The following is a 55,242-nucleotide window of genomic DNA, read 5'->3' on the forward strand; positions in this document are numbered from 1 at the left end:
AGCTGGGCTTTCTGGCGCCGGCCCGGGATCAATGTCGAAAAGAGCCTTGCCGCGCTGAAGATGATCGCGGCAGAAGAGCTGCGCCCGCCGATGGAAAAACTTCTGGCCGCCTTCAATGAGGCCCAGGTGGAACGCGCCGATGCCGGCATCGACCGGCTCCGCGTGATGCTCCGGATGTTCGAGCTCTCGCTGAATGAGCGGGTGCACCGGCTGAAGAAAGACATGGTGGAATTCGAAATGGTCGTGAATGACCCCGATTTCCGCCGCCGCATCGTCCACCGGCTGCAAAGCCAGATGGAGGTGCTGGAGCGCCGGCTGATCAACCTTTCAGCCGTGGAAAGTGCGCTGGCGCAGGCGGATGTGACGCGGGCCGCCGCTGCGGCCTGACAGACGGGCAGCCCTGACCGGGGGCGGACGGCCTGGTACGCCAGGCTGGTTGGCCGGGGAGCCGGATATGGCGGGAACGGGTTCTCAGACCGTCGGTTCCCGCCATTCTCCGTTGTGAATTCCGTCGCTTTTCGTGGCTTTTTAACGCGGCGGAAAGGCGATCCCGGAACAAAGAAAATCCTCCGGAGATCCACAAATTCTTCACAAAGCCGGGACAGTTTCATCTTGTACGAGGAGGAGGTCATCTGGCCGGCTTCTCCGGATGTGTGATGGTTCTCGTGTCGGAGCGGTTTTTGCTCTTTCTGGTCCTTTGTCCTCAGCCGGCGGCCCGCCTGTTTCCTGATCCCCTGGGAATTTCAGGCAGATTGTGCCCCCTTGGGGACGCAGCTGTCCTTGCGATGCTGCGATCTGTGCGCCGGCACAGGGGAAGGGGAACATGAAAGACATTCAAACCACCGCAAATGGTGCCTTCGCCGGATCAGCGCTTTCCGGATCGGCCTCTGTCGCAACAAATTCCTCCGGGCCGGGCTGCCCGCCGAACCTCGACCTGCTGAGCCGGGGTGCCGAGGTCATCACACCGTTACTCCAGACGCTTGAGACCTTGCGGGACACCGTCCTTGCCAGGGCGCGCGAGAGCGACAGCGCGATGAGCCGCAAACTTGTGTCGCTTGCAAAGCAAACTGGCAGTTTCGAGGCCTCGGTCACGCTGGTGGGGCAGTTCAGGGCCGGCAAGACCGCGCTGGTCAATGTGCTGAGCGGTCGGCCCGGACTGCTGCCGGAGGATGGGTCCGCCCTGACCCCGGTTGTCACTGAGCTGCATGTCAATGCGCGGCAGGCCAGCCGCCGGACCCGTGCCCTGTTCCGGTTCTTTGACCCCGGCGATCGGGACAGGATGATGCGCGACACCGCGCACCGCCATCTTTCGGCGGATGTCGAGGCGCTTTCGGGCAAAAGCCACAAATTCAGCTATGTCGATCGCGAACTGATCGGGCGTTATCTCTGCGCCGGTGACGCTGATCATCAGCAGCTGAACCCGCAATGCCAGCAGGGCAAGTTTGCGGATATCACCAGATCGGCAGAGATCTGGCTGGATGTGCCGCAGCTTCCGGGCAGCTATCTGTTCCGCGATACGCCCGGAGTGAATGATACGTTCCCCATGCGCGAACAGGTCACGCACCAGGCGCTGCGCGGGGCAAAGGTCTGTGTCGTGGTTCTCTCGGCGCATGAGGCGCTGAACACCACCGATCTTGCGCTGATCCGGCTGATTTCAAGCTCGGAATCGCGTCAGCTTGTGCTGTTCGTCAACCGTATCGACGAGCTCGATACGCCCTCAGAGCAGGTGGCCGGAATCTATGAGAGCATCCACAAAACGCTGCGCCCCTATGGCCGTCTGCGGGATGTGAAGGTGGTATTCGGTTCGGCCCGCTGGGCTGAGATGGCGCTGCGGGGCGCGCGCCCGGAACGTGACGACGCGGGCAAGACTGCGCTGTCCGACTGGGCCCGCAATTGCGATGTCGGGGCCGATCCGCGCAATATGGCGCATCTGTGGAAGCTGTCCGGCATTCCCGAGCTGATGCGCTGCATCAATGAGCGTATCGTTGAGGGGTCGGGCGCCCGCCATCTGGCGGCGATGCGCGGCAGGCTTGCCAATATCGCCGCCGCCAGGGCCGCCCGCAAGGCATTGGTCAGCGGCCGCGATACTGCAGGACGGCTGGCAGCTGTCGATCCGGAACAGCTGCGCGGCGATCTTGATGCCGTTGTCAGTCGCGCGCGGCAAAAACTGGAAGAGACGCTTTCCCGGCTGGAGGGCGAGCTGGCACCGGCGCTGACCCAGGTGCAGCAGGATTATGTGCTCCGCGCCACCGACGCTCTGACCGGCCATTTGTGCAAAACCGGCACGGATGACAGCTGGACCTTCAATTCCTCGGGGCTGCGGCTGGTGCTGCGCACGACCTGTGACCGGTTTTCGGCCCGGGCGCGGGCGCAGGTGGAGACGGTGTTCTATTGCGCGGCAAGTGATCTGCGCGCGGTCTGTGCCGGCGCATTGGGGCCGGCGGTCGGCGGGTTCCGGATCGAGCCGCCGCAGGTGCCCAAAGCGCCGCCGCCGGTGGTGATGGGCAAAACCATCACCATCACCCTCCGCCGCAGCTGGTGGAGGCGCTGGTGGCTGCGTGGCAGGAACCCCGCCACGCTTGCCGCCGGCTATCGCAGCCTGATCGAGGCCGGGATCGGCTCGGCGACCGATGATCTGAAACAGAGCCAGGTCATTGATCTGTCCAGAGAAATCAGGCGCATATTCGATGACTTTCTCGCTGAGCAGACCGCGACCGTGCTTGATCTCGCCAAACAGCAGCCCGAGGGCGGTGATCTCGGGGCGCTGCGTGCGAATGTGGTTGCCACGATCCGACCGGGGAAGGCGTCTGGGAGTGATCCCGAAGTGGATCCCGATCCCGGTGAGCTGCGCAAAGCAGTGGGGGGCTATTGACGGGCGGTCGGGATGGCCGTGAGACGTCTCGTCTCCGGGGGGCAGCATCCGCCTGGTCTGGCGGACAGCGGTTCTGTTTCGCCGGAAAGCACGGCTTGTATCAGGCTTTTTTGTGAGGCCGACATTTTGCAATATCGCGACCTGATTGACAGGCCGGGCGCCACTGACCCGAATATTCCGCTGAAAGGCCGGATCCCCAACACCGGCCACGCCACTGCGCTGATCTGGGGCAACAGACTGTTCAGGCCTTGCGTGAAAGCGTGCGCGGCTGCGTCAGACCTCGCGCGTGCTGATCACCTGCAAGGACAGGATCACCTCTGACGAGGACTGCCACAAAAGTCGAACGCCGGCCGGAGCGCGAGACCGAAGTGCTTTCTGATCGTTGATCCGCGACTGCGGTCTGCCTCGGATGGTGACGCCGCCACTGTTCGCGGCTAGAATGCCGCGATCCGCGATGGTCGCCGCGCTGATCGCGGCGCAGACCACCCCAGCAGCGTTAAGTCAGGGAAATGCGATGAAGGATGCAACCGGGGGCGGCGCCAGATGCCCGTTCGGCTTTGGTGGAGAGGCAGGCGCGTCTTTCGCGGCAAGCCCGCAGCGCGCCACTCCTGTCCCGGAAATCTCTCCGGAATCTGATGGTTATCGCCATGTCGCGGGCGCACAGGATCTGGCGTGCGACACATTGCCGGGGTTTTTGTCCGCGCCGGTTCCCGAAGGTGAAAATGGTCTCGCTACTGGCCGCTGTCTTTGTGGCCAGGTCAGTTTCCGGTCGGGCCAGCCGGTCTCGATGGTCTTTGCCAGCCATGACGCGGCGTCGCGCAAACGTGCGGGCGGCGTGGCGCTGACGATCATGCTGCGCGCGGGAAGCACGGAATTCGCGGGATGGGACAATCTGGCGCAATACCAGGTCTCGGCGCGTGAGGTCTCGTATTTTTGCCGGACCTGCGGCACGCCGGTTCTGACGCGCCACCTTGCGCCCGATGCGATGGCGGGGATGATCTCGCTTTCTGTGGGGCTGCTGGACCGGACCGAAGGGCTGCGGCTTGCGGCCGAGATCAGCCATGACGAAAAGCCGGACTTCTACGCCTTTGCCGGTGAGCGCCGGGTGATCACCACCGGTGAACTTGAGGCGATTTTCGCCGGGCGCGGGCGCTGAGGGCCGGCTTGCGCGAGAGTATGCGAGCGGCCTGACTGGGGCCCACATGTGGGATTGATCCAGGTCAAGGCCCGGACGCGGCGCTTTTGGCATTAAGAAACCGCCCCGCCTTTTCGAACCCCATCGAAGACGGCGGGGGGCGACCCTGGCCCAACCCTTCCTGTTCGCGCGTTCCGGGGTTTGGTCAGGGTCGGGATCCTGGCCGCGCCCGCTGACCTTTCAGTCACGGCTGCGGCATTTGCGCACTGCGGCACCGCACAGGATCAAACTTGAATCGCTCATGGAATATTTGACGCATGTCAAAGCCGGATTGCTGCCGGTCTGCGATACCAAACTGCAACAGCCGATTCCGGAGCGAGTCCGTGTCCATACCAGAAGCCAGCCCGCCGAGCCTTTACGCGGCGCGTGAGCCGATCTTTCCCCGCCGCGTCAAAGGCCATTTTCGCACGGCGAAATGGTGGATCATGGCGATCACGCTGGGCATTTACTACATCACGCCCTGGATCCGCTGGGATCGCGGGCCGAACCTGCCCGACCAGGCGGTGCTGGTGGACCTGGCCAATCGCCGCTTTTTCTTTTTCATGATCGAAATCTGGCCGCATGAATTCTATTTCGTCGCGGGTCTGTTGATCATGGCGGGGCTGGGGCTGTTTTTGTTCACCTCCGCCGCCGGGCGGGTCTGGTGTGGCTATGCCTGTCCGCAAACCGTCTGGACCGACCTTTTCATCCTGGTCGAACGCTGGATCGAGGGGGACCGCAATGCCCGAATCCGCCTGCACCGGAGCAAATGGACGGCAGAGAAGATCCGCAAAAGCGCGGTGAAATGGACCGCCTGGTTCCTGATCGGGCTTGCAACCGGCGGTGCCTGGATCTTTTACTTCACTGATGCGCCGACTTTGCTGCGTGACCTGGTGACGCTCAGCGCCAGCCCCGTCGCCTGGATCACAATGCTGACGCTGACCATGACCACCTTCGTTTTTGGCGGGTTCATGCGCGAACAGGTCTGCATCTATATGTGCCCCTGGCCCCGTATCCAGGCCGCAATGATGGACGAAGAGACCATCACCATCGCCTATCGCGACTGGCGCGGCGAGCCGCGCGGCAAGCCAGGCTCTGACAAGGGCGACTGCATCGACTGCATGGCCTGCGTCAATGTCTGCCCGATGGGGATCGACATCCGTGACGGCCAGCAACTGGCCTGCATTACCTGCGGGCTTTGCATCGACGCCTGCAATGACATGATGGATAAGATCGGCAAGCCGCGCGGGCTGATCGACTATCTCGCGCTGACCGACGAGGCCCGCGAGCGCAGGGGTGAGCCTGCTGTTCCGGCCTGGAAACATGTTCTGCGCCCCCGCACGATCCTTTACACCTTGCTCTGGGCCGGGGTCGGGGCGGCGCTGGTGGCGGCTTTGTTCCTGCGCAGCCCGATTGATGTCAACGTCACTCCGGTGCGCAATCCGACCTTTGTGACGCTCTCGGACGGCACGATCCGCAACACTTACGAGATCCGTCTGCGCAATATGGAAGGCGAGGCCCGCTGGTTCTCCTTTTCTGTCGAAGACCCGGCGCTGGCTTTGTCGGTCGAAGGCGGCACAGGGGGGCGGATAAAAGTTCCGGCCAATGAAACTGCGCATGTGCGGCTTTACGTAACGGCGGCACCCGGGACGGCGGCGGCCAGAGCGCAGCGCAGCGACATCCGGCTCTGGATTGAGGGCGAGGCGGTGCCCGGCGTCAAAGATACCACCGATCTTGTGTCGAAAGACACGGTCCTCAACGGCAAAGGCGACCAACCATGAGCAACTTCCAGCTTTCGGGCTTTCAGCCGATCTTCCTTCTGTTCGTCCCGCTGGTTCTGGTGGTGATCGGCTTTGGCCTCTGGTTCCGGCGCGGCAGGCTGACAGGGGGGAAAGTGCTGGTCGCGACGCTGTCCTTTTTCGGGATCGTCACGGCAGTGAATATCTTCATGGCCTTCAAGGCGGTATCGACATTTCCGGGGCTCGAAGTGCAAAGCTCTTACGTCGCGGGCCGGGGATTCGACGGCCGTCGCGAGGCGCAGGAGGCGCTTGGCTGGGGGATCGAGCAGGTTTACGAGCCGGGCCGGATGTCCCTGACGATCACCGATGCCGTCGGCCAGCCGGTCGAGGCGCGCGCGCTTGAGGCGCTGATCGGCCGCGTGACCATCGCAAGGGATGACCAGACCCCCGATTTCCGCTGGACCGGGAAAGGCTATGAGGCGGCGGTCGAACTTGGTTCTGGCGAATGGATGATGAAGGTGCAGGCCATCGCGCAGGATGGCACGCCTTTCGAACGCCGGCTGGATTTCACCGTGGCACCAAAGGGCTGAGGTCAAGATCATGAGCATGACGGCCAGCGATCTGAACCGGATGTCTGAGAGCCCCGGCGGCATTTCGGCCTGCCCGGCCTGTGTCGTGGCCCCCGCCGCCGCCGATCTGGCGCGGGTGGTGAAGGAGGCGCGGATCGTGCTGTCACTGCCCGCAGCGCATTGTGCGGACTGTATCTCGACGGTGGAAAAGGCGCTGCAGGCGGTGCCGGGGGTGCGCTCGGCACGGCTCAATCTGACCTTGAAGCGGGTCTCGGTGGATGCCGGGCCAGAGATCACGCCCACCGACCTGGTTCAGGTGCTGGATCGCGCCGGCTATGAGGCACATGAGCTGGATCCGGGGCTTTTATCGGTGACCGAGACCGACCGACAGGGCCGCGAGCTTCTGATGCGGATGGGTGTCGCCTTCTTTTCCATGATGAATGTCATGCTGTTGTCGGTGGCGGTCTGGTCCGGCGCCGATGGGGCGACGCGCGACATGTTCCACTGGATTTCCGGCGCCATCGCGCTGCCGACGGTGGTGTTTTCCGCACAGCCGTTTTTCAGGGGCGCCTGGCGGTCGGTGAAGGCGGGGCGGCTGGGGATGGATTTCCCGATCAGTCTCGCGATTGTGCTGGCCTGTTGCATCTCGATTTTCGAGACCATCAATTCCGGGCCGCATGCCTATTTCGATGCCGCCGTGATGCTGACCTTCTTTCTGTTGATCGGGCGTTACCTCGACCACCGCACCAGGGCGATTGCGCGGTCTGCCGCGCAGGAGCTGGCCGCGCTGGAAGTGCCGCGCGCCATCGTGCTGACGGAGGGTGCCGAACTGGTCAAACCGATCAGCGAGGTTGCGGCCGGTGACCTGGTCCTCGTGCGTCCCGGCGGGCGGATGCCGGTTGACGGCGTGGTGACAGAGGGCGCCTCCGAGATCGACCGCAGCCTTTTGACCGGCGAGACGCTGCCGGTCGCGGCCCATCCCGGCACCTTGGTCTCGGCGGGAGAGGTCAATCTGACCGGCCCGCTGACTATGCGCGTCACGGCGGCGGGCAAGGACAGCTCGCTGCATCAGATGGCCGATCTGGTCGCGGTGGCCGAGGCCGCAAAGACCCGCTACACCTCGCTGGCCGAACGCGCCGCGCATGCCTATTCCTCGATCGTGCATGTGCTGGCGGCGGTCGCCTTCACCGGCTGGCTGATCTGGACCGGCGGCGATTTCCGCTTGTCGGTCAATATCATGGCGGCGGTGCTGATCATCACCTGCCCCTGTGCGCTTGGCCTCGCGGTGCCGGCGGTGCTGACCTCGGCGAGCGGAAAGCTCTTCCGCAAGGGGATGCTGATCAAGGACGGCACCGCGCTGGAGCGGATGTCGCAGGTCGATACAGTGGTGTTTGACAAGACCGGCACGCTGACCATGGGCCAGCCGCTGGTGACGAACCTGGACGATCACCCGCTGTCCGCGCGCGAGGTTGCACTGGCGCTGGCCGGGGCCTCCTCGCATCCGCTGGCCATGGCGCTTGCCGAGGCGGCACGTGCCGCAGGCGTGCGCCCCGCGCGCGTTGAGGAGATCCGCGAGATACCCGGCTACGGCATCGAAGGCCGCTGGAAAGGGATGCGCGTTCGCTTTGGCCGCGCCGAATGGTGCGGCACTGATGCGGGCAGCGAGACCGCAACCTGGCTTTCCACTGGCGAGGGCGCGCCGCGCGCCTTCACCTTCACCGACCGGCTGCGCCCTGGTGCTGCCGAACTGATGGCCGCACTGAAGGCGGGCGGTCAGCGGGTGATCCTTCTGTCGGGGGACAATGCGGCGGCGGTGTCGTCACTGGCGGCAGAGCTTGGGATTGACGACTGGTCGGCGGGCGTTTTGCCGTCTGAAAAAGCCGCGCGGATCCGGGATCTGCGGGCCGGGGGCGCCCAGGTCCTGATGGTCGGCGACGGGCTGAATGACACGGCAGCGCTGGCCGAGGCCTGTGTCTCGATCTCGCCCGCCTCGGCGCTGGATGCGGCGCGGGTGGCCTCGGATATCGTGTTGCTGGGGCAGAATATCGCGCCCATCGCCGATGCGATCCGCATTTCGCGTCAGGCCTCGAAGCGGATCGTCGGGAATTTCAGGATTTCCGCAGGTTATAATATCGTGGCAGTGCCGCTGGCGCTTTTCGGCCTTGCGACCCCCCTTGCGGCGGCGCTTGCGATGTCGCTGTCATCAATTACGGTCTCGCTCAACGCCCTGCGTCTGAAATAGGGAGCGCTTATGGAAATCCTCGGCATCCTGATCCCGGTCTCGCTGTTTATGGGGGGGATTGGCCTTCTGGCCTTCATCTGGGCCATGCGGTCGCGGCAGTTTGACGACCCCGAAGGCGATGCCAGCCGGATCCTGACGAAAGACTGGGACGACAAGCCGCGCCCGGATTGAGCGGGATTTCCGGACGTCGCGGCCGGCGATGTTTGCGGGCTTGTGCTGGCGGATGAAAACCGTGCGGCGTTCCTGGACGTTTCGCGGCAGAGGGACGGGGCGGAAGGACGGGGCAGGCAGACGGGGCAGGGGGAATGAAAAAGGCTCCGGGTCTGATCCCGGAGCCTTCTTGTTTTGTGTCAAAGCTATCGCCCGGGGGGCTCAGGCCGGCCCCATCGTTTCGCAGGCGGTGCCGCGTGCGCGCAGCCGGCGGCAGGCGAGATCGGCCTGATCTTCGGTGAGACCAAGGAAGGAGGCGCGGTATTTGCCGCCCTTTTGCGTGACCTTGCGCAGCCCCTGGTCGAGGGTGGCGCTTTCGGTCAACCCGGTGCGCAGAAGCGCACGTTCGGCCTCGTAATGCGAGTTATAGGCGCCGACCGCGACCCCAAAACCGCGCCCACCCGAGGTCGATTTTGACACGACGACCAGCTCTTCAGCCGGTGCTTCGGGCGCAGGCTCTGCCGCCGCCATGCGGACGGGTTCAAAGATCGGCGCGCGACGGGTCGGGGCCTCGGGATCAGTGACCATGGTTTGCGCATTCGCCGCCACGGTTTCCACGGCTGTCAGCGCGCCCTCATATCCCGACGGGGCGGGGAGTTCGGACATCACATCGGGCGCGACATCGCTGGCCCCGGCAAGCCGGATCACTTCGGCCTCCGGCCTGGTGGCCGGTTCTGCGGCAGGGGCGACAAGCTCATAAACCGGAGCGGGTTCAGGGGCGATTTCGGCCAGCAGCGTTTCAGGGGCAGCCTCAGGCGCTGCAGCTGCCCGCGTCACATGTTCGGGGCGCGGCATCGGCCGCAGCCCTGCCAGAGCCACATCCTGCGCGGCGGGGGCAACGGCCTCGGGCGCCGGGGTTTCTGCCGGGGCACCACCAGCGGCCAGTGCCGCAGCCTGGGCCTCAAGGCTGCCCGGAGCGCTGGCCGAAGCACTGGCCGGTGCGACCGCAGCCATCGCCACGGCCGGTGCCTCTTCGGCAACCGGTGCCGCAGCGGCTGCGGCGGCCAGTGCGGCCTCGACCGCTTGCGGGTCAACCGTTTCGATTGCGGCGCCGGATGCGGACCCTGACGCGGCTGCAAGCTCGACCGCCTGTGCCTCAAGCGTGCCGGGCGGCGGTGGAACGGCGGTGGCTTCGGCCAAAGCCGATTCGACGCCTTCTGCAATGGCTGCCGAAAGCGCATCCGGCACCACGACCGGCGCCGCCTCGGCGATCAGGGCCTCGGGGGCGCCTCCCCGGGCGGGGCGGGCTTTCGGACGCGGCGAGCTGGTCATCGCGCCGGACACGCGCAGCGTCTTGGCAGCGCCGCCGGGCACATTCGGCGTGTCGATGGCCGCAGAGCTGTTATCGGCAAGCAGGTCGGCGGCGATGGCATCGCCGCCCTGGATACCGGCAGCAGCCGGCCGCTTTTCACGCACGCCATTCTTCGCGAGGTTAAAGCCCTTGTTCATCAGCTCGACCATCTTCGCGTTGCGCTGTGCGGTCGATGTGCCGCCAAAGACAGTGGCAATGATGCGCTTGTCGCCACGCTTGGCCGATGCGGTCAGGTTGAACCCGGCGGGCACGGTATAGCCGGTCTTGATGCCATCCGCGCCTTCATAGCCGTCGAGGAACCGGCTGTTGGTGTTTACTACCTTGGCAATGCCGGCATCGGCGGTGCGACGCGAGAAGATGTTGTAGAATTGCGGGAAGTCGTAAAACAGGTGCCGCCCGAGCAGGTTCATGTCGCGTGCGGTCGAAAGATGGCCGGTCGCGGTCAGGCCATTGGCGTTTTTGAAGGTGGTGTTCTTCATCCCGAGCGCGCGGGCGGTGCGGGTCATGCGGCTCGCGAAAGCCGCCTCATTGCCGCCGATATGATCGCCAAGCGCCGAAGCCGCATCATTGGCGGATTTGATCGCGGCGGCGCGGATCAGATAGCGCACCTTGATCTGCTGCCCGGCCTTGAGCCCCAGCCGCGAGGGCGGCTGCGCGGCGGCATGTTTCGTCACGGTGACCACGGTATCAAGCGACAGACGCCCGGCCTGGATCTCCTGGAAGGTGATATAGAGCGTCATCATCTTGGTCAGCGAGGCGGGATGCAGACGCGTATCCGCATTCTGCGACCAGAGTTCCTCGCCGGTGCGCGCATCCATGATGATCGCAGCAAAGGGTGCAGCATGGGCCGGAGTCGGCGCCAGCGCAGGAAGAATCAGCGCAAAAAGCGCGATGAATAGCGTTATGCTGCGGATAAACCGCCCGATAAGCGATGCCACGTCGCCGATCCTTTGCCTGTTTCGGACCCCGGTTTTTATGGGATCTCACTTCTGCCTGACGGAGAGGCTAGCACAGGTCACCCTGGTGGAAAACCCGGAAATTTCAAGGGGTTTTCGCGGAATTTTCACCTGATGCAGCTATGTTTCACCCGCCATATCCAGGGTGAATCGTCGCAAGTATCGCTATTTCCTGGGGCCTTGGCAGAGGTCTTGCAGCAATCCGGGCAGGAAAGACAGGTCCGCAAGGTGACGGTAGCGGGGGTTCTGCACAGGTTCATCGGCGGATTCCAGCTCCCAGGCGGGTCCGTTGGGCACATGCACGCCCCAGGCACCGGCCTCCAGCGGTGCCACCACATCCGAGCGCATCGAATTGCCGGTCATCAGCGCGCGCGCTGCCCCCTCGCCATGGCGGGCAAAAATCTTCCGGTAAACTTCGGGCGTCTTTTCCGACACGATCTCGACCGCATCGAAACGATCACCAAGCCCGGACTGTGCCAGTTTGCGCTCCTGATGCAAAAGATCGCCCTTGGTGATCAGGATCAGCCGATAATCCCCCGCCAGGGCCTCGACCGTCTCGCGGGCATGGGGGATCAGTTCGACCGGATGATCCAGCATCGCGCGCCCGGCACCCAGCAGTTCCGCGATCACCGAAGCCGGCACGCGTCCCTCGGTCACCTCGATCGCGGTTTCGATCATCGACAGGGTAAAGCCCTTCACCCCATAGCCATAGGCGCCGATATTGCGCTTTTCCGCCGCAAGCAGCCGCTCTTGCAGCTGATGCGGGTCGCTGTAATCGCGCAGGAGATCGGTGAAATGCTCCTGGGTGAGGCGGAAAAACGCCTCATTCTGCCACAGCGTATCATCCGCATCAAAGCCGATGGAGGTGATCATCTGGCGGTTCCCCGGTGTTGTTGTGACACGGGCGTTGATGCATCAATGCGATCTTAACACTCTCGTGGCTCTTTTCGTGGTGAGAAAAGCGATTATATTCCTGTCAGATTCAAGACAATGCGAATCCTTTCAGCAGCCGGAGAACCCGATTTGGCCTATAACCCGTTTACCCTGTCTGACCGCGAAAATGGTCCGGGCGCCGGTGGGTCGGGTGGCGCACCGGGCGAGGAGACGTCGCTTCTTGCCAAGCCCAAGCCGAAGACACAGCGCCCGCCGCTTTATAAGGTCTTGCTGCTGAACGATGACTACACACCGATGGAGTTTGTGGTCCATATTCTGGAACGCTTCTTCGGGATGAACCACGCCCAGGCCTTCGATATCATGCTGATGGTTCATAAAAAGGGTCTCGCCGTAGTCGGGGTCTTTTCGTTCGAAGTGGCCGAGACCAAGGTCGCCCAGGTGATGGATTTCGCCCGCCGTCACCAGCATCCGCTTCAATGCACGATGGAAAAAGAGTAAGGCGGGCGAAACTGGCCCTCGCGTTACAGGCGGAACATGCGTGCATCCCGGATAGAGCTGGCCCTGGAACAGGGCCTTTTTGTGCTTCCTTCAGAAGGTAAGATTGCCGTCTATCGCCCGCAGGAAGGCGATGACCTCTCAGATCTTCCCAAAGATCGTACCGTCGTGCTGACGGGCTTTCGCCCTGACCGCGACCATTTTGCGGCGCGCGGTTACGCGGTCGAAGGCGAGGGGCCCTGGGCGGCGGCGCTTGTCTGCGTGCCGCGTTCGCGCGAATATGCACGCGCGCTTCTGGCCGAGGCGGCAGCAGCGGTAAGCCCGGGCGGGCCGGTGCTGGTTGACGGGCAAAAGACCGACGGTATCGAGACCGCGCTGAAGGATCTGAAGCCGCTCGTCGCGCTGTCGGGCCCGATTTCCAAAGCGCATGGTCGTATAGCGGCCTTCCCCGCCGGACCGGAACTGGCAGCATGGACCGCCCGCCCGCGTGAGATCGGGGGCGGTTTCATCACCCGTCCGGGGGTGTTTTCCGCCGATGGGCCGGATCCGGGATCGGTGCTGCTGGCAGAGTCGCTGCCTGAAAAGATCGGCCCGAAAGTGGTCGATCTGGGCGCGGGCTGGGGCTATCTTTCGCAAGCGATCCTTGCACGCAACAGCGTCAGACGGCTTGATCTGGTCGAGGCCGAAGCAGTCTCGCTGGACTGCGCGCGCGAGAATATTCAGGACCTGCGCGCCCGGTTCCACTGGGGAGATGCGCTGAATTTCCGCCCCGAAAGCCTTGTCGAGACCGTGGTGATGAACCCGCCCTTCCATATCGGCCGCAGCTCTGACCCGAGGCTGGGGCTGGCCTTCATCCAGGCGGCGCGGAAGATGCTGGCGCCGGATGGGGCGCTCTGGATAGTCGCGAACCGCCATCTGCCCTATGATGAGGCGCTGACGACCCATTTCCTGGAATATGAGACAATCGCGCAGACCAATGCGTTCCGCGTGACCCGCGCCATCAAGCCGCGCCGCCCGACCCGCTAAGCGCTGCCAGAACCCCGAGATCCAGCATGTCATTTTCTCTTTCCGGCAAGACCGCCATCGTTACCGGCGCCGCCAGCGGCCTCGGTCTCGCCATCGCACGCCACCTGATCCATAAGGGCGTGCGGGTCATGCTGGCCGATGCGGATGAGGCACGGCTGATGGCCGAAATGGGTGAGGCGGCCCAGGACGAAAGCTCGGTGCGACTGTTCCCGGGTGATCTGACGAAAAAACTGACGCTGGTGAACCTCGTCTCGGCCACAATAGAGGCCTTTGAGCGGATCGATATACTGGTCAATGCCGCGCGCCGCTGCCAGATCTCAGATGTGCTGAACCCCGATGCCGATCATGTCGAGACGCTCTGGCAGCAGAATGTGGTGGCGACGCTGCGGCTCAGCCAGCTTGTGGCGAAACGGATGATCCAGGCCGCCGCGGGGACCGAGCCGGATGAATATGGCGCTGTCGGCTCGATCATCAATTTCTCATCGGTGGCGGCGGTCCGGGTACAGCCGGAATTGCTGGGCTATTCCATGGCCTCGGCGGCGGTAGAGCAGATGACGCGGACCCTTGCCGTGGCGCTGGCGCCGAAAGGGATCCGGGTCAATGCGGTCTCGATCGGCTCGGTCATGAGCGCGAGCCTGCAACTGGCGCTGAAAGAGGCGCCTGCGCTGCGGGAACGGATCGAAAGCGGCACGCCCCTTGGCCGGATCGCGGCGCCTGACGAGCTGGTCGAGACGATCCAGTATCTCGCCTCGGATGCGTCGCGCTTTGTGACCGGCCAGGTGCTGGTGGTGGATGGCGGGCGCGGGCTGCTGGATGCCGTCGCCGCGCCTGCGTTCTGACGCCCGCGTTACAGGGCGCCGGGCCTCAGCCCTGTTCGGCCACGAGCCAGGGCAGTTCCGAGAAATCCGAGAACCGCGCGGTCTGCGGCATCTCTTCGGCCGGCGATTTGCGGTAGCCTTCGGTGTAGAGGAGGAAGGGCAGCCCGGCTGCGACCGCGGTATCGGCATCGACTTCGCTGTCGCCGACATAGAGTGCGGTCCCGCCGCCCAGTTCGGTGATGCACAGATGCAGGGGCGCGGGGTCCGGCTTCAGCGCGACGCGGCCCCCGCCGACGATGGCCGCGAAATAGCCGGTCAGCCCCATCTGATCGAGGACGATCCGCGCCGCCGTCTCGGGCTTATTGGTGCAGATGCCAAGCGGGTGGCCCGCGGCCTGCAAGGCGTCAAGCGCCGCGATCACACCGGGATAGATCCGGGTGCGCGCGGTGGGATCGGCCTCATATGCGGCCTCCATCGCGGCAACCAGCCGGGGATGTTGCGCCATGTCAACGCCCCGGGTCTCCATCGCGCGCCGCACCAGATTGGCGACGCCTTTGCCGATGAAAGAGGTGACCGTGGGAAGGTCAAAAGGCGCCTGGCCTTCGGCTTGGAACACCTGGTTCAGCGCGGCCTGGAGATCGGGGACGGAATCGATCAGCGTGCCGTCGAGGTCGAAGATGACCGGAGTTGCAGCGGCGGTCATTGGCGGGCTGCCTCGGCCACGGCGCGCAAAGCGCGGATATTTTCGCCATAAGGCGCGGGGTTTTTCACCGACCCGCCGGAGAAGACGGCAGATCCCGCCACCAGCACATCGGCGCCGGCTGCAACGACCAGCGGGGCGGTCTCGGTGGTGACGCCGCCATCGATCTCGATATGGATCGGGCGATCGCCGATCATGGCGCGCAGACGGCGGATCTTGTCGATCTGCGACAGGATCAGCTTTTGCCCGCCAAAGCCCGGATTGACCGTCATCACATTGATCAGGTCGATCTGGTCGAGCAGATATTCCACCGATTCAATGCCGGTCGCGGGGTTGAGGCAGATCCCCGCCTTGACGCCGTATCCCCGGATCGCCTGAAGCGAGCGATGCATATGCGGGCCCGCTTCGAGATGGACCGAGATGAAATCGGCGCCGGCTTTGGCAAAGGATTCGAGATAGGCATCGACCGGCGCGATCATCAGATGGACATCCATCACGCCTTTGATATGCGGCCGGATCGCGGCGCAGGTCGCCGGGCCGAAGGTGATATTCGGAACGAAATGCCCGTCCATCACATCGACATGCACCCAATCGGCACCCTGGGCCTCGATCGCTTCGCATTCGGCGCCGAAATTGGCGAAATCGGCTGAGAGGATCGAAGGGGCGATTTTGATCGCGCGCGAGAAGCTCATATGCGGGGCCTTTCCGACTGGGATGCGCCTGAAATAGCCGTGATCGGGTCCTGGTGCCAGAGCGGATTGCGGCCGCTGTCAGCCTCGCGGCGTCAGCCCCGGCGCAGCCAGACATAAAAGGCGCCGGTGCCGCCATGTTTCAGATGCGCTTCGGTCACTTCCTGCACCACTGCCGACAAAGGCGGCAGGCGCAGCCAGTGCGGCACCTGATGGCGCAGCGCGCCGATGGGGCGCGGCACCGGCTCATAGACCTGTTTGCCCTTGCCAGTGATCACCAGCACCAGCCGCTTGCCCGAAGCCTGCGCCCCCATCAGAAAGGCGATCAGTTCGGGATGCGCCACGGCAAGCGTCATACCGTGCAGGTCGATCCGTGCCTCGGGCGCGATCTTGCCGCGTATCATCTTTTTGTGCAGCCCGGCATCCATCCGCAATGGCGGCGGCGCGGCGGGCTTTTGCACGGGGGGCGCCTTTTCGCCAAGCCGAAACCGCGGCAGTGCCGGTTTTGGCGGCGGGGGAGGCGGCAGGGTCTCTTTCGGGAAGATGGCCTCTTGCGCCACATCCTCGGGGATCGCCCCGTTCGGCACATCATGCATCGGGCGCAGGGTCCGCGCCACAGCCTGCCAGAGGTCACGTTCCTCGGGGCGGAGCACCCTTCGCCGCGCCAAGGCTCAGTTCCCCCCGGTCAGCGCCCAGGCGCGGTCGATGGGCAAAAGCTGCACCATCCGCCCGCCATCGCGCACGATCCCGGCGGCATCGCCTGCGCGGTCGCCATAGCCGTAGAAAATATCCGCCCGCTGCGCGCCCTTGATCGCGCCGCCGGTATCCTGCGCCACCATCAGCCGGCTGAGGGCCGCCTGGCCCTCTTTCTCGATCCATACGGGCGCGCCCAGTGGCACGAAAGCCGGGTCGACGGCCAGCGAGCGCATCGGCGTGATCGACTTGCCCATCGCGCCGATCGGGCCCTTTTCGGGGGGCAGATTGCTGATCTTGCGGAAGAAAATATAAGAGGGGTTGTGGTTCAGCAATTCGGCTCCGATGGCCGGATTGCGGCGCACAAAGGCCTGGATGGTCTGGGCCGAGACCTGATGCGCCGCGAACATGCCGCGCCGCACCATCTCTTGCCCGACCGAGCGATAGGCATGGCCGTTGCGGCCCGCATAGCCCAGCCGGATCGTCGATCCATCGGTCATCTTCACCCGGCCCGAGCCCTGGATATGCAGAAAGAACACTTCAACCGGATCGTCGATCCAGGCGATTTCCAGCCCGCGCCCGCGCAAAGCCCCGGCTTCGATCTCGGAACGGCTGTAATAGACCATGCCGTCCTGCAGATCCGGCGGGCGGCGGTACAGTGGCCAGGCATAGGTGGGGGTGCGGACCGGCGAGCCATTCAGCTCCGGCTCGTAATAGCCGGTGAAAAGTGCCGGCGGCTTGCCGATGATCACCGGGCGGAACAGGAGTTCAAAAAACGCCCGCGCCGAGGCATTGTCTTTCGGCACGTCGCCGGCCAGCTTGCAGACCGGGCGCCAGTAAGGGGCATCAAGCTGGTTGCAGGTGACAAGAAACGCCTCGAGCGCCTCAAGCTGTCCGCCCTCGCGCCAGCCGGACAGGGATTCGAACTCCACCATCTCGGCGCGCGCCTCATCGGCGCCCGTCACCGCAGCCAGTCCGACCAGTAATGCGATGACCAGAGGGCGCAGCAGCATGGCATCAGATCAGTCGCCGGTGGCGACCAGCTGCCAGTTCGGGTCATCCGACCCCATCTTGCGCGCAAAAACCCAGACGTCGCGCTGACGTTTGACGGCCTTGGCGTCGCCTTCGATGACCGTGCCGTCCTTGTCGCGCACCACCGAAGTCAGCTCGCCGACAAAGCGCACCGTCAGTTCGGCAAAGCCGGAAACCTGGTCAAAGGTCGCCTCTTGCAGCGCCATTTCCTTCAGTCCGACGAAATTCGCCTCGACCGTCAGGCCGCGCGCCTCGCGGGCCTGGATCACTTCGGAAAAGCTGGCCTCGACCTCGTCCCCGAGGAAATCGCGGATCGGGTCGAGATCGCCACGCTCAAAGGCCATCAGGATCATCTCATAGGCCTGACGCGCGCCCGAAAGGAACGGCGTCAGCGCGAAGGAGGGCTCGGCTTTCTTCATGCCCGCGAGGGCCTTTGCCGCATCCGAGCCCTCGGCCACATGATCGGTGATGTCACGGTCAGGCCCGCCCTCGATCACCTCGAATTCACGTTTCACCGGGGCCTGCGTATCCTCGAGCGGGAGCGGTGGCTTTTCGAAACCATCGCGGGTGCCAAGCACCGAACGGAGCTTGAGGACCAGAAAAATAGCGACCCCGGCAAGGACCAGGAGCTGGATAAGCATGGAATTCATCGGTCATCCCGCCAAAAAACACTGGCGCCGCCCTGTCGCGATGGCCGGAAGATGCGGCAAAGGCTTGGGGAGGCGTGATTGATCTCCTATGTAGGTTTTAGCAGGCCGCAAGTAAACCTTGCGACAATGATGCTTTCGACAAGGACCCCAAAATGCCGCGTTTTTTGCTGATTCTGGCCTGGCCACTGATTGAAATCGGTTTGTTTGTGGTTGTCGGGGGCTGGATTGGCCTCTGGGCGACCCTTGCCTGGGTGGTCGGGACGGCGGTTGTCGGCATTGTGATCCTGCGAATGGTGGCGCGGCGCGGCGCCGGGCTTTTGCGCAACGGCCTCAACGGTGGCCTGAACCGGGGGCTGAGCGGAGCAGCTATGGCGGGCGATGCGCCGGTTACCGGGCTGATGCGGGGGCTTGCAGCCGTCTTGCTGATTTTGCCGGGGTTTCTGACCGATGCGCTTGGTTTGTTGCTTTTGCTGCCGCCGGTGCAGGCTCTGGTGAAAGGCGCAGTGCTGGCCCGTGTCAGCGCCATGGGGGCCGGTGCGTTTTCGCAGCGTCAGGCGGGCGCCGGCAGGGGGCAGGCCAGCATGCAGCAAGGTGATGTGACGCTCGATGGCGAATGGGTCGAAGTGCCGCCCGAACATCCCGCGGCACCTGGTCGCAACCGCCCGTCGCGCTGGACCGAAATCGAATAGCTGCCTAGGGAGCTGAACCTGGTCATGGAACCGGAGCCACCCCACGGGCTGACCCCGGAGCTTTCCATTGAGCGCCGCCCCCCGCTCTGCTAGGGGAGGGCGGTAGCTTTGACTGGCGCGGCGCGCCCCCGGGCGGGCAAACTGCCTCTGCCCGCGCAAATTCCAGGAGGATTTCGATGGCCGAAGAAACAGGTGCAAACGGGGCTCAGGCTCCGCAGGTCCGGATGCAGGTTCTGGCGCAATATATCCGCGACATGAGTTTTGAAAATGTCGTGGTGCAAAAGGGCCTCGCCGGCGTCGAAGTGCAGCCCGATGTGCAGGTGGCGGTCAGCCTTGATGCGCGTAAACGCAGTGTCGAGAACCAGTATGACGTGATCACCAAATTCAAGGTCACCTCGAAGAACAAAACCAATGCCGAGACGCTGTTCCTGCTCGAACTGGAATATGGCGGCACCTTCCTGATCGACGGTGTGCCCGAGGATCAGCTGCATCCGTTCCTGCTGATCGAATGCCCGCGCCTTCTGTTCCCCTTCGTGCGCCGTATCATTTCGGATGTGACCCGCGACGGTGGCTTCCCGCCGCTGAATATCGACAATGTCGATTTTCTGGCACTTTACCGTCAGGAAATCGCGCGCCGCCAGGCCGCCCAGACCGAAGCCGCGCCGCTGGTCACCAACTGATCCGCGCGGAAGAACCGCAGAATATGACAAAGGCGGCAGAGCGATCTGCCGCCTTTTTGCTGTCTTGCCGGCTGTGATCAGAACCGGGGACCAGAACCGGGGATCAGACCCGGTGATAGGGGCCGCCCGCAAGGATCGTCGCTGCGCGGTAAAGCTGTTCGGCGAGCATCACCCGGACCAGCATATGGGGCCAGACCATCGCACCAAAGCTGATCGAGTGATCGGCTCTGGCCCTGAGGTCAGGGTGAATGCCATCGGCCCCACCGATCACAAAAGCCAGATCCTGCCGCCCGGCGTCGCGCCATTTCGCCAGCAGGCCCGCGAAATCCGGCGATGACAGCTGCCGCCCGCGCTCATCCAGGGTGCAGATCAGCGCGCCCGAAGGAATTGCCCGCGTCAGAAGCGCGGCCTCGGCCTCCATGCCGCCGCCCTTTTTGTCCTCGACCTCAATCTCGGCGGCGGGGCCAAGCGCCAGCGCGCGGCCCTGCTTGCCGAAACGGTCAAGGTAATCGTCGATCAGATCGCGTTCGGGCGAGGCACGCAGCCGCCCGACCACACAAAGATGAACCCGCACCGGCTTACAGGGTGCGGGCGGCCCCGACCTGTCCGGCGGGCAGCCACATCTTTTCCAGCTGGTAGAATTCACGCACTTCCGGGCGGAAGACATGGACGATCACATCGCCCGAATCGATCAGCACCCAGTCGCCGGTTTCTTTGCCTTCCATGCGGGAGACGATCCCGAAGGCCTGTTTCAGCCGTTCCGACAATTTCTCGGCAATCGCCGCCACCTGGCGCGACGAACGTCCCGAGCAGATCACCATGTAATCGGCAACATCCGAGCGGCCGCGCAGATCGATCAGCACGACATCCTCGGCCTTGTCATCCTCGACCGAGGACATGACGGCATCGCGAACGGCGTCCGAGCTGAATTCCGTCTGGGCAGGGCGTCCGGCGCGCGGGGCAACCGGCAGGCCGGTTGCAGGGTCAGTATGGGACAGGGAAGTGTCCTCCAAAGCAGCGCGCAAGCCCCGCGCCGGGCATCTCACGACAGCCTATCACCCGGAGCGGGTAATCTCAACATTCGACGGATCAGGTCGCATCGCGGTGGCGGCGGAGGGCTCAGAGCGCGAAGGCCGCAACTTCGGCCCGGGTGCCCGAATGGCAGCGCCAGACCATCACGTGACCCGCCATTGGCCGCCCGCCCACCGAGGCGGGCAGATCTTCGCGCCGCGGTGCAACCCGCTCTGTCAGCGCCTTTATCGCTGCTGACCGCGGGGGCGGGTGATCCGGATTGCCGGCTTGAAGCGCAAGGCCGCGCGGGCGGGGCATCTCATCGAAGGTGATCCCCTTCCTGCCCAGGACCGGGAGCTTCATCTGCCTGTCCGCGGTCGAACCCGGCATCCAGAACCGCCAGGTCTCGCTTTGGACGGCCAGGATCAGCGGCCTGGTCATCCCGAGCGTCCGCCCGTCGTGATTCTTGCCGTTGAAATAGCCCGAGCGCGCCTCCCATCCCGCGTCAGACGGGGTCTGGCCGCCTTCCCCATGGCCGCATCTGGCCCGACCCTTGCCTGAGACAGGATTCGGGGCTAGATACCAGCTTATGCAAGGGTTCATCTATTTCAACATCACCGATCATGCGCGTCTTCCGGCGCGGTTTTTCGGCGCGACCCGCAACATTCTCGCACGTCTTTGACGCGGCGGGCGGGATTACCTGCCCAGATGCCGCCGGACCTCGTGAACCAGACAATCTGACAAGCTATCCCAAAAGGTGAGAGCCATGACCGCCCCTAAATCGGCCGCTCCGAGAACACTCTACGACAAGATCTGGGACGACCACGTCGTCCATACTTCTGAAGACGGCACCTGTCTTCTGTATATCGACCGCCATCTGGTGCATGAAGTCACCAGCCCCCAGGCGTTCGAAGGGCTGCGGATGACCGGCCGCAAAGTGCGCGCGCCGGAGAAAACCATCGCGGTGCCCGACCATAACGTGCCCACGACCGAGGGCCGTGAGACCCATATCGACAATGAGGAATCACGCATCCAGGTCGATGCGCTGGACAAGAATGCCCGTGAATTCGGCGTGGTTTACTATCCGGTGACCGATATTCGCCAGGGTATCGTGCATATCGTCGGCCCGGAGCAGGGCTGGACGCTGCCGGGCATGACCGTGGTTTGCGGCGACAGCCATACCGCGACCCATGGTGCTTTCGGCAGCCTCGCGCATGGCATAGGCACGTCCGAGGTCGAACATGTTCTGGCGACGCAGACGCTGATCCAGAAGAAATCGAAAAACATGAAGGTCGAGATCACCGGCAAATTGCTGCCCGGTGTGACCGCGAAGGACATCACCCTTGCCGTGATCGGCAAGACCGGCACCGCCGGTGGTACCGGCTATGTCATTGAATATTGCGGTGAAGCGATCCGCGAGCTTTCGATGGAAGGCCGCATGACCGTCTGCAACATGGCCATCGAAGGCGGCGCCCGCGCTGGCCTTATCGCGCCGGATGAGAAGACATTCGCCTATTGCATGGGCCGCCCTCATGCGCCGAAAGGCGCGAAATGGGAGGCTGCGGTCTCGTACTGGAAAACCCTCTTCACCGATGAGGGGGCGCATTTCGACAAGATCATCACGATCAAAGGCGAAGATATCGCGCCGGTCGTGACCTGGGGCACCTCGCCCGAAGACGTGCTGCCGATCACCGCGACTGTGCCCTTTGCCGCCGATTTCCAGGGCGGCAAGGTCGAGGCCGCACAGCGCTCCATCGACTATATGGGCCTGACGCCGGGCATGAAGCTGACCGATGTAAAGGTCGATGCGGTGTTCATCGGGTCCTGCACCAATGGGCGGATCGAAGACCTTCGCGCCGCAGCAGGGATCCTCAAAGGCCGTAAACTGGCGCCGGGCGTCCGTGGCATGGTCGTTCCGGGGTCGGGCCTCGTGCGGCTCCAGGCCGAGGAAGAGGGGCTGGCGCAGATCTTCACCGATGCCGGCTTCGAATGGCGTCTGGCCGGGTGCTCGATGTGTCTGGGCATGAACCCAGACCAGCTGGCCCCGGGCGAGCGCTGCGCTGCCACTTCGAACCGCAATTTCGAGGGCCGGATGGGTCGTGGCGGCCGTACGCATCTGATGTCGCCGGTGATGGCGGCCGCAGCGGCGATTACCGGCCACCTGACCGATATCCGTGATATCATGGCGGAAACCGCCTGATTTCACACAGTCAAAGGACAGTCGTCATGAAGGGTTCCACAACCAGCATTCTTGCAGGTGTGCTCGCCGTAATAGCCGGGCTTATCGCACTGATCTTTCCGCTTCCTGCCTCATTGGCGGTGGCGGTGTTTGTGGGCCTCGCCTTCCTGATTTCGGGTGCGCTGGGGCTCTTTGCCGCCTTTTCGGACAAAGAGCTGCCATCGCGCGGCTGGCTGATGCTGCTGGCGCTGATGCAGCTGGTGCTGGGCGTCTGGCTGCTGGCCAACCCGCTGGCGGGCCTGATTTCGCTGACGATCATGGCAGGAGCGCTGTTCTTCGCGACCGGTGTGTTGCGGCTGGTCTGGGCCTTCCGTCTCGGAACATCCGCAGGTCAGGGCTTCTGGGTCCTGATCCTGACGGGGCTGCTTTCGGTCGGGCTTGGGCTCTATGTCCTTTTCTTCCTTCCCGCAGCCAGCGCGATCCTGCTTGGAACGCTTCTGGCCATCGAACTTCTCTCTGTCGGCGCCGCCCTGATCGCGATGGGCATCGCGCTGCGAAAACTCCAATAGGTAGCCCCAATGGATAAATTCACCACCATCACCGGGATTGCGGCGCCGATGCCGCTTGTGAATATCGACACCGATATGATCATCCCGAAGCAATTCCTGAAGACGATCAAGCGGTCGGGCCTCGGCGTGAACCTGTTTGACGAGATGCGCTACACGCTCGACGGCAAGGAAATTCCGGATTTCGTGCTGAACCAGCCGGCATATCGTGAAAGCCAGATCATCGTCGCGGGCGATAATTTCGGCTGCGGCTCCTCGCGCGAGCACGCGCCCTGGGCATTGCTGGATTTCGGGATCCGCTCTGTGATCTCGACCTCTTTTGCGGATATTTTCTACAATAACTGCTTCAAGAACGGCATCCTGCCGATCATCCTGCCGCAAGACGCGGTCGACTATCTGATGGATGACGCGAAAAAGGGCGCCAATGCCCGCATCACCGTGGATCTTGAGAACCAGACGGTTTCGGCCTCGGATGGCAAGAGCTTTGCCTTCGAGGTGGACGCGTTCAAAAAGCACTGCCTCCTGAACGGGCTCGATGATATCGGGCTCACGATGGAGAAAGTCTCGGCAATCGACACATTCGAGAAGCAAAACGCGGCCGCCCGGCCCTGGGCCTGACGTCTGGCCCCTCTAAGTCTTGCCGGGGCAATCCCGACGCGGTTGATTTCAGCGCGGCATCCCCCGGGGTGCCGCGTTTTTTGTCGATCTGTTGAATTCGCGTGATTTTTTCTTCCGGTTTCACCGGGGATTGTCGCTTTTGCTCCATTCTTGCAACATCTTTGCCCTGTTTCGGCCACAGGGCCAGGGTCTCATGAGGATGATAGTTGCTTCACTCGGCGAAAGTAGGCAAAAGTTGGACAAAATTGAGGCGATCCGCCATAATGTCGGCGGGATCATGGGAAACAGGAGGCGGCATCGTATCGCTTCCGTCCATGTTGAGGAAGTGAAGGCAGTGGTCTCACGACTGACCGGCGCCCTTGTGCGCGCATTTCTGGTGATGCTTCTCATCGCCACACCCTCGGTGATCCTGCCGGGGACGGGGCCTGATACGCAGCAGATGGTGGCGCTGATCGCTTTGTTCGGCGGTGCCCTGACCTTTGCCGAATACAATGCCGTCTATCCGAGCCTGGTCGAATTCCGCGACGCGCCACCCTTTAACCGCATCCGTTTCCTCGCGCTGTTTCTCACCGTTTTCATTCTGTCGGTGATCGAGGCGGCCAATATCGCTCCTACTTCCTTTACCCGCCTGTTCGAAGCGCTTGGCCTGTTGATCGGGCATTCGCTCGACTTTCCCTATTCGCCCGTCCGCCTTGCCTCGATGATGATGTCGGAAAATGCGAGCCCGGCCGATATGTCGGCTGTCCGCAGCGCCGCCGGAACGGCCTATATCATCTCGCTGATTTCGCTGGCTTTCTTCGTTGTGATCTTCAAGCTGAAAGGCTGGCCGTCACGCTACAAGGATTTCAATGTCTGGGTGAATCTGCCAACATTCGAGCCGACAGCCGGCGGCGATGTGGTGGACCGGCTTGAGCGGGACGCGCGTCTTAACCTTTCCTTAGGCTTTCTGCTGCCATTCCTGATCCCGGCAGTGGTGATTTTGGTCTCGGGCGGGTTTGATCCGGTAACCCTCACCTCGCCGCAGACCCTGATCTGGACGATGGCGGCATGGGCATTCATTCCGGCTTCTCTTTTGATGCGCGGCGTCGCCATGGGGCGGATCGCGGCCATGATCCGGCAGCGCCGCGTCGCCAATCTGCCGCCCACACATCCGGGCATTGTTGCGGTCATCTGATCGCCTGGCTTTGCCTGATCCTGTTGCCCGTCTCTGCTGCGCTGGCCGAGACGGGGGTGAAACTTGCGGTGTGGAACATCGAACTGGAGCGCCGGGGCCCTGGCCTTTTGCTGCGCGACATCGTCAGTGGCAAAGATGCTCAGATCGAGGCGGCGCTGCGGGTGCTGGCACATCTTGATGCCGATGTGATCCTGCTGGCAGGGTTCGATTATGACCACGGGCTGCTGGCGGCGCGGCATTTTGCCGACCGGCTGGCCCTGATCGGGCCGGATTATCCGCATCTCTTCGCGCTGCGGCCCAATCGGGGTGTCGCGACCTGTCTTGATCTGGATCTTGACGGGCGGCGCGGCGGGCCGGGCGATGCCCAGGGCTGGGGCTATTTCGCCGGGCAGTCCGGCATGGTGATCCTGTCGAAACTCCCGACTGACAGCGCCGCTGCGCGCGATTTCAGCGCCTTTCTCTGGGCCGATCTTCCCGGCGCGCTCTGGCCGCAATCGCTGCCTTCAGAGGCGCGCGAGGTGCTGCGGCTCTCGACCACCGGCCATTGGGAGGTGCCGCTGATCCTCCCCGATGGCAGGCGGCTGCGGCTGTTGACCTGGCATGGCTCGGCGCCGGTTTTCGGTGCCCCGGTCGAGGTGAATGCGCGGCGCAACCATGATGAGACCGCCTTCTGGACCGCGTTGATCGAGGGGCGGCTGCCATGGGCACCGCCGGTTCCCCCCTTTGTGGTGATGGGGATCAGCAATCTCGACCCTGTTGACGGGGATGGAAGACATGATGCGATCCGCAGCCTGATTGCGCATTCCGCGCTGCAGGACCCGGCACCGCGTGCGGCTTTTGCACCGGCAGATCCGGGTCAGCTTGGTGATCCGGCGCTGGACACGGCAGTCTTTGCGCCAACCGGAGGCCTGCGCACGGCGGTGATCCTGCCCGATGCCGCGTCTGAGGTGGCTGAGGCGGGGATCCTGCGCCCGGCACCGGAGGATCCGCTCTCGGATGCCGCCAGCGCCGCGTCGCGCAGCTTTCCGCTCTGGATCAGGCTGGTGCCATGAGCGCGGGGCTCAGCCGATCCGTCCCATCTGGCGCCGGATGCGGCGCGCCTGGTCCAGCTCCGCATTGATCGCCCCGCCCGCAAGGATGGCCCAGACCGAGAGGTAGAGCCACATCATCAGGATCACCGCGGCCCCGATAGAGCCATAGATCCTGTTGTAACTGTTGAAATTCTCGAGATAGAGCGAGAAGCCCATCGAGACCCCCGCCCAGGCCAGGGTCGCGAAAATGACCCCGCCCGAGAACCAGCGCGAACGCTCGTTCCGGGGTACATTGGGGCCGTAACGATAGAGGATCGAGAGGCAGATCAGCACCAGCAGCAGCATCGCCGCCCAGGGCAAAAGGCGGCTCAGCCGCGGGGCAAAGTCATCCAGCGGCATCCAGGACAGGAGGATCGGCACCACCACCACCGTCGCCAGCGTGCCAATCAGCGCACCGATCAGCGCGAGCGTCAGAACAAAATCCCGCGCCATGCCACCCAGCCAGGAGCGCGGTACCGCGCGATGCACCACATCAAGCCCCTGGACCAGCGCCGAAACCCCGTTGCGCGACGAATAAAGCGCGACCAGCAGCGAAAGGACCGTGGCCCAGCCCAGCGTCGTGCGCGGCGCATTGACCAGCCCCATGACCTGATCATGGATCAACGCGCTGGCATCGGGGGGCAAAAACCGCTCGGCCACCTGAAGATAGCCCGCGATCACCACCGGATCGGCCATCATCCCCCAGATCGCCACCACTGCCGCAAGGCCTGGAAAGACCGCGAACATGGCGTAAAAGGCCACTCCGGCGGCGACGAGGCCGAAATGGCCATCGGTCATCCGCTCGATCACCGCCGTGATAAAGCGCCAGATCCGGCGCAGCGCCTTCATTGCCGGATCCATGTCGAGAAATCTTCGCCCGGCGGCATTTCACGCGCGCGCGGCGAGATCAGCGCGCGGGCGCGCTTTTCGTCCAGCGTGCCTGTTCCTGCAAGGGCACCGAGGCGGTCGAGATATTCCGGCAGCAGGCCCGGCATCACGAGGCTGCGGTCCAGCGGCAGATCGGAAGACAGCACCCGCGCCAGCGTCCACACCACCGAGGCACAATTCGCGGTTACGGTATTATACCAGACGGGCCGGTCGTTCAGGTCATTGCCCAGCCTGAGAAAGCCAAGGAAGACCGCGATTTGCTGATCCTGGGTCAGATCCAGCGGATAAAGATGCACTTCTTCAGCGCGCGGCACCGCACGCCATTGCACGATATCCGCCTCATCAGCGGCGATCAGCGACAGCTCGAACTGGCGGAAAAATCCGCCCAGGGCAGAGAAACTCTCGCCTTTCTCGCGGCGGATCTCGACCGAGAAGGTCAACGGCGCGCCGTCCTGGAACCGGAAGCTGACCAACAGATGCGCGATTTTCGGATTGCCCCAGGAGGAGGTGATCATATCGACCCCGTCGAGCTTCGCCAGATCGACGGTGCGGCTGGTCCAGCCCTCAACGGCCTCATCGGCGGTCTTCCAGCGAAAAGTGCGGATGTTTTCCAGATGAACCAGGCTGCCCTCGGCCTCGCCCTTGACGATATGCGCCACATCAGGCGCCCAGTCGCGGTCCTGGCGCGGCTGCAGGCTGAAAAACCAGCCCAGGACCAGGATCAGCAGCACGGCAAGCCCGGTCCAGCCCCAGCCGGGCCCCAGCCGCGCCCAGGCCACCAGGAGGACCGCAAGTCCCAGACCGGCCAGTGCCAGCGGGCGTGCATGCGGGAATTGCACCCAGAACGCCGCCGCAGCCCAGACCACAACAAGACCAAGGACCAGCCAGAACACCACTGCTTTCACCGTTTCACACTCGCCGTAACATAATTGACCGTAAGATCGCGCGAAGACAGGCTCCAGCGCCAGGAGACCGGGTTAAAAACCATCCCCTTGCGATCCACCGGGTCAAGCCCGGCGCGGCCGATCAGATCATAAAGCTCATCCGGCGTGATGAATTTCGCCCAGTCATGCGTGCCTTTCGGCAGCCAGCGCATGATCCATTCGGCCCCAATGATCGCCATGGCGAAGCTTTTCGTATTGCGGTTCATGGTCGAGCAGATCATCAGCCCGCCGGGCTTCAACAGCTGCTGGCATGCGGTCAGATAGGCCAGAGGATCGGCAACATGTTCGACCACTTCCATATTCAGCACCACGTCATACCGCTCACCCTCTGCGGCCAGCGCCTCGGCGGTGGTGTGGCGATAGTCGATCCGGAGGCCCTGGGTCTCGGCATGGACGCGGGCCACCGGGATGTTGCGTTCGGCCGCATCGGCGCCGGTCACATCAGCCCCCAGCCGCGCCATCGGCTCGGACAACAGCCCGCCACCGCAGCCGATATCGAGGAGACGCAACCCGTCAAAAGCGCGCGGTGCCGTCAGATCCCGGCCGAATTCGCCGGCAATCTGGCTGGTGATATAGTCTAACCGGCAGGGGTTCATCAGATGCAGCGGGCGGAATTTACCTTTCGGATCCCACCATTCCTCTGCCATGGCCTGGAACTTTGCGACCTCGGCAGGATCGATAGTGCTTGCGGCTGACATCGCATGTCCTCGTTCGACTTTGTCTTTTCATCACGTTATATAGACCGCAATGGACCAGAGATCAGGACAAAAACGCGCGTCGGACTTCCTTTACCCGCCGGTCGAGCCCTTCGACCAGCGTATGATGGATATGGGCGACGGCCATCAGGTCTATGTTGAACAATGCGGCAATCCGGATGGGGTTCCGGTCATTGTCTTTCACGGCGGTCCCGGCGGCGGCTGCAGCCCGCTGATGCGGCGCTATTTCGACCCTCGTCATTACCGGGTGGTGTTGTTCGATCAGCGCGGCTGCGGCAGGTCGATGCCCCGCGCCTCGGTGATCCGCAACACGACCTGGGATCTGGTCGCCGATGTCGAGCGCATCCGCGAGGCGCTTGGCATCGAGCGCTATATCGCTTTTGGCGGCAGCTGGGGGGCGACGCTCGCGCTGATCACCGCCATCACCCATCCCGACCGCGTTTCGAACCTGGTGCTGCGCGGGGTCTTCCTAATGACGCGGCGCGAGCTCAACTGGTTCTACGGCGGCGGCGCGGGGACGTTTTTCCCCGAGCTGTGGCAGCGTTTCATCGATCCGATCCCGGAGGAAGAGCGCGGCGATCTGATCGCGGCCTATCACCGGCGGCTCTTTTCGGGCGACCGGACGACGGAAATCCGCTACGCGCGGATCTGGTCGGGCTGGGAAAATGCGCTGGCCTCGATCAGCAGTGACGGCTGGATGGGCGAAAGCCCCGCCGATTACGCCCATGCCTTTGCCCGGCTCGAGAACCATTATTTTACCAATGGCGGATTTCTGGAGCAGGACGACTGGATCGTGCAGAACCGCGTCCGGATCGCACATATCGACACCGATATTGTGCAGGGGCGCTATGACATGGTCTGCCCGCCGCTGTCGGCCTGGAGCCTCGCCGAAGGCTGGACCAAAGCGCGGGTGCATTTCGTGCCCCTGGCCGGTCACGCGCTGTCGGAGCCCGGCATTTCCGAAGCGCTGGTGCGGGTGATGGACCGTCTGCGCTGAAGCACCGTTGACGTGTGACAAGGCCACTTTGTTTCGGGGAAGGGCGAACGTCTGCAACCGGTGCCCTGCGATCTTCTGCGGCTTTGCGTGAACTGGCGCAGGGCGCCCCCATAAATTGTGCTTTTCTGCAGGTGCAGCCGCGACATATAGGCGATCCCCCCTGAACAGCCGGAGAATTCCTGCCGGACGGAGGCGATGTCCGCATGACTTTGGCCCGGTGAAAAAGCCCTTGTTTATCCGGCCTTCGCTCAATATACGAGGCGGTGGAGATGTGGCCGAGTGGTCGAAGGCACACCCCTGCTAAGGGTGCAGGCCCGGAAGGGTCTCGAGGGTTCGAATCCCTTCGTCTCCGCCACTTGGCCTTCAAGGCATTGAACGCCAACGTTATTTTCAAGGAAAATCTGGTCGAGCCTGTTCCTGCTACAGCACACTGCTACAGCGGGGGCCAAGGATGGGCACCACATCACGACTCGTCAGACGCGGAGCGGTCTTCTACTTCCGCATGAGCGTTCCGCGCCGCCTCGTTGCCCGAGTCGGGCGCAGCGAACTCTCCTTGACGTTGCGGACTGGCTGACGTGTGACACTCATTCTTTCAGGAACCCGGAACAGACCGGATGAAACCGGAAGAACCCGGACAGGCCAACAAAATCAGGGGTTTCCGCAAGCTCGAAGCTTGAAAACAGGCCAAACCGGCGTGTCATGCAGGAAGGCCCCAAAATGGCCTTTTAAGAGGCCTTGAAGCCGGAAGGTCGGCGAGAGCTGGCCAGAACGGTTGCAGCGTAAGATAGCACGAAATCAGGCAGATAAGACGTCCGTGGCGCGTTGTTAGCCGAGGATGCCAGGAGCGGAACCTACAAATTTCCCCGTAAGTTTGCCGCGCCGGTTGTATGTTCGCTAAATTGTTTAAAATTCAGTAGCTTATAATCTGTAGCTGTCGGGCTGCGCCGTGGGTGAACCTACAACAGATTCCTGCCCGCTCGCCGCCTTGTTGAGGGTCACAGCCGTGCCGCTGGCAACCAGAAAGAGCATGCTTTTCCCGCCACCGCTGATCTCGGAGTAGTCCAGATCAACCCCAACAACAGCGTCTGCACCAAGTGCATGCGCTTCGAGCCTCAGCTCATCAAGCGCTGTCTTTCGGGCATCCCGAAGGCCCTGCTGCATCGTCGCGCTCCGCCCGCCGAACGTATCTCGGAACGCCGATGCTATGTCTTTGAACAGGTGCATGCCTATGACCACCTCGGCGGTCACTATGTCCAAGCGTTGGCCAACGGGAAGGTTGTGAGCAGTTTCTGTTGTCAGAATGATGCGCGCCATCGCGTCCGATTGAGATTGAGCAGCGATTTCTTGCGCGCGTTTTTTCTCAGCGTCCAAGGCCGCTGCCTGCTCTCTTGCAATCTGATCCTCGGCTAGGCGAACGCACGGCAAACAGGAGACGCCCTGCATTTTTGCAGACTGCACAAAGCTCCCGCAACGCGCGCATGTAACGGTTCCCATCTCACTATTCCCTATTTGTATGCCCCCACCACATCACCTTGCCGATGATGCTGATGGTTTCAATTTTCGCAAACTGTGGCCCGTAGTCAGGATTGTCAGAAATCAGCAGCAGCTCAGCATCAGAAGCTCTATCGATACGCTTTATGCGCGCATGGCCGTCTTCGATGAACGCAAAAATCGAGCCGCGCTGGCTTTTGCCATCCATTTTTCGCGCTGGCAAACACGTCTTGCTCTGGTCGATCAGGACAAGATCCCCTGACCATATACACGGTTGCATGCTATCGCCTTCCGCCCTGGCCAGAACCGCGGAAGCCGGTGGAACGCCGATCTTCCCTAGCCAATCCTTACGGAATGCCAGGTAGTCGACGAGCTGCTCCGACGCATTGGCGAAGCCTCCCCCTGCCGACAAGCTCACAGCGTGTAACGGGACATGAGCGAAATCTTCGCTGACAGCTTCAGTTTTTCGCAATGCTGGAGCACCGCTTAGCCCGTCGAGAGTTATTTCAAGGCCGAGCACCTGACAAAGCCGCTGCAGCTTATCGAAGGTTGGCGATGAGCCTCTTCGAATGTTCTGCAAGGCCGATCCGTCTGATTGACCGAATGCTCGTCGCCCGACCTCAGCCTGCGAGAGGCCTAGTTCCGCCCGCCGGGCATCCAGAAGTGCAAATAGTGCGCTGGTTTCGATCATTATGCAAAAATACACAAAATGCGTCAGCCCACACAAGCCGGGTAAATTTACAACGGACTGTTTCCATATCTCTGCATATTTACCTTTGCAATGCCTCTGTAACTTTGCATAGAGTGCGGTATGGATACGCAACACCTACTCACCCTCGCGCAAACCTATGCCGCTCACATTGAGCGGGGCCTGCACACGGTCGCTGGCAGGGTCGGCATACACGGAAGATTTTTCACGAGACTGGCTGAAGACGGCGAGTGCCGTCTGAGCGCGTACAAGCATGCCTTCAATTGGTTTGATGAAAACTGGCCTGCGGACCTGACCTGGCCTCAGGACATTCCCCGCCCATCCCCCCAGAAGCCGGAGGCTGCATGATGCCGCTGCTTTACCGCCTGCGCCGCAGAGTGGCGCTGTTTGTTTGCCCGGAGCTGAGCGCCGAGTCGCGGCTCAAGGCCACGCTGGCCGAGGCGCGCGCGATGCGCGCCCCGGCTGGCTTTATGGATCTAGGCCTGGCGATTTTTGCCCGGACCGAACGCGCGCCGTTTTCTGACTTCATGGGCGCGCTCGTGACGGTTCACTTTCGTCAAGAACGCCCGCCTTTCAGTGCCAGCTACCGGGAAACCGCCAGATTGGCGCAGCACTTTGGCTGGGCCATCCCAGCGCAAAAAGCGGCACGGCGCTGGATCGCGCCGAAGCGAATGCTTCGGTCAGTCATTCCGCACTGGGATCGCGATCACGCCTTTGAGGCGGCGGTCAGAGAATTCGCGCAGAAGAGCATTGGCCGCGAGCAGATCGACGATGTAGAGCCGTTCTTTGCCGGTAAACACCGCCTCCACCGCCGTCTTCCCTCGCCATGGCCTTGAACCAGTGGCGGCTCATGGCTCGATGTCGCAGATGCCGCGCGTGCAGGTGCCGCGGAAGAAGGCGAAGGCGCGATCATGCGCGTCGAAGATCGAGCCATTGGGCGCCATCGGTCCGAGCCCGATGGCGAGGCTCCTGGCTCGCGCGCGGGTAGGCCCGAACGAACATCATCCGGCTGTGGCAGAGGCGGACATGGGCCACCTTGATCGTGACGGTCACGCCTGAGACCAGCACCACCTCGTGGCTCCGGTCGAACTGGTAAGCCTCTCCAGGATCATAAGAAAGCGGCACATAGGCCTCGGCCGCCGCTGTCCCGCGGCTTTGCGACCAGGTGCGGGCAAAGCGACGGATGGCGTCGTAGCCGCCTTCATAGCCAAGGGCGCGCAACTCCTCGAAGATCCGGATCAGCGTCAGCCGCTCTCGGGACGGCTTGCCCGCATTCGCCGCGAGCAGCCGGTCAAGCTGGTCCTGCCACGGCCCGATCCGCGGCATCGGCTGATGCGTCCGCTCGTAGCTGAAGTCCGTCTCATCCGACCGCAGGATCTTGCGGACGGTGTTCCGGGAGACGTGCAGCTCTCGCACGATCTTCTTCATCGACCAGCGCTGCACGTAGAAGGCCCGCCGGACCCGCGCAATCGTATCCACCTGCTTCATCTCCCCCTCCGTCCGCTGACCCGCAGCGAACGGTCTGACGAAATATCAGGGGGGTCAAAATTGGGCGCCGATGCCCCCGTTAGGGGGTGAAAGTTGCACGCCGAAACACACTTTGCATCCCTGACGAAATACGCGGTGGCCCTTCGTCGGGAAAACAGTCCACTGGACTGTTTTCTCACCCTCCTCGATTTAGGATGTCGCGCTCGTCGCAAACCCGGGCCAGCTCCCGCTTCAACAGGCGGATCTCGCCATCCTTCCCGGTCTCGCCTGATGCCGTCTTCGCGAACTTGCGCTTCCAGGCATAGAGCGAGTGCTTGCTCACGCCGAGCCGTTCAGAAACCTCGCTGACCGGGTAGCCCCGCTCCGTGATCTGAGCGACCGCATCGCGCCTGAAGTCGTCGCTGAAAGTGGCTGTGCCCATCATGGCCTCCTTGCCTCAAAATTAGCAAAGAAGGCGTCCACAAAACATGGGGCTATTCAATGCGGGGCGGTAACTGATCCAAGCTTTGACTGATCGCTGTGTGCCGCCAGTGCCGGCCGCATTTTTTTCTCAGGTCAGCGAGACCTGGTAGACCAGCCCGTCGGTGCGGCACAGGCTCCGGCGGCGTTCCACAACGCGGCCCATGATGTCAAAAGCCATCCGGTCGATACAAAGGATCGGGGCGCCGGGTTTCAGGTTCAGCGCCTTTGCCGTTTCGCGATCGGCCTCGGCGGCGGTGATCGATTCATCGGCGCGCAGGATGATGCAGCCGTAATTCTGCTGATAAAGCACATAAAGCGTGTTCGGCAGCGGCGCCCGCAGATCAAGCCCCGCAAAGCGGTTTGCCGAAACCACCGCGGTTTCCAGCATGCTCGGAACACCTTTCAGGCTGCGCAGCCGCCGGATCTCGTAGACCCGGGCCGGTGCCTCGTCGAGCACCTTCCGCTCCTCTTCGGTCGAGGCGCGGCTGGTCACCACCTCGCTCATCAGCTCGGGGCGAATCATTGTCCCGTCAGCCTCGCGCAGGCGGAAAAAGTTGAAGAGCGCATTATCCGGTGTGCGGGCGGTGACAAAAGTGCCGCGGCCCTGTTCACGTTTCACAATACCCAGCTGTTCCAGCACCATCAGGGATTTGCGCGCTGTGCCCTGCGACACGCCGGTATCTGCCGCGATCTGCATTTCACTGGGCAACATCGAGCCCGGAAGCAGCTCGCCCGAGGAAATCTGGGCGACGATCCGGTCGATCACGGTCTGGTAAAGCGGTGCGGCCATTTCGGGTTCCTGGTGTTTTCCCGACGCTATCACGCGGGCCGATCTGTGCACAAGAATTATAGAATAACTCTTGTATAAGAGTAATTGTACATGATACGAGTTGAGCATCGGATAGAACAGCAATCCCGGGGAGGAGCCCATGAGTATCCCGCAACTTCTGGTCCATGATCACGAGGACAATGTCGGCGTGGTTGTCGTCGAGAACCTGAAAGCCGGCACCGAGATGATCTGCGTCGTCACGCATGACAATTCGGACTTCCGCCTTGTCGCCAATGCCGACATCCCGATCGGTCACAAGGTCGCGCTGAAGCCGCTCAAGGCGGGCGATACCGTCACCAAATATGGCGAAGACATTGGCCGCATGGTCGGAGATGCCGGCATCGGCGACCACGTCCATACCCATAACTGCAAAACGAAACGGTGGTGATCAGATGGCACTCGATTTCAGCAATGCGACGGTGAAAGCCTGGCGGCGTGAGAATGGCCGCGTCGGTGTCCGCAACCATGTTCTGATCCTGCCGGTGGATGATATCTCGAACGCCGCCTGTGAAGCGGTGTCAAACAACGTCAAAGGCACGATGGCGCTGCCGCATGCTTACGGGCGTCTCCAGTTCGGTGAAGACCTCGAGCTGCATTTCCGCACCATCATCGGCACCGGCGCCAACCCCAATGTCGCCGCTGTGGTGGTGATCGGGATCGAGCCGGAATGGACCAAGGTCATCGTCGACGGCATCGCCAAAACAGGCAAGCCCGTCACCGGCTTCTCCATCGAGCAGAAGGGCGATTTCGAGACCATCCGCGCCGCAAGCTGGAAGGCCAAGGAATATGTCCATTGGGCGTCCGAGCTGCAGAAAGAAGACTGCCCGATCTCGGATCTCTGGATCTCGACCAAATGCGGCGAGAGCGACACGACCACGGGCCTCTCCTCCTGCCCGACCGTCGGCAATATGTATGACAAGCTGCTTCCCCAGGGCATTTATGGCTGCTTTGGCGAGACCTCGGAAATCACCGGGGCCGAGCATATCTGCGAGAAACGCGCCGCAACCCCCGAAGCTGCCGCCAAATTCAAAGCGATCTGGCAGGCCTATACGGATGATGTGATCTTTGCGCATCAGACCGATGACCTCTCGGACAGCCAGCCGACCAAGGGGAACATCCTCGGCGGTCTGACCACCATCGAGGAAAAGGCGCTCGGCAACCTGGAAAAGATCGGCCGCACTTCGACCTATATCGATGCGATGGGCCCGGCTGAGGCACCGTCAAAGGGGCCGGGGCTTTATTTCATGGACAGCTCTTCGGCCGCGGCGGAATGTGTCACGCTGATGGCGGCGGGCGGCTATGTTATCCACACCTTCCCGACCGGGCAGGGCAATGTGGTCGGCAATCCGATCGTTCCGGTGATCAAGATCTCGGGCAATCCGCGCACGCTTCGCACCATGTCGGAACATATTGACGTCGATGTGACCGGTGTGCTGACCCGCGAGAAGACCATAGATCAGGCCGGCGACTCGCTGATCGAGATGATCATCCGCACCGCGAATGGTCGTCTGACCTGCGCCGAAGCGCTCGGTCATCGCGAATTCTCGATGACGAAGCTTTACCGCAGCGCCTGATCTGTGATCCTAGACCTGCTATAGGACCCCGGCCCCGCGATCGTCGCGGGGCCGGTGAAATACGGTCTGAGCCCGGAGCGGAAAGCTATGGCACAAATCGACGAAACGCGGGCCTCTGATACCCGCCCCGCCGGCCTGCGTGGTACGGCGCTATGGCAGTCTGCCAATACTCTGTTTCCCGGCATTGCGGTTGCGATCCTTGTCGCGGTGACCGCGCAGTTCCTGTCCGAGCATTACGGCGCGCCGGCGATGCTGATGGCGCTTTTGATGGGGCTCGCGCTGAACTTCCTTGCCGATCAGGGCACGCGGACCGAGGCCGGGATCGGCTTTTCCGCCCGCACTGTGCTGCGCCTTGGCGTGGCGCTGCTGGGCGCGCGGATCTCGGTCGAGATGCTGACAAAGCTTGGTACCGGGATGATCCTGCTGGTGATCGCGGGTGTGGCGGTCACGATCCTGTTCGCAATGCTGGCCGCAAAGGTTTTCGGGCGCGGCTGGCGCATGGCGCTGCTTTCTGGCGGGGCGGTGGCGATCTGTGGGGCCTCCGCTGCCATGGCGATTGCCGCCGTGTTGCCGCGCACCGATAAATCCGAGCGCAACCTTGCCTTCACCGTGATGGCCGTCACCATCCTGTCGACCGTCGCGATGATCGCCTATCCGCCGCTTTCCGGCTGGTTCGACTTTACGCCCCTGGAATCCGGCGTTTTTCTTGGCGGGACGATCCATGACGTCGCCCAGGTCGTCGGCGCCGGTTTCTCGATCAGCCCGGAGGTGGGCGAGACGGCGACGGTCGTCAAGCTGATCCGCGTTGCCATGCTGGCGCCGGTGGTGCTGGTGTTTTCTCTGGTGATCCGCGCCGGGCATCTGGGTGAAGACAGTACCGGCGGCATCCGCCCGCCCTTATTGCCGTCATTCGTGATCTGGTTTCTGGTACTGGCCGCGCTGAATTCCTTTGGCGTGATCCCGGCCTCTGTCGCCTGGTTCGCCGAACAGGCCAGCCGCTGGGCCCTCTTGACCGCCATCGCCGCCGTGGGGATCAAGACCTCGCTGGTGAAGATGATGGAAGTGGGTGGCTCTGCCATCTGGCTCGTCGTGGTCGAGACCATCTTCCTTGCCTGTTTCATCCTTGCGGGCCTGCATCTGATCAGCTGAACGACTTTTCGCTTTTCGCCAGACCCTTGCCCCGCCCGTTGTGGCGGGGCTTTTTATGCGGCGACCTCGTTTAATGTAAGTTTTGCTTACTAAATTATTTAAAATTAGTTCCTTAGTGTTAGAAAAAACATGCGCTACACCGTGTTCAAGGGAAGAGCCAACAGGTGCGCTGTGAGCGGGAACGAAAAGGTGATGGACGTGTCGGTCTGGCGCGGGTCCGGAGACGAGGGCGCTTACGAGAGCTTTCAGGTCCCGGCGCAGGACAATCAGACCGTGCTGGATGTGGTGAGCTATATCCAGCAAGAGCTCGACCCGTCGCTGACCTATCGCTATGCCTGCCGCGTCGGCATGTGCGGCTCCTGCGCGATGATGGTGAATGGCCAGCCGCGCTGGACCTGCCGGACCCATGTGAAAAAGGTGCTGAACGGCGACAGGCTGACCGTCGGGCCGCTGCGCAATCTGCCGGTGATCCGAGACCTCGCCGCCGATATGGACCCGTTTTTCGAGAAATGGATCAAGGCGGGTGGCGTCCATAAACCGGGCCTCAGCCGCGACGACGCGATCCAGCAGGTCAGACCGGAAGATCCGGGCAGGGTCGAGGCCAATAAGGCGATTGAATGCATCAATTGCGCGGTCTGCTACGCGGCCTGCGACACCGTTGCCGGCAATCCCGATTACCTGGGTCCGGCGGCGTTACAACGGGCCTGGACGCTTTACAACGATGTCAAAGTCACCGACCGCGCAGCGGTTCTCGCCAGCGTGACCGGGCCCGGGGGCTGCACCAATTGCCACAGCCAGGGCAGCTGCACCCGGTTTTGCCCCAATGAGCTGGACCCGCTCAGCTCCATCGCCGGGCTGAAACGCGCGGCGGCGCGGTCGTTTTTCGGGGGGAAAGGCTGATGCTGGGGATCCGGCTTTATATGGCGCAGCGCCTGAGTGCGATGGTGATGGGACCGCTGGTGATCGGCCATCTGGCGGTGATGATTTACGCGATCCAGGGCGGGTTGTCTTCGGCCGAGATCCTTGGCCGCACCAAAGGCTCGATCCCCTGGTTCCTCTTCTACGGCGCTTTTGTGCTGGCGGTCTCGGTTCATGCGGCCATCGGGCTGCGGGTGATCCTGCATGAGGTCACAGGCCTGAGGGGCCGCCTGCTGGAAGTCTTCACCTTGGGCGTCATGGCCCTGTTGACCGTGATGGGAGCACGCGCCGTTCTGGCCGTGACACTGCTGTGATCGGGCCTCACCGGCGCCACCCGCTCTGGCTTGCCTATATGCTGCACCGTGCCTCTGGCTTCGCTCTGGCTTTGTTTCTGCCCGCGCATTTCTGGGTACTGTCGCTGGCACTGACCGATCCCGATCAGCTCGATCAGTTCCTCAGCTTTGCCGATAACCCGTTGGCGAAAGTCGCGGAATTCGGCCTCGTCTTCCTGCTGGCGGTGCATTTCTTCGGGGGGCTGCGGCTCCTGGCGCTGGAGTTCCTGCCCTGGTCGCAGCGGCAGAAAAGCCTGGCCGCCGGTGCGATTGCGGGGGCGTTTCTGATCTCCGGCACATTTCTTCTCAGGGCGATATAACCCATGACCAGGTTTGAGATTGAGCGCGACGAGACGGATATCCTGATCCTTGGGTCGGGCGGGGCCGGATTGTTTGCGGCGCTGCATGCGGCGCAGAGCGCGGCCCCGGGCACGCGGATCACCCTGGCGGTGAAGGGGCTGATCGGCAAATGCGGCTGCACGCGGATGGTGCAGGGCGGCTATAACGTGGCACTTGGCGGTGGCGACACGGTTGAGCGCCACTTCATGGATACGATCAATGGCGGCAAATGGCTGCCGAACCAGGATATGGCCTGGCGGCTCTGCGAGCAGGCCGTGGTCCGCATCCGCGAGCTGGAAAACGAGGTTGGCTGTTTCTTTGACCGCAACCCGGACGGCTCGCTGCATCAAAAGGCCTTCGCGGGCCAGACCGCCGACCGCACCGTCCATAAGGGCGATCTGACCGGGATCGAGATCATCTCGCGGCTGATGGAGCAGGTGCTGGCACGGCCGGTGCAAAAGCTGCAGGAGCACCGCGCCATCGGGCTGGTGCCGACGAAAGACGGCGCCTCTCTGGCGGGGGTGCTGTTCATCGACATGCGGACCGGGCGCTTCCGCTTTGTCCGCGCGAAGGCCGTGATGATGGGCACCGGCGGGGGCCCTACCATGTACAAATACCATACGCCCTCGGGTGATAAGACGATGGACGGGCTGGCGATGGCGCTGCGCGCGGGCCTGCCCTTGCGCGATATGGAGATGGTGCAATTCCATCCGACCGGTCTTCTGGCGGGCGATTACACCCGCATGACCGGCACGGTGCTGGAAGAAGGCTTACGGGGTGCGGGCGGGCAGCTTTTGAACGCGCGCGGTGAGCGGTTCATGTTCGATTATGACCAGCGCGGCGAGCGGGCGACCCGCGATGTGGTCAGCCGCGGCATCTATGCCGAGATGCGGAAGAACAACGACCCGACCCAGACCGGCATGTTCATCTCGATGGGGCATCTGGGGCCGGACAATGTCCGCAAGAAATTCGCGGGCATGGTGAAACGCTGCGCTGACAGCGGGTTTGACCTTGCGGCGGGCAAGGTCGAGGTGGTGCCGACCGCGCATTATTTCATGGGCGGCGTGGTCGTGGACCCCGATACCCGCACCGAGATGGAGGGGCTTTACGTCGCGGGCGAAGATGCCGGCGGCGCGCATGGCTCGAACCGGCTGGGCGGCAATGGGGTCGCGAATTCCACCGTCTTTGGCGGTATCGCGGGCGATGTTATGGCGGCTGACATCCGCAAGATGTCCTTGCGCGACCCGGATGAAGCGGTGCTAGCGGCGGAAGTTGCCCGTGCCTGCCATCCGTTCTCGAAGAAGGCCGATCGGATCCAGCCTCTGCGCCACAAGCTGCAGGAGGGGATGTGGGAAGATGTCGGCGTGATGCGCACCGGCGCCGGGATTCAGCGCGGCGTCAGACGCATCGCAGAACTCCGCAGTGAACTGATGGAGACCGGCGTTGACCCGGCAAACCTCGCTTTTAACCTGACCTGGCATGACTGGCTGAACATGGCCTCTCTGGTCGAGGTCTCGGAAGTCATCGCGCGGGCGGGGGGGCTGCGCGAAAACTCACGCGGCGCGCATTTTCGCGAGGATTTCCCCGAAAGTGGCGATCTTGAAAGCTCATACTTCACCCTTGCCCGCAAGCAGGGTGACGCACTGACCCTGACCCGCGAACAGGTGCAGTTCACCATTGTCCGCCCTGGCGAGACGGTGCTGCCCGCGCATGAACCCGAAACGCTTGTCGCGACCTGAATAAAGGAAGCCAACCCGTGATACCGATCAATGTGATCCAGTCCACCGCCGAGGCGCTGATGGCCAAAGCCGCGATTGAAATCCCGAGGATTACCTCGGCGGGCTGAAGGCGGCGGCGGAAACCGAGGATGGGGATCTTTCCTCCTTCGTTCTCCAGGCGATGCTGGAGAATTACGAGGCCGCGAAACAGGACCGCCGCGCGATGTGCGGCGATACGGGCACGCCGCGCTGGTATGTGAAGATGGGCAATGACGCCCGGATCGAGGGCGGGCCGATCGCGCTGGAAGAGGCCTTGCGTCGGGCGACCTCGAACGCGACGTCTTCGGTGCCGCTGCGCCCCAATCGGGTACATCCTTTGTGGCGCACCGATTACAACAACAATATCGGCATCGGCGCGCCCGAGATCGAATATGGCTATGAGCCGGGCGGCGACTGGATCGACCTGATCACCGTCCACAAGGGCGGGCTGTTCGGGACGGATTACCGGATGCTCTTCCCGTCAGACGGCATCCAGGGGATCAAGCGCTTCTACCTTGATTGTCTGGTGGCTTTCGGCAAACGCGGCCTCGCCTGTCAGCCGGCGATCATCGGGATTGGCCTCGGTGGCTGCAAGGATACCTGCATGGTGCTTGGCAAACGCGCGGCCTGCCTGCGCACAGTGGGCGACCGCAATTCCGACCCGAAAATCGCGGCACTGGAGGAAGAGTTCAAAGAGCTTGGCAATTCTATCGGCATGGGCGCGATGGGCTTTGTCGGCAAGAATATGGTGATCGATACCCATATCGAGGTCGGCTACTGCCATACCGGCGGCATGCAGATGTCGGTCCATGCCTTCTGTCTCTCGTCACGTCGCGCGGTCGCCCGCATCTTCCCCGACGGGCGCGTCGAGCATCGCACCGATCCCGACTGGTTCACCCCCTATCAGCGCCGCGAAACCGTCGGCTGGGAAATGTCGCGGGAGGCCGCAGAATGAAACCGCGTGAGGTCATCCTTTCCACCACGCCGACGCCGGAAGACATCGCGGCTTTGCGCCTTGGTGATATCGTTTACCTCAATGGGCTGATGTATACCGCCCGCGAAGGCGTCTATATGCGCGCGCTGGAGCAAAGCGCGAATATCCCGATGGAGCTGCCGTCGCAAAGTGCCGCGAATTTCCACTGCTCGCCCGCCGCGACGATCCGCGAGGATGGTACGTTTGATCTGGGCGCTGTGACCGCCACGGCGAGCTTCCGCTTCGCGAAATGGCTGCCGGAATGGATGGCGAAGACCGGCGCGAAGCTGATCATCGGTAAGGGCGGCATGTCCTCGAAAGACTACAAGGACTACTTCGTCCCGAATGGCGCGGTCTATCTGTCGACGGTCGGCTACGGCACCGGCGCCCTGCTCGGGCGCGGGGTCGAGAATGTCGAGGCCGTCCACTGGAATGAGGAACTTGGCCTTGCCCAAGCGATGTGGGTGATCCGCTGCAACCGGATGGGGCCCTTCCTTGTGGCCTCCGACCTTGACGGCAATTGCCTCTTCGAGCGCGAGAATGCCAAAATCGCCGGGAATCTTGAGCGGATCTATGAGGGCACCAGACCGGCTGTCCTGAAACGCTTTGGCGAGACCGATGACCGTGGCGACGAGCTGATCGGATGAACAGCCTCGTGGCAGAGGTGCCGGGCAGCTGCCGGCGGCTTTTCCCGGGGCTGGTTTCGGCGGTGACAGTGGCGCTGGCCGCGAAATTCATCTCGGAACATTACGGCGCGCCGGTGATGCTGATGGCGCTTTTGATCGGGATGGCCTTCACCTTCCTCGCCGAACCCGACATGAAAACCGCCGAAGGGATTGAATTCGCCTCGAAAAAACTATTGCGCTTTGGCGTGGCGCTTCTGGGTCTTGGATCACCGTGCAGCAGATTGCGGCGGCCGGGATCGGCGTTGTCCTGCTGGTTTTTGCCGGAGTGGGGCTGACCATCCTTGCCGGCGTGGCGCTGGCGAGGTTCACCGGGCGTTCATTGCCCTTCGGTCTTTTGACCGGCGGTGCGGTGGCGATTTGCGGCGCCTCTGCCGCGCTGGCGATTTCCTCGGTCCTGCCGAAATCCGGCCCCGGACAGGAACGCGATACCATCTTCACGGTGATCGCCGTGACCGCACTTTCCACGCTCGCGATGATTGTCTATCCGATGATCGGGGCGGCGCTTGGCCTGTCAGATCATGCGATGGGCGTTTTTCTTGGCGCCACGATCCATGATGTCGCCCAGGTGGTCGGCGCGGGCTATTCGGTCTCGGACGAGGCCGGCGCCACAGCGACCTTCGTAAAGCTGCTGCGGGTTGCGCTGCTGGTTCCGGTTGTGGTGCTTTTATCGCTGATGTTCAGCCGGGGGGGCGCTGCGGGGCAGGGCGGCCGATTGCCTGTCCCGTTCTTTGTGATTGGCTTCGCGGCGCTGGTGCTGATCGGCAGTACCGATGTCATCCCGCCCGAAATCAGCGCCCTTTTGCTTGATCTGTCGCGCTGGTGCCTGATCACCGCCATTGCCGCGCTTGGCATGAAAACCTCGCTGAAAAAGCTGGGAGAGGTTGGCGGTGTGGCCATCGGCATCGTCTGCGGCCTGACCGTTTTGCTTGCCGTTTTCGCGCTGGCGGCGATCCGGATCTTTGAAATCTGACCTCTGAGGGGCAAGACCATGTTCGTTGATATGCGGACCTATACGCTGAAGAATGGCAATGTTTCCAAATTCCTCAAGCTTTATGAGGCTGAAGGCCTTGCCGTACAGACCCGCATCCTCGGCAATCTGGTCGGCTATTATTTCACCGATATCGGCCCTTTGAACCAGATCGTCCATATGTGGGGCTATGCCAGCATGGATGACCGCTGGGAGCGGCGTAAGGCCCTCCAGGCTTCGGACGAATGGCAGAATTACGCCGTGCAGATGCGGCCGCTGGTCGATCATATCGAGACAAAAATCCTGATCCCGGCGCCGTTTTTCCGCCAGGACTGATGAGCCTTGATGGCAGAAGGCCACCTGGACCCTGCCATGTCACGCCAGCTGGTTTGTGCCGCGCATGAGGTCACGATGTACGATCTCACCCCGGGGCGGCTGACAGTCTTGTGGTGGCAGGAGGCCCTGCGCCGCCATGCGCTTTGCCAGGGCAGAGCTTCGTCTGCAAGGGGCGGCGCATGATCCCTGGCGACGGCATTTTCTGCGCCAGGTGTGTGTAAGCAATACTTACGGAAGATATTAAGATTTTTAGATTTTCTTGCGAAACCTTCTCCCCTAACCTTAAGACAGGAAGCTGGCTCGGTTGCGTCTTGTTTCCCGGGGCGGCGATGCGGCTTCGTGCCATTTCCGAATGACATCGTCCTGAACGGGCTGCAAAAAGACCCGTTTTCGCAAGCCTGCCGGAAAAGGCGTGGGATGGTATCCCACACCTGACCGGCGGGCCCCTATCCACTGGGAACAGCGTTGGGAGGCGCGGTTCCGGCAGATTTAGAGGGAGGAGAGATGCAGCCAAATGATCCGCTGCTGACCGTACGGGGGGTAACCCTGCAGTATAAAACACCAAACCGTCTGATCACCGCGACCTACAGGGTCAGCTTCGACGTGTTTCAGGGGGATCGCTTTATCCTTCTTGGGCCGTCGGGTTGCGGAAAATCGACCCTGCAAAAGGCGGTGGGCGGCTATATCACGCCGACCGAGGGCGAGATGCGGCTCAAGGGGCGCAAGATCACCCAGCCGGGGCCGGACCGGATGATGGTGTTCCAGGAATTCGATCAGCTCTTGCCCTGGAAGACCGTCCGCCAGAATGTGGCCTTTGCCCTGACCGCGTCGAAGAAACTCAGCCCCCGCGAGGCGGATGAGAAGGCGATGGAATATGTGGTCAAGGTGGGCCTTGAGAAATTCGCCGACAGCCATCCGCATATGCTTTCGGGCGGGATGAAGCAGCGGGTCGCCATTGCGCGCGGCATGGCGATGGAGCCAGACATCCTTCTGATGGACGAACCCTTCGCGGCGCTGGATGCGCTGACCCGGCGGCGGATGCAGGACGAGCTGTTGCGGCTATGGGAAGAGACGAAATTCACCGTTCTGTTCGTCACCCATTCGATTGCCGAGGCGATCAAGATCGGCAACCGCATCCTGCTGATGTCGCCGCATCCTGGCCGGGTTAAGGCCGAGATGAACAGCACCACCGATCCGCGCAAGGCGGCAGAGCTGGAGCGGCAGATCCACGAGATGCTCTTCGCGCATGAACCCGATGAGGTGGAGCATGTCTGAACCAGTCACGAGGCTCAGGAATATGGCAGAACCAGGCCTTCCAGGCTCTTCCGGCGACCGTCCGGAGATCTTTCATGACGATGTCACCGGGGGCGAGCTGACCGTCACCGAACAGAAACTTTCATGGTTCGAGATGCTCTACCGTGAGGCCTGGCTGAGAAAGCTGGTGATCCTCGCGGTGCTGGCGGGGATCTGGGAGATCTATGGCCGGGTACTGAACAACGACCTCTTGTTCCCGACCTTTACCGCCACCATCGGGGCGTTTTTCAGCGGGCTGACGGATGGCACGCTGCCGGCGGCGGCCTGGGGGTCGGGTAAGGTGCTGCTGATGGGCTACGGCCTCGGCATCGTATTGGCTTCGGTGCTGACGGCGCTGGCAATCGCGTCGCGGATCGGCACCGATTTTCTCGAGACCATGACCTCGATGTTCAACCCGCTGCCGGCGATTGCGCTCTTGCCGCTGGCGCTGATCTGGTTCGGGCTCGGCAATGGCAGCCTGATCTTCGTGCTGGTCCATTCTGTCACCTGGGCGATTGCGCTGAACACCCATTCGGGCTTTCTGGGCGTGTCGAGAACGCTGAAAATGGTCGGGCGGAATTACGGGCTCAGGGGGCCGTCCTTTATCCTGAAAATCCTCATCCCGGCGGCTTTTCCATCGATCCTGACCGGGCTCAAGATCGGCTGGGCCTTTGCCTGGCGGACCCTGATCGCGGCGGAACTGGTGTTCGGGGTCAGCTCGGGTTCGGGCGGGCTTGGCTGGTTCATATTTGAAAACAAGAACATGCTCGATATCCCCAAGGTCTTCGCCGGGCTTTTGACCGTGATCATCATCGGTCTGATCGTTGAGAACCTGATCTTCCGCACCATTGAACGCCTGACCATCCAGCGGTGGGGCGTGCAGCACTGAAACGAAAACTGTCAGAACGGGAAAGGGCCGCCCGGAGGAGGGGCGCGCCCGCACCCGCATGAGGGAGGAAGAAACATGAAACTGAGACTGTCACTCGCGTTGGCATTCGGGCTGGCCACCGTTGCACCCGCTTTGGCCGAGGTCGATACGCTGCGCATGGCGCGGCAATTCGGCATTGGCTATCTGCCGCTGACCCTGATCGAGGAACAGGGCCTGCTGGAGAAACACGCGAAAGAGGCCGGGCTGGATTTTAAGACCGAATGGCTGCGCTTTACCGGCGGATCGGGGATGAATGAGGCGCTTTTGTCGGGCAATCTCGACATTGCGGCTGGTGGCGTTGGCCCGGCGCTGACGATCTGGGCACGCACCCAGGCCAATATGAAGGTGAAAGGAATCGCGGCGCTGGATTCGATGCCGCTTTACCTCGTGACCACCGCGCCGGAGGTGAAGGAGCTCAAGGATTTCACCAGCGCACATAAGATCGCGCTGCCGGCGGTGAAGACCTCGATCCAGGCAATCACGCTGCAGATGGGGGCCGAGAAATATCTCGGGGAAGGCCAGCATGCGGCGCTTGATGCTTTCACCGTCTCGATGGGGCATCCGGACGCGCTGCTCGCGCTGATGGGCGGGCAATCCGAGATCGTCGCCCATTTCGGCGCCCCCCCCTTCCAGGACCAGGAGCTGAAAGACCCCCGCGCTCATAAGGTGCTCGACAGCTATGACGTGGTCGGAGGCCCGCATACGTTCAACCTGATCTGGGGAAAAAGTGACTTCGTCGAAGGCAATCCCAGGACCGTCGCCGTGCTGATGGCGGCGATGCAGGAGGCGATGACCTTCATCAACGAAAACCCGGAAGAGGCGGCGAAGATCTGGATGGCGGCCGAGGCCACCAATCTCAGCGAGGAAGAGGTAATCGCGCTGATCACCGATCCGCGGGTGAACTGGTCGGTGACCCCCGAAGGGATCGGACCCTATCTCGAATATATGACCCGTGCCGGGCTGATCACCACCGATGTCACCGACTGGAAAGAGATTTTCTTTCCGACCGCTTTCCCGGGTTAAGCGGGGTTTCATCTGAGTTTTGCCCCCGTCCGGCGGCGGGGGCATATTTATGCGCGATATCAAAGGATCGAAACGATGCGACAGATCGGGCAGAGTACCGGGCACGCGCCGCTGCGGCCAGCGAAAGACGGGGTGATCTGACGTGACTGCGGAGGTGCTGATTTATCTCTTTGCCGGGGCGCTTGCTGGCGGTTTCATCAATGGGCTCGCGGGGTTTGGCACGGCCTTGCTGGCGCTTGGCTTCTGGCTTCAGGTGCTGCCGCCGGGGCAGGCGGTGTCGATGTCGGTGGTGATGTCGGTGATCAGCGGCCTGCAAGGCGTCTGGATCGTCCGGCGCGAGATCGGCGCCAACCGGCTGCGTCTGTTGCGGTTCCTCTTGCCGGCGCTGCCGGGGATCCCACTGGGCGCCATGGTGCTTGCGATGATCAGCGCACCGGTGCTGAAGCTGACCATCGCCGCGATGATGATCCTTTACGGCGCGTTTTTCAGCTTTCGCCGCGCACTTCCGGCGATCCGGCGCCCGACGCCGCTGGTCGACAGCAGCGTGGGTTTTCTTGGCGGGCTGCTGGGAGGTGCGGCGGGGCTGTCGGGCGCGCTTCCGACCATGTGGTGCGCGATGCGGCCCTGGAGCAAGGCCGAGACGCGGGCGGTGTTGCAGCCCTATAACGTGGTGGTGCTGGCGCTCGCGATGCTGACCTTCGCGCTACAGGGCCAGTATACGCGCGAGACGCTCTGGCTTACGGCCCTGGCATTACCCGCGACGCTGATCGGGGCGCAGAGCGGGATCACCGTCTATCGCCGGCTCAGCGATGCGCGCTTTCGCCGGCTCCTGATCGTGTTGCTCTTTGCGTCGGGGCTGCTGATCGTGCTGAAGGAGTTACCCGCGCTCCTGTGATCAGAGCGCGGTGATTTCGCCGATCAGCGCCGGGGAAAGCGCCAGCCCGTCACGCTCAGCCGCACGCCGTGCCCCAAGCCGGCGCGCACCTGGCAGCCGTGCTCCCGGCTGGTCGGTGATCATCCCGGCAAGCGTCGCAAAACGCGCCAGGGCACCCGCGCCAAAAGCCCCCGGATCCAGCGCGATCAACAGCTGCCCGGTGCCCGGAGGCGGCCCCTTGTCATCCAGGAAGGAACTCGCATCGGCGGCATAGCTGGCGCCGATCATGCCCGCTGCCAGCAGTTCGACCATCAGCGCCAGGGCGACGCCTTTGGCATCTCCGAGCGGCGCCATCGTGCCCGAGAGTGCGCGTCTGGCATCGGTGGTGGGCTGGCCGTCCGCGTCAAAAGCCCAGCCTGGCGGGATCGTCTCGCCCTTTTTCGCCGCCGCAACGATATTGCCGCGCGCCACGGTGGACAGCGCCATATCGACCACGATCGGGGCATCGCCTTGCAGGGGGCAGGCAAAGGCGATCGGATTGGTGCCGAGGACCGCGCGATTGCCGCCCCACGGCGCCATCGCCGCCGGCGTATTGGCAAAAAGCAGGGCGACCAGCCCGGCATCGGCCAGCCGCTCGACAAAGGCCCCGGCAGATCCGCAATGATGCGAGCGGGTCACGGCGGCACAGGCGATGCCCTGGGCATGGGTGACGCCGGGCAATGCCTCGACCGCCATATCCAGCGCCGGGAAGGCAAAGCCGTGACCGGCATCGACCATCAGCGCGCCGGGGCGGGGGCGGGTCACCACCGGCACGGCCTCGCCCCTGACCTTACCCACCCGCAGCTGCGCCACATAGGCGGGCAGGCGCGAGAGGCCATGGCCTTTGAACCCATCCGCCTCGGCCTGGACAAGCGCGCGCGCCACGCTGGCCGCCGCCGCCGCACCGGCACCGTTGCGGGTCAGCGCCGTCTCGGCAAGACTGATCGCCGCAGCAAGGGAAAGCCGCTCCATCACGACACCTCTGCCAGCAGATGTTTGCGCACCGAGGCCACGGTGACCTCCGAGACGCGGCGGTTCGATTCCTGGCTGAGGCCCGCGATATGCGGCGTCAGGATGACATTGGCGAGGCCCTGGAACCGGGCGCAATCCTCAGGCGGCGGTGGCTCGGTCTCGAACACATCCAGCGCGGCGCCGGAGAGATGGCCCGTCCGCAAGGCCTGAGACAGCGCCACCTCATCGACCACGCCGCCCCGCGCCGCATTGATCACGATGGCGCCGGGTTTCATCTGCGCCAGTGCGGCCTCATTGATCATATGGCGGGTGCCGGAGGTCAGCGGCACATGCAGCGACAGCACATCCGCGCCCGCCAGCACCGTGCCCAGATCGGCCGGCCGCACGCGCCCGGTTTTCAGATCCCAATGCGGCCCCTCCGGCGCCAGATGCGGATCATAGGCCATGACGTCCATCCCGAGCGCCAGCGCCCGTTTCGCGGTCTCTCGCGCGATGGAGCCGAAGCCGACCAGGCCCAGCGTCTTACCGTTGATCTCGCGCCCGTTCATCAGCGCGTTGCGTGCCCAGTCGCCGTCTGCCAGACGCGAGGGCATGGCGTGTATCCCCCGCAGCAGCACCATGGCAGAAGAAATCACATATTCCGCGACCGAGATGTCATTGGCGCCAGAGGCCGGGAACACCGCCACCCCGCGCGCCTTGCAGGCCTCAAGATCGATATTGTCGAGCCCGACCCCCAGCCGCCCCACGACCCGCAGGCGCGGCGCCGCCGCCAACAGTTCGGCATTCACCTGGGTCCGGTTTCTGACAATGATCGCCTCGGCCCCGGCCAGGGCGGCCAGAAGCTCGGCCCGCCGGTCGACCAGCCCCGGGTCATAGAGGATCCCGCTCCCGCTCAGCCCTGCACGCAGGATGTCCTCTTCCATGAATTCCGGAACGACGATCTGCATGGGCTTTCTCCCTCGGGGCCAATATAGGTGGCATATATCTTGTATATCTACTCATATATAAGACTTGCGAGTGAAAGCAAGCGGCATCCACCGCGAATGCGGGTTTTCCGTTCGGGCCGGGCGGGGAGTTCAGGCCGGGGAGTTCAGGCCGATACGTCTGAGGCCAGGGCGGCGGCGATGGCTTCGGGAGAGAAACTCCCGCCCTCGCGGGCCAGCTCGATGGCGCGAAGGACTTCCTCCAGCACGCGCGACTTGGTGCTGTCTCTGCGATGCACAAGGCCAAGATGGCGCACCGGCCCGCCGGTCTCGGCCAGCCGGAGCCGTTTCAGCGGCAGGTAATGGGGCACATGCACGCAAGGCTCGGGCACGATCGAGACGCCCAGCTCGGCAAGGACCATGGCGTAGATCGCCTCAAGCCCGCCCAGTTCCATGCTTTCCGAGACCTGAATATTGTTGTTCTGCAGCCAGCCTTCGATGATGGTGCCAACCACCGCATCGCGCGAAAAGCGGATGAAGGGATGGGCGCGCAGGATCTGTACCGGGTCAGAGGACAGGATCCTCTCAGATGCGATCAGCACCAGCTCTTCCGCCGCAACCGGGTGCCAGATCAGGTTTTTTGGCAGCAAAGCAGGGCGCGAGACCAGGGCGCCGTCCAGCGTATTGCGTTCGACCTCATGGATCAGATGGGTGGTGAGCCCGGGAAACAGCCCGACATGCAGATCGGGAAACCGCGCCTTCAGGATCGCGGTGGCGAAAGGCGTGAGCCCGGTCAGCGTGGTCGGCGCGGCCCCGAGCAGAAAGTCACCTTTCAGCCCGTCATCGCCGATCACCGAGGGCACGATATCATCATAGGCCCGGACCACGGCGCGCGCCTTCGCCAGCAGTGCCCGGCCCAGCGGGGTGAATTCCGGCGTCCTTGTGGCGCGGTTGAAGATCTGCACCCGCCATTCCTCCTCCAGCGCCCGCATCTGCTGGCTGACTGCGGCATGGGTGACGAAAACCGCCTCGGCGGCGGCACTGAAGGTGCCGTGATCGGCCACCGCAATCAGCGTTTTCAGCATACGGATCGACACGGCGCTGCCCTTATCTGCAGGGGGAGGGGGCGATTTATGGCAAGTATTCTTTACTTTGATCTGTATCCGGGTCCGGTTTGTAAAGATGAATTTACATATCCCGAACGGCCCGGTCTTCATTTCGGCCTGGCGTACTGGCGTCAGATAGACGGTTCTGCCGCGAATGTATGAAATTTGTAACGAAATTATGACGTTTGCTGTCGATCATCGGACGCGGTCCTGTTAGGGGGAACTGCCTGGGACAGGCCCGAACCGGGGGGTGCGTATGTTTAGGAAAATCTGGACCGATTTCGGGGCGCTGATCCTGCGCCGGCCGTCGCATTACCAGGTGGCGGCGCTGTGCTGGCACGAGACGGATGCCGGCGGGATCGAGATATTGCTGATCTCATCGCTGACCACCGGCCGCTGGATCCTGCCAAAGGGCTGGCCGCAAATGGGCCGCGACGGCGCCGGGACCGCGCTTGAGGAAGCCTGGGAAGAGGCCGGGATCCGTATCGAAGACCCGCAGCCGCAGCTTGTTGGCCGCTACAGGTACCAGAAGCGGCTCTCGGGTGACGTGCCGGCGCGCACGATGGTCGATGTCTGGGCGATCCGCGTTGACCGGCTGCTTGACAATTACCCCGAGGCGGGGCGGCGCAAACGCGAATGGTTCGCACCGGAAAAGGCCGCGAGCCTCGTGGATGAGCCGGAACTGGCCCGCCTGCTGCGCGCCGCGCCGCAGCTGATCACACCCGCCTGATCACACCCGGGCGGACCCTCCGCTGCCGGTTCCCGATTTCCCATCACTTTCCACGCCGTGAGACCCTATGAGCGACAGAACCGACCCGCAGCTGCGCGATCAGCCCGAGCCCGGCTGGCAAGTGCTGGACCGCGACCTGAGCCGGATCTCCCGGCTGGAACTCGCGACCTCTTATGTGGCGCAGCCGCTGGTCGCGGTGGGTCTGGGGCTGGTCTTTGTGGCGCTGGCCGCGCTTTGGGCGGCACTGGTGTCGGGGGGCGGCTCGGGCGGGCTGGTGATCGTGGTGGCCGCAGCTTTTGCGGCCTATCTGGCCCTGAATATCGGTGCCAATGATGTGGCGAATAATATGGGCCCGGCGGTGGGGGCCAATGCGCTGACCATGGCCGGCGCGCTGGCCATTGCCGCGATCTGCGAGACCGCCGGCGCGCTGATTGCCGGCGGCGAAGTGGTCGATACCATCGCCAAGGGGATCATTGCGCCGTCGAGCCTCGGGGATGAGGCGTCTTTCGTGGTTGCGATGATGGCAGCGCTGCTGTCATCGGCGCTCTGGCTGAACCTCGCGACCTGGGTGGGGGCCCCGGTTTCGACCACCCATGCCATTGTCGGCGGCGTGGTCGGAGCAGGCGTGGCCGCCGCCGGCTTCGGTGCAGTGGACTGGGGCGGGATGTCCCGCATCGCTGCCAGCTGGATCATCTCGCCGGCATTGGGTGGGGCGCTGGCGGCAGCGGCGCTGTGGGTCGTGCATAAGCTGGTGATCGACCGCGAGGACAAGATCGCGGCGGCGCGGGTCTGGGTGCCGGTGCTGATCGCGGTGATGGCCGGGGCCTTTGCCACCTATCTTTCGCTCAAAGGGCTGAAACATCTGATCGGTCTCAGCTTTGGCCATGCGCTGCTGGTCGGGCTGCTCGCCTGCGGGCTCAGCTGGGCGGCGGCAAAGCCCTATATCCTGCGCCGTTCCCGGGGGCTGGAAAACCGCAACAAATCGCTGAAAGTGCTGTTCCAGGTGCCGCTGGTGCTTTCGGCCGCGCTGATGAGCTTTGCCCATGGCGCGAATGATGTCTCGAACGCCATCGGGCCGCTGGCGGCCATCGTCTCGCTGCTGCATGGCGGCGAGGCCACGGCGGCGGTGCCGCTTTGGGTCATGCTGATCGGGGCGCTTGGGATCTCGGTCGGGCTTTTGCTGTTCGGGCCCCGGCTGATCCGCATGGTGGGGGGGCAGATCACCCGGCTGAACGCGATGCGCGCCTATTGCGTGGCGCTTTCGGCGGCGGTGACGGTGATCGCGGCCAGCTGGTTCGGCCTGCCGGTCAGTTCGACCCATATCGCGATCGGCGGGATTTTCGGCGTCGGCTTCTTCCGTGAGGCGGTGGAGGCACGGCGGATGCGGCAGATGACCGGGGCGGTGGAGCTGCCCAAAATGGCCAGCGAAGAGCGTCGCCGTCGCAAGCTGGTGCGCCGGTCGCATTTCATGACCATCATTCTGGCCTGGGTGATCACGGTGCCGGCAACGGCGCTGGCTTCGGGGCTGATGTATCTTGCGCTGAAAGCCCTCGGTGCCGTGTCCTGAGACGCGGCGCAGGCTTCAGCCGGTGATCTCTGCGCGGATCACGGTTTCCAGCCAGTCGGAAACGGCGGTGATCCGGCGCAGCCCGCGCGGGCGGCCGGGAAACAGCAGATGCATCGGCATGGCGGGCGGGCGAAAGGCGGGCATGATCTCGACCAGCTCGCCCGACGCAATATGGGCGGCGACATCATAGGCGGGGATCTGGATCAGCCCGAGCCCCGCCAGGGCCGCTGCAATATAGCCCTCGGCACTATTGGCCGAGACCCGCCAGGGCACAGCGCAGCTTTTGTCCTGCGCGCCGGCCTGCCAGTCCCACTCCGCCACCCGCCCGGTCGAGGGCGAGGCATAGGCGACCTGCCAGTGCCGGCTCAGCTCGCCCGGGTCCTGCGGCGTGCCATGTTGCGCAAGATAGGCGGGGCTTGCGACATTGATCTGGGCGATTTCGCCCAAGCGCCGCGCCCTGAGCCCGGAATCCGCCAGAGGCCCGACCCGCAGCGCCAGATCTACGCTTTCCCCGACCAGATCCACCGTCCGGTCGGTCATGCCCAGTTCAACCTGCAGACCCGGCCAGCGCGCCATGAGCCCGGGCAGCCGGGGCGCCACGATCAGCCGCCCGATCCGCGCCGGAAGATCAATCCGCACCCGCCCCTCAACCTGCCGCGCGCCACTGCGAAACAGGCTGTCGAGCTCTTCGCTTTCGGCCAGAAAGGCGAGGCATCTCTCATGGAATTCCTCGCCCTCTGCGGTGGGGGCGACGACGCGGGTGGTGCGGTTCAAGAGCCGTATCCCGACCCGTGCCTCCAGTTCCGCGATCGCGGTCGAGACGCTGGAACGCGGCATCTGCAAAGTATCCGCAGCCCTGGTAAAGCTGCGGGTGGCCACCACACGGGTGAAGATCTGAAAGAGACTCAACTGGTCCATTGTTCGGATCCTGCGACATATGAAGCCAGAATTGGTGAGTTTATTTAATTCCGTCAAAACATAAATTGCGCCCGGTAACCAGTAGGAGGGCGACGATGTCACGGACCATCAAGGACAAGACCATCTTCATCGCGGGCGGGGCCAAGAACCTCGGCGGGCTGCTGGCGCGCGACTTCGCCGCTGCCGGAGCAAAGGCGATTGCGGTCCATTACAACAGTGCGGCCAGTGCGGCAGAGGCCGAAGCGACCGTCGCGGCGGTGCGTGCCGCAGGCGCGAAGGCGATTGCGATCCAGGCCGATCTGACCACGGCGGCGGCGGTGACCCGGTTTTTCTCCGAGGCCGAAGCCGCGCTTGGCCGCCCGGATATTGCGATCAATACGGTTGGCAAAGTGCTGAAAAAGCCGATCTCAGAGATCAGCGAGGCCGAATATGACGAGATGAGTGACGTCAATGCCAAAGCCGCCTTCTTCTTCCTGAAAGAAGCCGGGCGCGCGGTGCAGGACAATGGTGCGATCTGCACCTTGGTGACCTCGCTCCTGGGCGCCTATACGCCGTTTTATGCGAGCTATGCCGGCACCAAGGCGCCGGTCGAGCATTTCACCCGGGCCGCCTCGAAAGAGTTCGGCGCGCGCGGGATCTCGGTGACCGCAATCGGCCCGGGGCCGATGGATACGCCGTTCTTCTACGGCCAGGAGGCGCCTGACGCGCAGGCCTATCACAAATCGGCCGCAGCGCTTTCGGGTTTCTCGAAAACCGGCCTGACGGACATCGAAGATATCGCACCCTGGATCCGGTTTCTGGTCACCGAAGGCTGGTGGATGACCGGCCAGACGATCCTCGTGAATGGCGGTTACACCACGAAGTAACCACCACTCCTGGCCCGGTCGTCCCCAGCGGCCGGGCCGCCTTTTATCTGGTGGAGCCCTGTATGTTGCCCTTCGCAGCCAAAGCAGAGGAGGTGGTCGCCTTCTGGCAGGAGGCCGGCCGGCGCGGTGACTGGTTCGCACAGCGCCCGGCGTTTGACCGCATTTTTTACGACCGCTTTCTGGCGCTGCATGAACATGTGGCAGCGGGTGATCCTGACGGCTGGATCCGGACGCCCGAAGGGGCGCTGGCGCTGATGATCCTGCTTGACCAGTTTCCGCGCAACGCCTTTCGTGGCACGGCACGGATGTATGCGACCGATGCCCAGGCCCGTCTATTCGCGCGCGAGGCTGAGGCGCGCGGCTATGCCGCCAATGTCGATCCCGAATTGC

General features: G+C 63.1%; 56 protein-coding genes, 1 tRNA gene and 4 pseudogenes (2 of these 61 running past the window's edge). 39 read left to right on the top strand and 22 right to left on the bottom strand.

Annotation, left to right across the window (positions count from 1 at the left end):
- From QNO18_RS04645 to ccoS, 7 genes are all read left to right on the top strand, one after another.
- Window positions 1-387, top strand: the end of a protein-coding gene (locus tag QNO18_RS04645) for a hypothetical protein (protein WP_283176739.1). The gene continues 669 nt to the left of window position 1, outside the view; 387 of the gene's 1,056 nt are visible here — the last part of the coding sequence; the start codon falls outside the window, past its left edge; the stop codon is at window positions 385-387.
- Window positions 388-823: 436 nt separating this feature from the next.
- Window positions 824-2,872: a dynamin family protein gene (locus QNO18_RS04650; protein ID WP_283176740.1), complete on the top strand. Its 2,049-nt coding sequence runs from the start codon at window positions 824-826 to the stop codon at window positions 2,870-2,872.
- Window positions 2,873-3,386: 514 nt separating this feature from the next.
- Window positions 3,387-4,028 (top strand): GFA family protein, encoded by a 642-nt coding sequence (locus QNO18_RS04655; protein WP_283176741.1) that lies wholly within the window; start codon window positions 3,387-3,389, stop codon window positions 4,026-4,028.
- 362 nt (window positions 4,029-4,390) lie between these two features.
- The gene (gene ccoG / locus QNO18_RS04660; RefSeq protein WP_283176742.1) at window positions 4,391-5,827 is read left to right on the top strand and encodes a cytochrome c oxidase accessory protein CcoG; all 1,437 of its coding nucleotides are present in this window, start codon (window positions 4,391-4,393) and stop codon (window positions 5,825-5,827) included.
- On the top strand, window positions 5,824-6,375 hold the full coding sequence (locus QNO18_RS04665; protein WP_283176743.1) for a FixH family protein: 552 nt from the start codon (window positions 5,824-5,826) through the stop codon (window positions 6,373-6,375). The genes ccoG and QNO18_RS04665 overlap by 4 nt, the downstream gene beginning before the upstream one ends.
- Window positions 6,376-6,391: 16 nt before the next feature.
- Entirely contained in the window at window positions 6,392-8,596 is a 2,205-nt protein-coding gene (locus QNO18_RS04670; protein WP_283178742.1) for a heavy metal translocating P-type ATPase, read from the top strand.
- Between the two features lie 9 nt (window positions 8,597-8,605).
- Window positions 8,606-8,767 (top strand): cbb3-type cytochrome oxidase assembly protein CcoS, encoded by a 162-nt coding sequence (ccoS, locus tag QNO18_RS04675; RefSeq protein ID WP_092900746.1) that lies wholly within the window; start codon window positions 8,606-8,608, stop codon window positions 8,765-8,767.
- Between the two features lie 201 nt (window positions 8,768-8,968).
- On the opposite strand, the gene QNO18_RS04680 is transcribed toward ccoS, so the two are convergent.
- On the bottom strand, window positions 8,969-11,056 hold the full coding sequence (locus QNO18_RS04680) for a D-alanyl-D-alanine carboxypeptidase family protein (protein ID WP_283176744.1): 2,088 nt from the start codon (window positions 11,054-11,056) through the stop codon (window positions 8,969-8,971).
- 183 nt (window positions 11,057-11,239) lie between these two features.
- Window positions 11,240-11,947, bottom strand: a complete 708-nt coding sequence (locus QNO18_RS04685) for an HAD family hydrolase (protein ID WP_283176745.1) — start codon at window positions 11,945-11,947, stop codon at window positions 11,240-11,242.
- Window positions 11,948-12,118: 171 nt separating this feature from the next.
- Between QNO18_RS04685 and clpS the strand changes: the two genes are divergently transcribed.
- The 3 genes from clpS to QNO18_RS04700 are packed head-to-tail and all read left to right on the top strand — an operon-like array spanning window position 12,119 to window position 14,328.
- Entirely contained in the window at window positions 12,119-12,466 is a 348-nt protein-coding gene (gene clpS, locus QNO18_RS04690; RefSeq protein ID WP_092902175.1) for an ATP-dependent Clp protease adapter ClpS, read from the top strand.
- Between the two features lie 36 nt (window positions 12,467-12,502).
- Complete coding sequence (locus QNO18_RS04695) at window positions 12,503-13,489, top strand: class I SAM-dependent methyltransferase (protein WP_283176746.1); 987 nt, start codon at window positions 12,503-12,505, stop codon at window positions 13,487-13,489.
- Window positions 13,490-13,515: 26 nt separating this feature from the next.
- On the top strand, window positions 13,516-14,328 hold the full coding sequence (locus QNO18_RS04700) for an SDR family oxidoreductase (RefSeq protein ID WP_283176747.1): 813 nt from the start codon (window positions 13,516-13,518) through the stop codon (window positions 14,326-14,328).
- A gap of 25 nt (window positions 14,329-14,353) precedes the next feature.
- Here QNO18_RS04700 and gph read toward each other — a convergent pair whose 3' ends face one another.
- From gph to QNO18_RS04725, 5 genes are all read right to left on the bottom strand, one after another.
- Complete coding sequence (gph, locus tag QNO18_RS04705; protein WP_283176748.1) at window positions 14,354-15,010, bottom strand: phosphoglycolate phosphatase; 657 nt, start codon at window positions 15,008-15,010, stop codon at window positions 14,354-14,356.
- On the bottom strand, window positions 15,007-15,699 hold the full coding sequence (gene rpe / locus QNO18_RS04710; RefSeq protein WP_249496033.1) for a ribulose-phosphate 3-epimerase: 693 nt from the start codon (window positions 15,697-15,699) through the stop codon (window positions 15,007-15,009). Before rpe ends, gph begins: the two co-directional genes overlap by 4 nt.
- Before the next feature lie 92 nt (window positions 15,700-15,791).
- Window positions 15,792-16,364: a Smr/MutS family protein gene (locus QNO18_RS04715; RefSeq protein WP_283176749.1), complete on the bottom strand. Its 573-nt coding sequence runs from the start codon at window positions 16,362-16,364 to the stop codon at window positions 15,792-15,794.
- Between the two features lie 3 nt (window positions 16,365-16,367).
- Entirely contained in the window at window positions 16,368-17,396 is a 1,029-nt protein-coding gene (locus QNO18_RS04720; protein ID WP_283178743.1) for an MltA domain-containing protein, read from the bottom strand.
- 15 nt (window positions 17,397-17,411) lie between these two features.
- Window positions 17,412-18,071 carry a Tim44/TimA family putative adaptor protein gene (locus QNO18_RS04725; protein ID WP_283176750.1) on the bottom strand — a complete coding sequence of 220 codons (660 nt, stop codon included), beginning with the start codon at window positions 18,069-18,071 and terminating at the stop codon, window positions 17,412-17,414.
- A 152-nt stretch (window positions 18,072-18,223) separates the two neighbouring features.
- Here QNO18_RS04725 and QNO18_RS04730 point away from each other — a divergent pair, with 152 nt between their 5' ends.
- Both QNO18_RS04730 and secB read left to right on the top strand, forming a co-directional pair.
- On the top strand, window positions 18,224-18,760 hold the full coding sequence (locus tag QNO18_RS04730; RefSeq protein ID WP_283176751.1) for an FxsA family protein: 537 nt from the start codon (window positions 18,224-18,226) through the stop codon (window positions 18,758-18,760).
- 176 nt (window positions 18,761-18,936) lie between these two features.
- A complete protein-coding gene (secB, locus tag QNO18_RS04735; protein WP_283176752.1) occupies window positions 18,937-19,440 on the top strand; it encodes a protein-export chaperone SecB in 504 nt (167 codons plus the stop codon).
- Window positions 19,441-19,543: 103 nt separating this feature from the next.
- On the opposite strand, the gene rlmH is transcribed toward secB, so the two are convergent.
- The 3 genes from rlmH to QNO18_RS04750 form a co-directional block, all read right to left on the bottom strand.
- Window positions 19,544-20,014 carry a 23S rRNA (pseudouridine(1915)-N(3))-methyltransferase RlmH gene (gene rlmH / locus QNO18_RS04740; protein WP_283176753.1) on the bottom strand — a complete coding sequence of 157 codons (471 nt, stop codon included), beginning with the start codon at window positions 20,012-20,014 and terminating at the stop codon, window positions 19,544-19,546.
- A 4-nt stretch (window positions 20,015-20,018) separates the two neighbouring features.
- Window positions 20,019-20,339 carry a ribosome silencing factor gene (gene rsfS / locus QNO18_RS04745; RefSeq protein WP_198835760.1) on the bottom strand — a complete coding sequence of 107 codons (321 nt, stop codon included), beginning with the start codon at window positions 20,337-20,339 and terminating at the stop codon, window positions 20,019-20,021.
- 220 nt (window positions 20,340-20,559) lie between these two features.
- On the bottom strand, window positions 20,560-20,814 hold the full coding sequence (locus tag QNO18_RS04750) for a hypothetical protein (protein WP_283176754.1): 255 nt from the start codon (window positions 20,812-20,814) through the stop codon (window positions 20,560-20,562).
- Between the two features lie 403 nt (window positions 20,815-21,217).
- On the opposite strand from QNO18_RS04750, the gene leuC reads away from it, so the two are divergent.
- The 5 genes from leuC (at window position 21,218) to QNO18_RS04775 (ending at window position 26,040) form a co-directional block, all read left to right on the top strand.
- Window positions 21,218-22,651, top strand: coding sequence for a 3-isopropylmalate dehydratase large subunit (leuC, locus tag QNO18_RS04755; RefSeq protein ID WP_283176755.1), 1,434 nt, complete (start codon window positions 21,218-21,220; stop codon window positions 22,649-22,651).
- Window positions 22,652-22,677: 26 nt separating this feature from the next.
- Window positions 22,678-23,199, top strand: coding sequence for a DUF308 domain-containing protein (locus QNO18_RS04760; protein WP_283176756.1), 522 nt, complete (start codon window positions 22,678-22,680; stop codon window positions 23,197-23,199).
- Window positions 23,200-23,208: 9 nt separating this feature from the next.
- Entirely contained in the window at window positions 23,209-23,814 is a 606-nt protein-coding gene (gene leuD, locus QNO18_RS04765; RefSeq protein ID WP_249496026.1) for a 3-isopropylmalate dehydratase small subunit, read from the top strand.
- Between the two features lie 277 nt (window positions 23,815-24,091).
- Window positions 24,092-24,988, top strand: a complete 897-nt coding sequence (locus QNO18_RS04770) for a hypothetical protein (protein ID WP_283178744.1) — start codon at window positions 24,092-24,094, stop codon at window positions 24,986-24,988.
- 56 nt (window positions 24,989-25,044) lie between these two features.
- The gene (locus tag QNO18_RS04775) at window positions 25,045-26,040 is read left to right on the top strand and encodes an endonuclease/exonuclease/phosphatase family protein (RefSeq protein WP_283176757.1); all 996 of its coding nucleotides are present in this window, start codon (window positions 25,045-25,047) and stop codon (window positions 26,038-26,040) included.
- A 9-nt stretch (window positions 26,041-26,049) separates the two neighbouring features.
- Here QNO18_RS04775 and QNO18_RS04780 read toward each other — a convergent pair whose 3' ends face one another.
- The 3 genes from QNO18_RS04780 to ubiG are packed head-to-tail and all read right to left on the bottom strand — an operon-like array spanning window position 26,050 to window position 28,588.
- Complete coding sequence (locus QNO18_RS04780) at window positions 26,050-26,907, bottom strand: YihY/virulence factor BrkB family protein (RefSeq protein WP_283176758.1); 858 nt, start codon at window positions 26,905-26,907, stop codon at window positions 26,050-26,052.
- Window positions 26,904-27,839 (bottom strand): DUF4105 domain-containing protein, encoded by a 936-nt coding sequence (locus QNO18_RS04785; RefSeq protein WP_283176759.1) that lies wholly within the window; start codon window positions 27,837-27,839, stop codon window positions 26,904-26,906. Before QNO18_RS04785 ends, QNO18_RS04780 begins: the two co-directional genes overlap by 4 nt.
- Window positions 27,840-27,847: 8 nt before the next feature.
- A complete protein-coding gene (gene ubiG / locus QNO18_RS04790) occupies window positions 27,848-28,588 on the bottom strand; it encodes a bifunctional 2-polyprenyl-6-hydroxyphenol methylase/3-demethylubiquinol 3-O-methyltransferase UbiG (RefSeq protein ID WP_283176760.1) in 741 nt (246 codons plus the stop codon).
- A 49-nt stretch (window positions 28,589-28,637) separates the two neighbouring features.
- Between ubiG and pip the strand changes: the two genes are divergently transcribed.
- Both pip and QNO18_RS04800 read left to right on the top strand, forming a co-directional pair.
- Window positions 28,638-29,603 (top strand): prolyl aminopeptidase, encoded by a 966-nt coding sequence (gene pip, locus QNO18_RS04795; protein WP_283176761.1) that lies wholly within the window; start codon window positions 28,638-28,640, stop codon window positions 29,601-29,603.
- A gap of 265 nt (window positions 29,604-29,868) precedes the next feature.
- Window positions 29,869-29,958, top strand: a tRNA-Ser gene (locus QNO18_RS04800).
- Window positions 29,959-30,521: 563 nt separating this feature from the next.
- On the opposite strand, the gene QNO18_RS04805 is transcribed toward QNO18_RS04800, so the two are convergent.
- Window positions 30,522-30,974 carry a YbjQ family protein gene (locus QNO18_RS04805; RefSeq protein WP_283176762.1) on the bottom strand — a complete coding sequence of 151 codons (453 nt, stop codon included), beginning with the start codon at window positions 30,972-30,974 and terminating at the stop codon, window positions 30,522-30,524.
- Window positions 30,975-31,101: 127 nt separating this feature from the next.
- On the bottom strand, window positions 31,102-31,917 hold the full coding sequence (locus tag QNO18_RS04810) for a S24 family peptidase (RefSeq protein WP_283176763.1): 816 nt from the start codon (window positions 31,915-31,917) through the stop codon (window positions 31,102-31,104).
- A gap of 413 nt (window positions 31,918-32,330) precedes the next feature.
- Here QNO18_RS04810 and QNO18_RS04815 point away from each other — a divergent pair, with 413 nt between their 5' ends.
- On the top strand, window positions 32,331-32,639 hold the full coding sequence (locus QNO18_RS04815; RefSeq protein ID WP_283178745.1) for a DNA-binding domain-containing protein: 309 nt from the start codon (window positions 32,331-32,333) through the stop codon (window positions 32,637-32,639).
- On the opposite strand, the pseudogene QNO18_RS04820 reads toward QNO18_RS04815, so the two are convergent.
- From QNO18_RS04820 to QNO18_RS04830, 3 genes and pseudogenes are all read right to left on the bottom strand, one after another.
- Window positions 32,577-33,291: pseudogene (locus QNO18_RS04820) on the bottom strand (hypothetical protein); the annotation flags it as partial. The gene QNO18_RS04815 and the pseudogene QNO18_RS04820 overlap by 63 nt on opposite strands.
- A gap of 178 nt (window positions 33,292-33,469) precedes the next feature.
- Window positions 33,470-33,712 (bottom strand): annotated as a pseudogene (locus QNO18_RS04825) (transposase); the annotation flags it as partial.
- A gap of 129 nt (window positions 33,713-33,841) precedes the next feature.
- Complete coding sequence (locus QNO18_RS04830) at window positions 33,842-34,543, bottom strand: GntR family transcriptional regulator (protein WP_283176764.1); 702 nt, start codon at window positions 34,541-34,543, stop codon at window positions 33,842-33,844.
- A 139-nt stretch (window positions 34,544-34,682) separates the two neighbouring features.
- On the opposite strand from QNO18_RS04830, the gene QNO18_RS04835 reads away from it, so the two are divergent.
- From QNO18_RS04835 to QNO18_RS04905, 15 genes and pseudogenes are all read left to right on the top strand, one after another.
- Complete coding sequence (locus QNO18_RS04835) at window positions 34,683-34,970, top strand: UxaA family hydrolase (protein WP_198837392.1); 288 nt, start codon at window positions 34,683-34,685, stop codon at window positions 34,968-34,970.
- A gap of 4 nt (window positions 34,971-34,974) precedes the next feature.
- Window positions 34,975-36,156 (top strand): UxaA family hydrolase, encoded by a 1,182-nt coding sequence (locus QNO18_RS04840; RefSeq protein ID WP_198837391.1) that lies wholly within the window; start codon window positions 34,975-34,977, stop codon window positions 36,154-36,156.
- A gap of 87 nt (window positions 36,157-36,243) precedes the next feature.
- A complete protein-coding gene (locus QNO18_RS04845; protein ID WP_283176765.1) occupies window positions 36,244-37,305 on the top strand; it encodes a putative sulfate exporter family transporter in 1,062 nt (353 codons plus the stop codon).
- Window positions 37,306-37,497: 192 nt separating this feature from the next.
- Window positions 37,498-38,205: a 2Fe-2S iron-sulfur cluster-binding protein gene (locus QNO18_RS04850; RefSeq protein WP_283178746.1), complete on the top strand. Its 708-nt coding sequence runs from the start codon at window positions 37,498-37,500 to the stop codon at window positions 38,203-38,205.
- A complete protein-coding gene (locus QNO18_RS04855; protein WP_283176766.1) occupies window positions 38,205-38,537 on the top strand; it encodes a succinate dehydrogenase in 333 nt (110 codons plus the stop codon). The genes QNO18_RS04850 and QNO18_RS04855 overlap by 1 nt, the downstream gene beginning before the upstream one ends.
- Window positions 38,534-38,875 (top strand): succinate dehydrogenase, cytochrome b556 subunit, encoded by a 342-nt coding sequence (gene sdhC, locus QNO18_RS04860; protein ID WP_283176767.1) that lies wholly within the window; start codon window positions 38,534-38,536, stop codon window positions 38,873-38,875. Before QNO18_RS04855 ends, sdhC begins: the two co-directional genes overlap by 4 nt.
- Before the next feature lie 3 nt (window positions 38,876-38,878).
- Entirely contained in the window at window positions 38,879-40,633 is a 1,755-nt protein-coding gene (locus tag QNO18_RS04865; RefSeq protein WP_283176768.1) for an FAD-binding protein, read from the top strand.
- A gap of 17 nt (window positions 40,634-40,650) precedes the next feature.
- Window positions 40,651-41,606: pseudogene (locus QNO18_RS04870) on the top strand (fumarate hydratase).
- The gene (locus tag QNO18_RS04875; protein WP_283176769.1) at window positions 41,603-42,271 is read left to right on the top strand and encodes a fumarate hydratase C-terminal domain-containing protein; all 669 of its coding nucleotides are present in this window, start codon (window positions 41,603-41,605) and stop codon (window positions 42,269-42,271) included. Before QNO18_RS04870 ends, QNO18_RS04875 begins: the two are co-directional and overlap by 4 nt.
- Window positions 42,268-43,280, top strand: a pseudogene (locus QNO18_RS04880) (putative sulfate exporter family transporter). Before QNO18_RS04875 ends, QNO18_RS04880 begins: the two are co-directional and overlap by 4 nt.
- Before the next feature lie 18 nt (window positions 43,281-43,298).
- Window positions 43,299-43,613 (top strand): NIPSNAP family protein, encoded by a 315-nt coding sequence (locus QNO18_RS04885; RefSeq protein ID WP_283176770.1) that lies wholly within the window; start codon window positions 43,299-43,301, stop codon window positions 43,611-43,613.
- A 504-nt stretch (window positions 43,614-44,117) separates the two neighbouring features.
- Complete coding sequence (locus QNO18_RS04890; RefSeq protein WP_283176771.1) at window positions 44,118-44,888, top strand: ABC transporter ATP-binding protein; 771 nt, start codon at window positions 44,118-44,120, stop codon at window positions 44,886-44,888.
- Complete coding sequence (locus QNO18_RS04895) at window positions 44,881-45,795, top strand: ABC transporter permease (RefSeq protein ID WP_283176772.1); 915 nt, start codon at window positions 44,881-44,883, stop codon at window positions 45,793-45,795. The genes QNO18_RS04890 and QNO18_RS04895 overlap by 8 nt, the downstream gene beginning before the upstream one ends.
- 75 nt (window positions 45,796-45,870) lie before the next feature.
- The gene (locus QNO18_RS04900; RefSeq protein ID WP_283176773.1) at window positions 45,871-46,857 is read left to right on the top strand and encodes an ABC transporter substrate-binding protein; all 987 of its coding nucleotides are present in this window, start codon (window positions 45,871-45,873) and stop codon (window positions 46,855-46,857) included.
- A 142-nt stretch (window positions 46,858-46,999) separates the two neighbouring features.
- On the top strand, window positions 47,000-47,752 hold the full coding sequence (locus tag QNO18_RS04905) for a sulfite exporter TauE/SafE family protein (RefSeq protein WP_283176774.1): 753 nt from the start codon (window positions 47,000-47,002) through the stop codon (window positions 47,750-47,752).
- Here QNO18_RS04905 and QNO18_RS04910 read toward each other — a convergent pair whose 3' ends face one another.
- From QNO18_RS04910 to QNO18_RS04920, 3 genes are all read right to left on the bottom strand, one after another.
- The gene (locus QNO18_RS04910; protein ID WP_283176775.1) at window positions 47,753-48,742 is read right to left on the bottom strand and encodes an Ldh family oxidoreductase; all 990 of its coding nucleotides are present in this window, start codon (window positions 48,740-48,742) and stop codon (window positions 47,753-47,755) included.
- Window positions 48,742-49,689, bottom strand: coding sequence for a hydroxyacid dehydrogenase (locus QNO18_RS04915; protein WP_283176776.1), 948 nt, complete (start codon window positions 49,687-49,689; stop codon window positions 48,742-48,744). The genes QNO18_RS04910 and QNO18_RS04915 overlap by 1 nt, the downstream gene beginning before the upstream one ends.
- Before the next feature lie 143 nt (window positions 49,690-49,832).
- Window positions 49,833-50,762, bottom strand: coding sequence for a LysR family transcriptional regulator (locus QNO18_RS04920; RefSeq protein ID WP_283176777.1), 930 nt, complete (start codon window positions 50,760-50,762; stop codon window positions 49,833-49,835).
- 265 nt (window positions 50,763-51,027) lie between these two features.
- On the opposite strand from QNO18_RS04920, the gene QNO18_RS04925 reads away from it, so the two are divergent.
- Both QNO18_RS04925 and QNO18_RS04930 read left to right on the top strand, forming a co-directional pair.
- On the top strand, window positions 51,028-51,501 hold the full coding sequence (locus QNO18_RS04925; protein WP_283176778.1) for an NUDIX hydrolase: 474 nt from the start codon (window positions 51,028-51,030) through the stop codon (window positions 51,499-51,501).
- Window positions 51,502-51,568: 67 nt separating this feature from the next.
- Window positions 51,569-53,068: an inorganic phosphate transporter gene (locus QNO18_RS04930; protein WP_283176779.1), complete on the top strand. Its 1,500-nt coding sequence runs from the start codon at window positions 51,569-51,571 to the stop codon at window positions 53,066-53,068.
- 15 nt (window positions 53,069-53,083) lie between these two features.
- On the opposite strand, the gene QNO18_RS04935 is transcribed toward QNO18_RS04930, so the two are convergent.
- Entirely contained in the window at window positions 53,084-53,986 is a 903-nt protein-coding gene (locus QNO18_RS04935; protein WP_283176780.1) for a LysR family transcriptional regulator, read from the bottom strand.
- Window positions 53,987-54,081: 95 nt separating this feature from the next.
- Between QNO18_RS04935 and QNO18_RS04940 the strand changes: the two genes are divergently transcribed.
- Together QNO18_RS04940 and QNO18_RS04945 are read left to right on the top strand one after the other, a co-directional pair.
- Window positions 54,082-54,852 carry an SDR family oxidoreductase gene (locus tag QNO18_RS04940; protein ID WP_283176781.1) on the top strand — a complete coding sequence of 257 codons (771 nt, stop codon included), beginning with the start codon at window positions 54,082-54,084 and terminating at the stop codon, window positions 54,850-54,852.
- Window positions 54,853-54,914: 62 nt separating this feature from the next.
- On the top strand, window positions 54,915-55,242 hold the 5' portion of the coding sequence (locus QNO18_RS04945) for a DUF924 family protein (RefSeq protein WP_283176782.1). Its footprint extends 224 nt past the window's final position; only the first 328 of its 552 coding nucleotides appear in the window; the start codon lies at window positions 54,915-54,917; its stop codon lies beyond the right edge, outside the window.

Origin of the sequence: Gemmobacter sp. 24YEA27 (assembly GCF_030052995.1) — a bacterium.
GTDB lineage: Bacteria > Pseudomonadota > Alphaproteobacteria > Rhodobacterales > Rhodobacteraceae > Pseudogemmobacter.

What these genes read in the sequence shown, in the direction of transcription:
- QNO18_RS04670 (WP_283178742.1), top strand. Translation starts at nt 6,392, where the DNA reads ATGACGGCCAGCGATCTGAACCGGATGTCTGAGAGCCCCGGCGGCATT.
- QNO18_RS04935 (WP_283176780.1), bottom strand. Translation starts at nt 53,986, where the DNA reads ATGGACCAGTTGAGTCTCTTTCAGATCTTCACCCGTGTGGTGGCCACC.
- QNO18_RS04895 (WP_283176772.1), top strand. Translation starts at nt 44,881, where the DNA reads ATGTCTGAACCAGTCACGAGGCTCAGGAATATGGCAGAACCAGGCCTT.
- QNO18_RS04840 (WP_198837391.1), top strand. Translation starts at nt 34,975, where the DNA reads ATGGCACTCGATTTCAGCAATGCGACGGTGAAAGCCTGGCGGCGTGAG.
- QNO18_RS04910 (WP_283176775.1), bottom strand. Translation starts at nt 48,742, where the DNA reads ATGGAGCGGCTTTCCCTTGCTGCGGCGATCAGTCTTGCCGAGACGGCG.
- ccoS (WP_092900746.1), top strand. Translation starts at nt 8,606, where the DNA reads ATGGAAATCCTCGGCATCCTGATCCCGGTCTCGCTGTTTATGGGGGGG.
- QNO18_RS04750 (WP_283176754.1), bottom strand. Translation starts at nt 20,814, where the DNA reads ATGAAGCTCCCGGTCCTGGGCAGGAAGGGGATCACCTTCGATGAGATG.
- QNO18_RS04890 (WP_283176771.1), top strand. Translation starts at nt 44,118, where the DNA reads ATGCAGCCAAATGATCCGCTGCTGACCGTACGGGGGGTAACCCTGCAG.
- QNO18_RS04770 (WP_283178744.1), top strand. Translation starts at nt 24,092, where the DNA reads ATGGGAAACAGGAGGCGGCATCGTATCGCTTCCGTCCATGTTGAGGAA.
- ubiG (WP_283176760.1), bottom strand. Translation starts at nt 28,588, where the DNA reads ATGTCAGCCGCAAGCACTATCGATCCTGCCGAGGTCGCAAAGTTCCAG.
- QNO18_RS04875 (WP_283176769.1), top strand. Translation starts at nt 41,603, where the DNA reads ATGAAACCGCGTGAGGTCATCCTTTCCACCACGCCGACGCCGGAAGAC.
- rpe (WP_249496033.1), bottom strand. Translation starts at nt 15,699, where the DNA reads ATGAGCTTCTCGCGCGCGATCAAAATCGCCCCTTCGATCCTCTCAGCC.
- QNO18_RS04930 (WP_283176779.1), top strand. Translation starts at nt 51,569, where the DNA reads ATGAGCGACAGAACCGACCCGCAGCTGCGCGATCAGCCCGAGCCCGGC.
- QNO18_RS04665 (WP_283176743.1), top strand. Translation starts at nt 5,824, where the DNA reads ATGAGCAACTTCCAGCTTTCGGGCTTTCAGCCGATCTTCCTTCTGTTC.
- QNO18_RS04925 (WP_283176778.1), top strand. Translation starts at nt 51,028, where the DNA reads ATGTTTAGGAAAATCTGGACCGATTTCGGGGCGCTGATCCTGCGCCGG.
- rsfS (WP_198835760.1), bottom strand. Translation starts at nt 20,339, where the DNA reads ATGTCCTCGGTCGAGGATGACAAGGCCGAGGATGTCGTGCTGATCGAT.
- QNO18_RS04845 (WP_283176765.1), top strand. Translation starts at nt 36,244, where the DNA reads ATGGCACAAATCGACGAAACGCGGGCCTCTGATACCCGCCCCGCCGGC.
- leuD (WP_249496026.1), top strand. Translation starts at nt 23,209, where the DNA reads ATGGATAAATTCACCACCATCACCGGGATTGCGGCGCCGATGCCGCTT.
- QNO18_RS04815 (WP_283178745.1), top strand. Translation starts at nt 32,331, where the DNA reads ATGGGCGCGCTCGTGACGGTTCACTTTCGTCAAGAACGCCCGCCTTTC.
- QNO18_RS04780 (WP_283176758.1), bottom strand. Translation starts at nt 26,907, where the DNA reads ATGAAGGCGCTGCGCCGGATCTGGCGCTTTATCACGGCGGTGATCGAG.
- QNO18_RS04695 (WP_283176746.1), top strand. Translation starts at nt 12,503, where the DNA reads ATGCGTGCATCCCGGATAGAGCTGGCCCTGGAACAGGGCCTTTTTGTG.
- QNO18_RS04850 (WP_283178746.1), top strand. Translation starts at nt 37,498, where the DNA reads ATGGACGTGTCGGTCTGGCGCGGGTCCGGAGACGAGGGCGCTTACGAG.
- QNO18_RS04900 (WP_283176773.1), top strand. Translation starts at nt 45,871, where the DNA reads ATGAAACTGAGACTGTCACTCGCGTTGGCATTCGGGCTGGCCACCGTT.
- QNO18_RS04835 (WP_198837392.1), top strand. Translation starts at nt 34,683, where the DNA reads ATGAGTATCCCGCAACTTCTGGTCCATGATCACGAGGACAATGTCGGC.
- secB (WP_283176752.1), top strand. Translation starts at nt 18,937, where the DNA reads ATGGCCGAAGAAACAGGTGCAAACGGGGCTCAGGCTCCGCAGGTCCGG.
- QNO18_RS04915 (WP_283176776.1), bottom strand. Translation starts at nt 49,689, where the DNA reads ATGCAGATCGTCGTTCCGGAATTCATGGAAGAGGACATCCTGCGTGCA.
- QNO18_RS04940 (WP_283176781.1), top strand. Translation starts at nt 54,082, where the DNA reads ATGTCACGGACCATCAAGGACAAGACCATCTTCATCGCGGGCGGGGCC.
- QNO18_RS04865 (WP_283176768.1), top strand. Translation starts at nt 38,879, where the DNA reads ATGACCAGGTTTGAGATTGAGCGCGACGAGACGGATATCCTGATCCTT.
- leuC (WP_283176755.1), top strand. Translation starts at nt 21,218, where the DNA reads ATGACCGCCCCTAAATCGGCCGCTCCGAGAACACTCTACGACAAGATC.
- QNO18_RS04885 (WP_283176770.1), top strand. Translation starts at nt 43,299, where the DNA reads ATGTTCGTTGATATGCGGACCTATACGCTGAAGAATGGCAATGTTTCC.
- QNO18_RS04700 (WP_283176747.1), top strand. Translation starts at nt 13,516, where the DNA reads ATGTCATTTTCTCTTTCCGGCAAGACCGCCATCGTTACCGGCGCCGCC.
- QNO18_RS04650 (WP_283176740.1), top strand. Translation starts at nt 824, where the DNA reads ATGAAAGACATTCAAACCACCGCAAATGGTGCCTTCGCCGGATCAGCG.
- gph (WP_283176748.1), bottom strand. Translation starts at nt 15,010, where the DNA reads ATGACCGCCGCTGCAACTCCGGTCATCTTCGACCTCGACGGCACGCTG.
- QNO18_RS04730 (WP_283176751.1), top strand. Translation starts at nt 18,224, where the DNA reads ATGCCGCGTTTTTTGCTGATTCTGGCCTGGCCACTGATTGAAATCGGT.
- QNO18_RS04855 (WP_283176766.1), top strand. Translation starts at nt 38,205, where the DNA reads ATGCTGGGGATCCGGCTTTATATGGCGCAGCGCCTGAGTGCGATGGTG.
- QNO18_RS04760 (WP_283176756.1), top strand. Translation starts at nt 22,678, where the DNA reads ATGAAGGGTTCCACAACCAGCATTCTTGCAGGTGTGCTCGCCGTAATA.
- QNO18_RS04725 (WP_283176750.1), bottom strand. Translation starts at nt 18,071, where the DNA reads ATGAATTCCATGCTTATCCAGCTCCTGGTCCTTGCCGGGGTCGCTATT.
- QNO18_RS04685 (WP_283176745.1), bottom strand. Translation starts at nt 11,947, where the DNA reads ATGATCACCTCCATCGGCTTTGATGCGGATGATACGCTGTGGCAGAAT.
- QNO18_RS04655 (WP_283176741.1), top strand. Translation starts at nt 3,387, where the DNA reads ATGAAGGATGCAACCGGGGGCGGCGCCAGATGCCCGTTCGGCTTTGGT.
- pip (WP_283176761.1), top strand. Translation starts at nt 28,638, where the DNA reads ATGGACCAGAGATCAGGACAAAAACGCGCGTCGGACTTCCTTTACCCG.
- QNO18_RS04830 (WP_283176764.1), bottom strand. Translation starts at nt 34,543, where the DNA reads ATGGCCGCACCGCTTTACCAGACCGTGATCGACCGGATCGTCGCCCAG.